At 41.9% G+C, this 44,930-nt stretch carries 43 protein-coding genes, 1 rRNA gene, 1 other RNA gene and 1 pseudogene; 22 read left to right on the forward strand and 24 right to left on the reverse strand.

Annotated elements, in window-relative coordinates:
• Window positions 1-76 (forward strand): 5S ribosomal RNA (rrf, locus tag HC175_RS24860); the annotation flags it as partial.
• A gap of 737 nt (window positions 77-813) precedes the next feature.
• Here rrf and HC175_RS14420 read toward each other — a convergent pair.
• The 3 genes from HC175_RS14420 to HC175_RS14430 are packed head-to-tail and all read right to left on the reverse strand — an operon-like array spanning window position 814 to window position 2,643.
• Entirely contained in the window at window positions 814-1,260 is a 447-nt protein-coding gene (locus HC175_RS14420) for a DUF4268 domain-containing protein (RefSeq protein WP_317172256.1), read from the reverse strand.
• Window positions 1,244-1,912 carry a ZIP family metal transporter gene (locus HC175_RS14425; RefSeq protein WP_168139200.1) on the reverse strand — a complete coding sequence of 223 codons (669 nt, stop codon included), beginning with the start codon at window positions 1,910-1,912 and terminating at the stop codon, window positions 1,244-1,246. Before HC175_RS14425 ends, HC175_RS14420 begins: the two co-directional genes overlap by 17 nt.
• A complete protein-coding gene (locus tag HC175_RS14430; RefSeq protein WP_168139201.1) occupies window positions 1,912-2,643 on the reverse strand; it encodes a class I SAM-dependent methyltransferase in 732 nt (243 codons plus the stop codon). The genes HC175_RS14425 and HC175_RS14430 overlap by 1 nt, the downstream gene beginning before the upstream one ends.
• A gap of 45 nt (window positions 2,644-2,688) precedes the next feature.
• Here HC175_RS14430 and HC175_RS14435 point away from each other — a divergent pair, with 45 nt between their 5' ends.
• Window positions 2,689-3,849, forward strand: a complete 1,161-nt coding sequence (locus HC175_RS14435) for a THUMP domain-containing class I SAM-dependent RNA methyltransferase (protein WP_168139202.1) — start codon at window positions 2,689-2,691, stop codon at window positions 3,847-3,849.
• 1 nt (window position 3,850) lies between these two features.
• Here the strand turns inward: HC175_RS14435 and HC175_RS14440 are convergent, their stop codons facing one another.
• The 3 genes from HC175_RS14440 to rlmD are packed head-to-tail and all read right to left on the reverse strand — an operon-like array spanning window position 3,851 to window position 6,412.
• Window positions 3,851-4,549, reverse strand: a complete 699-nt coding sequence (locus HC175_RS14440; protein WP_168139203.1) for a DUF6048 family protein — start codon at window positions 4,547-4,549, stop codon at window positions 3,851-3,853.
• On the reverse strand, window positions 4,515-5,021 hold the full coding sequence (locus HC175_RS14445) for a DUF6452 family protein (protein ID WP_168139204.1): 507 nt from the start codon (window positions 5,019-5,021) through the stop codon (window positions 4,515-4,517). The genes HC175_RS14440 and HC175_RS14445 overlap by 35 nt, the downstream gene beginning before the upstream one ends.
• Window positions 5,003-6,412 carry a 23S rRNA (uracil(1939)-C(5))-methyltransferase RlmD gene (gene rlmD, locus HC175_RS14450; RefSeq protein WP_168139205.1) on the reverse strand — a complete coding sequence of 470 codons (1,410 nt, stop codon included), beginning with the start codon at window positions 6,410-6,412 and terminating at the stop codon, window positions 5,003-5,005. Before rlmD ends, HC175_RS14445 begins: the two co-directional genes overlap by 19 nt.
• Before the next feature lie 177 nt (window positions 6,413-6,589).
• On the opposite strand from rlmD, the gene rocD reads away from it, so the two are divergent.
• A complete protein-coding gene (gene rocD, locus HC175_RS14455) occupies window positions 6,590-7,834 on the forward strand; it encodes an ornithine--oxo-acid transaminase (RefSeq protein WP_168139206.1) in 1,245 nt (414 codons plus the stop codon).
• 70 nt (window positions 7,835-7,904) lie between these two features.
• Here the strand turns inward: rocD and HC175_RS14460 are convergent, their stop codons facing one another.
• The 3 genes from HC175_RS14460 to HC175_RS14470 are packed head-to-tail and all read right to left on the reverse strand — an operon-like array spanning window position 7,905 to window position 10,367.
• Window positions 7,905-8,228, reverse strand: coding sequence for a CCC motif membrane protein (locus HC175_RS14460; protein WP_168139207.1), 324 nt, complete (start codon window positions 8,226-8,228; stop codon window positions 7,905-7,907).
• Window positions 8,229-8,240: 12 nt separating this feature from the next.
• A complete protein-coding gene (locus tag HC175_RS14465) occupies window positions 8,241-8,525 on the reverse strand; it encodes a DUF2752 domain-containing protein (RefSeq protein ID WP_168139208.1) in 285 nt (94 codons plus the stop codon).
• A gap of 3 nt (window positions 8,526-8,528) precedes the next feature.
• Window positions 8,529-10,367, reverse strand: coding sequence for a T9SS type A sorting domain-containing protein (locus tag HC175_RS14470; protein ID WP_168139209.1), 1,839 nt, complete (start codon window positions 10,365-10,367; stop codon window positions 8,529-8,531).
• A gap of 74 nt (window positions 10,368-10,441) precedes the next feature.
• Here HC175_RS14470 and HC175_RS14475 point away from each other — a divergent pair, with 74 nt between their 5' ends.
• Together HC175_RS14475 and HC175_RS14480 are read left to right on the forward strand one after the other, a co-directional pair.
• Window positions 10,442-10,675: a hypothetical protein gene (locus tag HC175_RS14475; RefSeq protein ID WP_168139210.1), complete on the forward strand. Its 234-nt coding sequence runs from the start codon at window positions 10,442-10,444 to the stop codon at window positions 10,673-10,675.
• Window positions 10,675-11,226: a Smr/MutS family protein gene (locus tag HC175_RS14480; RefSeq protein WP_168139211.1), complete on the forward strand. Its 552-nt coding sequence runs from the start codon at window positions 10,675-10,677 to the stop codon at window positions 11,224-11,226. The genes HC175_RS14475 and HC175_RS14480 overlap by 1 nt, the downstream gene beginning before the upstream one ends.
• Here HC175_RS14480 and HC175_RS14485 read toward each other — a convergent pair.
• Window positions 11,220-12,170: a hypothetical protein gene (locus tag HC175_RS14485; protein ID WP_168139212.1), complete on the reverse strand. Its 951-nt coding sequence runs from the start codon at window positions 12,168-12,170 to the stop codon at window positions 11,220-11,222. The two genes, HC175_RS14480 and HC175_RS14485, sit on opposite strands and share 7 nt — an antisense overlap.
• Window positions 12,171-12,256: 86 nt before the next feature.
• Between HC175_RS14485 and HC175_RS14490 the strand changes: the two genes are divergently transcribed.
• Window positions 12,257-13,405 (forward strand): cysteine desulfurase family protein, encoded by a 1,149-nt coding sequence (locus HC175_RS14490; RefSeq protein ID WP_168139213.1) that lies wholly within the window; start codon window positions 12,257-12,259, stop codon window positions 13,403-13,405.
• A gap of 29 nt (window positions 13,406-13,434) precedes the next feature.
• On the opposite strand, the gene HC175_RS14495 is transcribed toward HC175_RS14490, so the two are convergent.
• Together HC175_RS14495 and HC175_RS14500 are read right to left on the reverse strand one after the other, a co-directional pair.
• Complete coding sequence (locus HC175_RS14495; protein ID WP_168139214.1) at window positions 13,435-15,885, reverse strand: TonB-dependent receptor; 2,451 nt, start codon at window positions 15,883-15,885, stop codon at window positions 13,435-13,437.
• Between the two features lie 9 nt (window positions 15,886-15,894).
• On the reverse strand, window positions 15,895-17,586 hold the full coding sequence (locus HC175_RS14500) for a M23 family metallopeptidase (RefSeq protein WP_168139240.1): 1,692 nt from the start codon (window positions 17,584-17,586) through the stop codon (window positions 15,895-15,897).
• 184 nt (window positions 17,587-17,770) lie between these two features.
• Between HC175_RS14500 and HC175_RS14505 the strand changes: the two genes are divergently transcribed.
• The 5 genes from HC175_RS14505 to HC175_RS14525 all read left to right on the forward strand — a co-directional run bounded on the left by HC175_RS14505 (window position 17,771) and on the right by HC175_RS14525 (window position 20,682).
• Entirely contained in the window at window positions 17,771-18,061 is a 291-nt protein-coding gene (locus HC175_RS14505; RefSeq protein WP_168139215.1) for a hypothetical protein, read from the forward strand.
• Window positions 18,062-18,073: 12 nt separating this feature from the next.
• Window positions 18,074-18,364 carry a cell division protein ZapA gene (locus HC175_RS14510; RefSeq protein ID WP_168139216.1) on the forward strand — a complete coding sequence of 97 codons (291 nt, stop codon included), beginning with the start codon at window positions 18,074-18,076 and terminating at the stop codon, window positions 18,362-18,364.
• 56 nt (window positions 18,365-18,420) lie between these two features.
• Window positions 18,421-18,527, forward strand: a non-coding RNA gene (gene ssrS / locus HC175_RS14515) — 6S RNA.
• Window positions 18,528-18,578: 51 nt separating this feature from the next.
• Entirely contained in the window at window positions 18,579-20,150 is a 1,572-nt protein-coding gene (gene rny / locus HC175_RS14520) for a ribonuclease Y (protein ID WP_168139217.1), read from the forward strand.
• A 103-nt stretch (window positions 20,151-20,253) separates the two neighbouring features.
• Window positions 20,254-20,682 (forward strand): hypothetical protein, encoded by a 429-nt coding sequence (locus tag HC175_RS14525; RefSeq protein WP_168139218.1) that lies wholly within the window; start codon window positions 20,254-20,256, stop codon window positions 20,680-20,682.
• Window positions 20,683-20,723: 41 nt separating this feature from the next.
• Here the strand turns inward: HC175_RS14525 and pncA are convergent, their stop codons facing one another.
• From pncA to HC175_RS14540, 3 genes are read right to left on the reverse strand one after another with little or no spacing between them, the layout of a single operon-like run.
• A complete protein-coding gene (pncA, locus tag HC175_RS14530) occupies window positions 20,724-21,332 on the reverse strand; it encodes a bifunctional nicotinamidase/pyrazinamidase (RefSeq protein WP_168139219.1) in 609 nt (202 codons plus the stop codon).
• On the reverse strand, window positions 21,329-22,741 hold the full coding sequence (locus tag HC175_RS14535) for a nicotinate phosphoribosyltransferase (RefSeq protein ID WP_168139220.1): 1,413 nt from the start codon (window positions 22,739-22,741) through the stop codon (window positions 21,329-21,331). Before HC175_RS14535 ends, pncA begins: the two co-directional genes overlap by 4 nt.
• A gap of 34 nt (window positions 22,742-22,775) precedes the next feature.
• Complete coding sequence (locus tag HC175_RS14540) at window positions 22,776-23,672, reverse strand: transporter (RefSeq protein ID WP_168139221.1); 897 nt, start codon at window positions 23,670-23,672, stop codon at window positions 22,776-22,778.
• A gap of 105 nt (window positions 23,673-23,777) precedes the next feature.
• Here HC175_RS14540 and HC175_RS14545 point away from each other — a divergent pair, with 105 nt between their 5' ends.
• From HC175_RS14545 to HC175_RS14560, 4 genes are read left to right on the forward strand one after another with little or no spacing between them, the layout of a single operon-like run.
• The gene (locus HC175_RS14545; RefSeq protein WP_168139222.1) at window positions 23,778-24,056 is read left to right on the forward strand and encodes a DUF4834 domain-containing protein; all 279 of its coding nucleotides are present in this window, start codon (window positions 23,778-23,780) and stop codon (window positions 24,054-24,056) included.
• A gap of 24 nt (window positions 24,057-24,080) precedes the next feature.
• On the forward strand, window positions 24,081-26,498 hold the full coding sequence (locus tag HC175_RS14550) for a YfhO family protein (protein ID WP_168139223.1): 2,418 nt from the start codon (window positions 24,081-24,083) through the stop codon (window positions 26,496-26,498).
• 18 nt (window positions 26,499-26,516) lie between these two features.
• Entirely contained in the window at window positions 26,517-27,800 is a 1,284-nt protein-coding gene (locus HC175_RS14555) for a glycosyltransferase family 4 protein (protein ID WP_168139224.1), read from the forward strand.
• On the forward strand, window positions 27,800-29,257 hold the full coding sequence (locus tag HC175_RS14560) for a lipopolysaccharide biosynthesis protein (RefSeq protein WP_168139225.1): 1,458 nt from the start codon (window positions 27,800-27,802) through the stop codon (window positions 29,255-29,257). The genes HC175_RS14555 and HC175_RS14560 overlap by 1 nt, the downstream gene beginning before the upstream one ends.
• Before the next feature lie 65 nt (window positions 29,258-29,322).
• Here the strand turns inward: HC175_RS14560 and HC175_RS14565 are convergent, their stop codons facing one another.
• Both HC175_RS14565 and uvrA read right to left on the reverse strand, forming a co-directional pair.
• Window positions 29,323-30,405, reverse strand: coding sequence for a hypothetical protein (locus tag HC175_RS14565; RefSeq protein WP_168139226.1), 1,083 nt, complete (start codon window positions 30,403-30,405; stop codon window positions 29,323-29,325).
• 257 nt (window positions 30,406-30,662) lie between these two features.
• Entirely contained in the window at window positions 30,663-33,449 is a 2,787-nt protein-coding gene (gene uvrA / locus HC175_RS14570; RefSeq protein ID WP_168139227.1) for an excinuclease ABC subunit UvrA, read from the reverse strand.
• Between the two features lie 249 nt (window positions 33,450-33,698).
• Between uvrA and HC175_RS14575 the strand changes: the two genes are divergently transcribed.
• Window positions 33,699-34,283: an RNA polymerase sigma factor gene (locus HC175_RS14575; RefSeq protein ID WP_168139228.1), complete on the forward strand. Its 585-nt coding sequence runs from the start codon at window positions 33,699-33,701 to the stop codon at window positions 34,281-34,283.
• 207 nt (window positions 34,284-34,490) lie between these two features.
• On the opposite strand, the gene HC175_RS14580 is transcribed toward HC175_RS14575, so the two are convergent.
• Window positions 34,491-35,153, reverse strand: coding sequence for an endonuclease III domain-containing protein (locus tag HC175_RS14580; protein ID WP_168139229.1), 663 nt, complete (start codon window positions 35,151-35,153; stop codon window positions 34,491-34,493).
• A gap of 32 nt (window positions 35,154-35,185) precedes the next feature.
• Between HC175_RS14580 and bcp the strand changes: the two genes are divergently transcribed.
• Window positions 35,186-35,635 (forward strand): thioredoxin-dependent thiol peroxidase, encoded by a 450-nt coding sequence (bcp, locus tag HC175_RS14585; protein ID WP_168139230.1) that lies wholly within the window; start codon window positions 35,186-35,188, stop codon window positions 35,633-35,635.
• Between the two features lie 32 nt (window positions 35,636-35,667).
• On the opposite strand, the gene HC175_RS14590 is transcribed toward bcp, so the two are convergent.
• The 6 genes from HC175_RS14590 to porX all read right to left on the reverse strand — a co-directional run bounded on the left by HC175_RS14590 (window position 35,668) and on the right by porX (window position 40,253).
• Window positions 35,668-36,042 carry a hypothetical protein gene (locus tag HC175_RS14590; protein ID WP_168139231.1) on the reverse strand — a complete coding sequence of 125 codons (375 nt, stop codon included), beginning with the start codon at window positions 36,040-36,042 and terminating at the stop codon, window positions 35,668-35,670.
• 6 nt (window positions 36,043-36,048) lie between these two features.
• Window positions 36,049-37,248: an alanine dehydrogenase gene (locus tag HC175_RS14595; RefSeq protein WP_168139232.1), complete on the reverse strand. Its 1,200-nt coding sequence runs from the start codon at window positions 37,246-37,248 to the stop codon at window positions 36,049-36,051.
• 51 nt (window positions 37,249-37,299) lie between these two features.
• Window positions 37,300-37,599, reverse strand: coding sequence for a hypothetical protein (locus HC175_RS24250; protein WP_235942631.1), 300 nt, complete (start codon window positions 37,597-37,599; stop codon window positions 37,300-37,302).
• A 232-nt stretch (window positions 37,600-37,831) separates the two neighbouring features.
• Window positions 37,832-37,975: a hypothetical protein gene (locus tag HC175_RS14605; protein WP_168139198.1), complete on the reverse strand. Its 144-nt coding sequence runs from the start codon at window positions 37,973-37,975 to the stop codon at window positions 37,832-37,834.
• A 277-nt stretch (window positions 37,976-38,252) separates the two neighbouring features.
• Window positions 38,253-38,657: a tRNA (adenosine(37)-N6)-threonylcarbamoyltransferase complex ATPase subunit type 1 TsaE gene (gene tsaE / locus HC175_RS14610; protein ID WP_168139234.1), complete on the reverse strand. Its 405-nt coding sequence runs from the start codon at window positions 38,655-38,657 to the stop codon at window positions 38,253-38,255.
• A 45-nt stretch (window positions 38,658-38,702) separates the two neighbouring features.
• Window positions 38,703-40,253, reverse strand: a complete 1,551-nt coding sequence (gene porX / locus HC175_RS14615) for a T9SS response regulator signal transducer PorX (RefSeq protein WP_168139235.1) — start codon at window positions 40,251-40,253, stop codon at window positions 38,703-38,705.
• A gap of 39 nt (window positions 40,254-40,292) precedes the next feature.
• Here porX and HC175_RS14620 point away from each other — a divergent pair, with 39 nt between their 5' ends.
• The 5 genes and pseudogenes from HC175_RS14620 to HC175_RS14640 form a co-directional block, all read left to right on the forward strand.
• The gene (locus tag HC175_RS14620; protein WP_168139236.1) at window positions 40,293-41,516 is read left to right on the forward strand and encodes an HD domain-containing protein; all 1,224 of its coding nucleotides are present in this window, start codon (window positions 40,293-40,295) and stop codon (window positions 41,514-41,516) included.
• Window positions 41,517-41,545: 29 nt separating this feature from the next.
• Window positions 41,546-42,574, forward strand: a complete 1,029-nt coding sequence (gene lpxD, locus HC175_RS14625) for a UDP-3-O-(3-hydroxymyristoyl)glucosamine N-acyltransferase (RefSeq protein ID WP_168139237.1) — start codon at window positions 41,546-41,548, stop codon at window positions 42,572-42,574.
• Window positions 42,567-43,955: a bifunctional UDP-3-O-[3-hydroxymyristoyl] N-acetylglucosamine deacetylase/3-hydroxyacyl-ACP dehydratase gene (locus HC175_RS14630; protein ID WP_168139238.1), complete on the forward strand. Its 1,389-nt coding sequence runs from the start codon at window positions 42,567-42,569 to the stop codon at window positions 43,953-43,955. The genes lpxD and HC175_RS14630 overlap by 8 nt, the downstream gene beginning before the upstream one ends.
• A gap of 5 nt (window positions 43,956-43,960) precedes the next feature.
• Window positions 43,961-44,746: an acyl-ACP--UDP-N-acetylglucosamine O-acyltransferase gene (gene lpxA, locus HC175_RS14635; protein WP_168139239.1), complete on the forward strand. Its 786-nt coding sequence runs from the start codon at window positions 43,961-43,963 to the stop codon at window positions 44,744-44,746.
• A 66-nt stretch (window positions 44,747-44,812) separates the two neighbouring features.
• Window positions 44,813-44,930: pseudogene (locus tag HC175_RS14640) on the forward strand (elongation factor P); the annotation flags it as partial.

Raw genomic sequence — 44,930 nt, forward strand, 5'->3', positions numbered from 1 at the left:
CCTTTCCGAACAGAGAAGTTAAGCCCGTTAGCGCAGATGGTACTGCATCTCGTGGGAGAGTATGTCGCCGCCTTTCTTTTAAAGCCTCAACAGCAATGTTGAGGCTTTTTTTATGCGCTAAAGTTAACTCTGGAAACACATCTCAACTCCCCTCCCTTTCAAAGAGGGGAAGTCCGCAGGACGGGGCCCGGCCTGTGGCCACCCCTCCTCAGGGAGGAGGGGAGCTTAAGTGCGAACAATCTTGTGATTAAATGGAATACATTGGTAGCCAGAAAATGCTATCCACTATTGCTGGCGCGGATTTACAATCCGTGCCGATCATCACAGTTTAATCCTGCTTTAAAGCACCACCCCGACCTGCGGCCACCCCTCCTCAGGGAGGAGGGGAGTCATTTGTCTTAAAGTTCTTCGTGATAAAAAGATGGCGCGGATTTCCAATCCGTGCCGCTCAAAAGAGTTAGATCCTGCTTCAAAGCACCACCCCGGCCTGCGGCCACCCCTCCTCAGGGAGGAGGAGTTTATATTTGTCTGAAAGTTCCTCGTGTAAAAAGATGGCGCGGATTTCCAATCCGTGCCGCTCAAAAGAGTTAGATCCTACTTCAAAACACCACCCCGACCTGCGGATACCCCTCCTCAGGAAGGAGGGGAAGCTATTTGTCTGAAAGTTCCTCGTGTAAAAAGATGGCGCGGATTTACAATCCGTGCCGCTCCTAAGAGATTTATCCTTCTCCAAAGCACCACTCCGACCTGCGGACACCCCTCCTCAGGGAGGAGGGGTGCATGAGTGCGAAAAATTTGGGTCAGATGTTTCATTTACTGCTCAATAAAATCTCTGTACTCCAGGAAAAACATTTCCAGAGTATTCATTTTCTCTGCAAGCCATTCCTGAACTTCAGGCCAGTCCTTTTTGTTATGGATATTGACATCACTTTTGGAGACATAAACTCTCGAAATGATCTTTCCGCTTTCCAGTTGGTATTCTTCAGCAAAAACAGCACCAGGCAAAAATTCCTCTTTTAAAATGCTTTTAAGGCTTTCCAGCTTTTCAAAATAATAAAGCCTCATGATCTCATCTGTAGATTCCAGATCAATCGATACTTCAGCTGTTTTTCGGGTAAAGGTAAATTTCAGCGCAAAATCCTTGATCTTCGTATGATACAATATCCATTTTCTAGGATAATTCTTTCCGAAGTTGATCCAGAACTCCTGCCTTATTTTTTTGCTTTCTTCCCGACTGTACATCCTATAATAAATACGCAAGGATTATTCCCAGTACTACAACCGCAAGTTTAGAGGCATTAAAGCTGTGGTTCTTTGAAGCTTCAAAGAGAATCGTTGTTGAAACGTGCAGAAATATTCCAATAACTACTGCGCTCATATACACCGCAATGGCACTACTTATCTCAAAAGCTGAATTGATCCAGCTTCCCAGGGGAGTCATCAACGCGAAAATTGCGAGGAATAAAAAGGACTTGAATTTTCCTATTTTTGAGTGGAGTAAAAAGGTGGATAAGATCGCTGCCACCGGAATCTTATGAATCACTACCCCGTGTAGAAGACTATCACTGCTACTAAGTGGAAAACCTTCCAATAAGGCGTGTAATGACAGACTGAAAAGCAAAAGAAAGGGAAATTTCACCCTGTCCTCATGGTGATGCATATGTCCGTGCTCCACACCTTTTGAGAGAAACTCCAGGAAGATCTGGAGTAGGAGCCCTCCCATGATAAAGATCCCAATTTCTTCAACTCCACTGTCAAACACGTCGGGTAACAATTCAAAAACTGTAACCGACAAGAGAAAAGCACCGCTAAAGGATAACAATAATTGAAAACCAGCAGAAGAACCGGGTTTTATAAAACGGGAAATAAAGTATCCTATTGCAACCGCAATAAATGGAAGTACATATAACATTACCTGAACAGTAGAATTAAACGGTCTGATTGTTCTTTGCAATAAGGCCTTAATTGATAATCGCCAAAAGTATGCACAAGTTCAATTCCGGCTGCCTCAAAATATTTTTTGAACTGAGTAAGACTAATAGCCTTTACTCTCTCGGTATAGCTATATTCCTCTCCTTCGTCCTCGAATTCAATATCCTTTAGTATAAATCCATTTTCCACACGTCGGGAAATATAGAAGTCAATCCCCCGAACAGTTTTCATTTCCCGTGGTACGAGATTAGCAACTACTTTGTGAACATTCATAAAGTCAATAACTCCCCAGCCTCCTTCTTTGATCTCTTCTTTAATGGCCTTTATACTCTCAAAATTCTCTCTTTCGTCCTCAAAATACCCAAGGCTAGTGAAAAGGTTAAATACAGCATCAAATTTATCTTCAAGAGGTTTGCACATACAATGATTTTTGAAGCGCAGGTTTTCGTTCTCAAACTGTTTCGCATATGTAATGCTGTTGGAAGAGAGATCGACTCCGGTAACGTCATATCCAAGTTTGTTCAGGTAGACCGAGTGTCTTCCCTTCCCGCAGGCGAGATCAAGAACTGAAGCTCCTTTATGCAGTTTTAAAAACCTAACAAGATTCTGCATGAAATCCTGTGCCTCGGCATCGCCCCTGTTCTTGTAGAGTATATGATAGTATGGAGTGTCAAACCATGAAGAAAACCACTTATTTGCTGCTAATTCCATATCGTGCAAAATTAATGTATTTTTGCCTCTCACAGAATACAACTCATGGGAAATAATTTTAAAATGGTAGCCAAAACACTTTTTGGCTTTGAACCTTTACTTGCAAAAGAACTAAGAAATCTAGGTGCGATTGACGTTAAGGAAGGAGTGCGCTCGGTTTCTTTTTTCGGAGATAAAGGCTTTATGTACAAGGCCAATTTATCTTTGCGCACCGCAATAAAAGTTTTAAAGCCCATTACCTCTTTTAAAGTTTTTTCTGAAGATGATCTGTACCGGGAAATTAAGGCCATCTCCTGGGAAAAGTACCTCGATGCCAATCAAACGCTGGCAATTGATGCTACGGTACATTCTGAGAAATTCACGCACTCAAAATATGTAGCTCTTAAGTCTAAAGATGCCATAGTTGACAGGTTCAGAGATCAAACAGGAGCTCGTCCCGGAATAGACCTTGACCATCCCAGTTTGCGTATCAATATCCACATTGAAAAGGATTCCTGCACTGTTTCTCTAGATAGCTCGGGACAATCACTGCATAAACGCGGATATAAATCTGCCACAAATATTGCCCCAATCAACGAGGTGCTGGCGGCAGGAATGCTGCTGCACTCCGGGTGGGACGGGCAGTGTGACTTCATGGATCCCATGTGCGGAAGTGGGACTATTCTCATTGAAGCAGCAATGATCGCGTGTAATATTCCGCCAAACCTTAATCGCAAGGAATTTGGTTTTGAACGTTGGAAAGATTGGGATGAAGACCTTTTTGAAAAGATCCAGGAGTCTGTGCTTAAGAAGGTGAGGGAATTCCACTTCACCATAAAGGGTTATGATAAAGCACCTTCAGCCGTTCAGAAAGCCACAGATAATATTCAGAATGCAAACCTTTCAGAATTTATAAGTGTGGCGCATGAAGATTTCTTTAAAACTGAAAAGCAGACCGAAAGACATCTTCATATGGTCTTTAATCCGCCCTATGGGGAACGTCTCAATATTGATATGCCCGAATTCTATAAGTCCATAGGAGACACTTTGAAACAGAGCTATCCCGGGACTCATGCCTGGTTTATCACTTCAAACCTGGAGGCGATCAAGCACGTGGGATTAAGACCTTCTCGCAAGATCAAGCTTTTTAATGGGTCTCTCGAGTCGAAACTTCTTAAGTACGAGATCTACGAAGGTTCCAAAAAGGCTAAAAAACAGGAGGCTTAAATTAACTCTTGTAAAGAGGGATCAAATAAGAAATAGAGTAACCGTAACCAACGCCAAAGGTGCTGTTGTCATAGGTGCGATTGAACCCCGGAATGTAAAGGTTATCAAAATTGTTTGGCTGCGTCTGGTTTACCCGCCGTTTTAACTGCACGTGCGTTCCTAAAAAGACATTGTTTAATACCTCTACTTTGATTCCCAGCTGGAGTTCCACCCAACCCGCGGTAAGGTTGCTGAATTCTCTTGCGACAGTGCGAACATCGGGTTCAAAATAAGGATCTGTGGTATAGATGGAGAATTCCCGAAGTTCACTTGAAAAAGAGGCAAATCCATATCGTATACCGGCAAAAATGAGATTGTCCATTCCTGCCCAGTTATTATAGACATTATAGTTTGCACCCAGTTTGATATAGCTGCCTTTTGCAGAAGCTGTTACATTAGCTTCAGAAATAACATTTTGTTCATTGCCCAGTTCTCCTGCCAAATACACATTTTCGTACAGCCTGTAGTCTCCTGTGAGCTCCAGGCCCTGATAATCTTCTTCGAGAAAAGAACGCACCGGTTTAGAAATATCGATTCCCAGTCTTAAGCCGAACTTTTGTCGGGTATCGATACTGTCTTCCTGTTGTGTCCTTTGTGCAAAGACAAAAGAAGAATGAAACCCAATACTAATGAGTAAAAGAAATATGAGCTTCTGTTTCATTCTCTATGTTTTCTTGTATAATGATTTGCGCCTGGATCCAATTGTCTTCATCCTGATGCACCACTACATCAAGATTTGAATAATTTATCTTATATCCACATGCTCTATTGAGATATTCCAGATCTGGAGAATAGCTGAAAGTTACCTTATCTTCATTTTCGTCTTCGCTGCCGCTGTTGTAGATAAAGGTATACTCGGTAAAATTTTCATCGGTTCGCAGCGGAATGCTTATACTGTTTGTAGTTTCGGGGCCTATATACGCCTCTTCCATGCCTGTTGCCTGTACTACAAGGCCCTGCACCGCTTTAAGCCGGGTAAGATCCTGCGCGTCATAAAATTCGATGACCAGCAGGGGAGTGGTCTCAGTGCCTTCAGGGCAAATATCATCTCTTTGGCAAGCCAGAAGAAGTGCCAGAATAACTCCTGAAAAAAGGCATTTTTGGAACCTATTCTTTATCGTCTTTCTAAACATACCACATTCTCTACATGAAAAGTTTGCGGAAACATATCTACCGCCTGAGTTCTGGTTACTTTATAATGAGCGTCAAGTAAAGAGAGGTCTCTGGCCTGGGTAGCCGAGTTACAGCTCACATATACGATTCGCTGAGGCAAGATACCAATTATTTGTTCAACAACATCCTTGTGCATCCCATCTCGTGGAGGATCTGTGATGATCACATCTGGATGCCCATGTTGATCGATAAAACCTTTAGTGAATACCTTTTTCATGTCCCCCACATAGAATTCTGTGTTGGTGATTCCATTATTCCTGGCGTTTTCCTTTGCATCTTCTATAGCCTCTGGCACAGCTTCCACGCCTACGACTTTCTTTGCCTTTGCGGCTATGAACTGGGCAATAGTTCCCGTACCTGTATAGAGATCATAAACGAGTTCGTCTCCTGTCAACCCTGCAAAATCTCGTGTGATCTTATAAAGATTATATGCTTGTTCAGAATTTGTCTGGTAAAAAGACTTGGCGTTGATCTTGAATTTAAGACCTTCCATTTCCTCAAAAATGTGGTCGCGCCCTTTGTAGCAGATCACTTCCTGATCATAGATCGTATCGTTTCCTTTCGGATTGATCACATATTGCAAACTGGTGATCTCCGGAAACTCTTCCGCTACAAAATCGAGAAGCAGTTCCCGCTTTTCCGTATTGTCTTCAAAGAACTGTACCAAAACCATGATCTCTCCTGTAGAAGATGTTCTTATCATTAAGGTGCGGAGCATTCCCCGTTGCTCTCTGGTATTGAAAAACGGAATATTATTAGCAATGGCAAATTTTTTGATGCTGTTTCTTATCCCGTTACTTGGCGCCTGCTGAAGGTGGCACTCCTTGACATCCAGGATTTTATCCCACATTCCGGGAATGTGGAAGCCAAGTGCATCGCGATCTTCTATTTCCTTCCCACTCTGAATTTCTTCAAGCGTTAGCCATCGACTGTCGCTAAAAGAAAATTCCATTTTATTTCGGTAAAAATAGATGGCTTTGCTTCCAAGAATAGGTGTGACCTGGGGTAATTCGATCTTCCCAAGACGGGTAAGGTTATTCAGCACTTCTTTTTCCTTGTAGTACAATTGATGCTCATAACCCATAAACTGCCATTTACAGCCACCACAAACACCGAAATGAATACACGGCGGCTCCACTCGCTTTTCAGAAAATTTATGGATTTTGGTTGCTGTTCCTTCGTAATAAGCCTTCTTTTTGCGCGTAGTTTGCACATCGATCACATCTCCGGGCACAGCGTTACCAATAAAGATCACCTTACCATCTGGCGCCTTAGCAATACTTTTACCTTTGGCTCCGGCATCAATGACTTCGAGCTCCTTAAATTCCTTATTTTTATTCTTTCTTGCCATGGCGCAAAAATAGGATAAATGCACAGAATTATTGGGCGCAGGCTTTAAAAATTCAGGAAACATTTAGTAATTTGCGACTTCTGAATTCAGGATGATTTCTCTCCTCTAAATACCCTTTTTTAAAGGTATTTCCGGAAAGCAGGAATTTCTATTTAGTAACATGTAAAATAAATGAACATGAAGGTTTCAGAAAAAATTTCTTCCCAGGAAGCTATTGCATTGGAGGACAAGCACGGCGCTCATAACTATCATCCACTTCCGGTTGTGCTGGAAAAAGGTGAAGGAGTGTACGTTTGGGATGTGGAAGGAAAAAAATATTATGATTTTCTTTCGGCCTATTCCGCAGTAAATCAGGGGCATTGCCATCCGCGAATTGTAGGGGCCATGACAGAGCAGGCGCAGAAATTAACGCTTACCTCAAGAGCTTTCCATAATGACATTTTAGGGAAGTATGAAAAATATGCTACAACGTACTTTGGCTTTGACAAACTTTTGCCAATGAACACAGGTGCCGAGGCTGTTGAAACGGCAATAAAGCTGGCTCGGAAATGGGCTTATGAAAGAAAAGGCGTAAAGGAAACCGAGGCGCAGATCATCGTTTGTGAAAATAATTTCCACGGAAGAACTACCACAATTATTTCCTTTTCCAACGACGAGGGTGCCCGAAAGAATTTTGGACCTTACACTCCAGGTTTCCTGAAGATCCCGTACAACGATACCGAAGCTCTTGAAAAGGCGCTAAAGGAAAATGACAATATTGCGGGCTTTATGGTAGAACCTATTCAGGGAGAAGCAGGGGTTTATGTTCCGTCTGAAGGATTTTTATCTCGTGCCAAAGCACTTTGTGAGCAGCACAATGTATTATTCATAGCCGATGAAGTACAAACGGGAATTGCCCGCACAGGAAAACTTTTGGCTGTAGATCATGAAAATGTAAAGCCAGATGTGCTTATTCTTGGAAAAGCAATTTCTGGTGGAGTTTATCCTGTTTCGGCTGTACTGGCCAATAATAATGTGATGGACGTGATCAAGCCCGGGCAACATGGTTCTACTTTTGGAGGAAATCCCGTGGCCTGTGCAGTTGCTATGGCCGCTCTTGAGGTGATCAAGGATGAAGACCTGGCTGAAAATGCAGAGAAACTTGGAAATCTTTTCCGCAGAAAGATGAATGATTATATCCGCAATTCGAACATTGTAAATCTTGTACGGGGAAAAGGACTGCTGAATGCAATTGTGATCAATGATGAGGAAGATAGCTCAACGGCCTGGGACATTTGTATGAAGCTGAAGGAAAACGGTCTTCTTGCCAAGCCCACACATGGCAATATCATTCGTTTTGCACCACCACTGGTTATGACCGAAGATGAGCTTTTGGAATGTGTTGATATTATTGCAAAGACGCTCGAGGAATTCGAAAAGTAATTGACATTATAAAATATAAAGGGGTGCGAAAAATGACATTTTTCGCACCCCTTTTTTTATGGTCTTATTTTTAATTCTCGTAAGCCCTGGCCCATTCCTCGCTCATTTCCTGGATTCCATCCAGGCCATAGATCGCAATGACCACGATGTTGATGATCAACGTAAGGGCAGAAAGCACAATTCCAATGATGGCTAAGATCCTTCCGGTCTTCACGTTGCCGTACCCTGTATATAATTCGGGGGAAGCAAGATAGATTTCCTTTGCCCTTTTGGCAAGGACCAGCGCAACTATTCCGAAGATAAGGCCTAAGATTCCGTAGCAGCAACATGTGACAATAGAAAGTATTCCGAAGACGAGAATGAGCGTGGAGTTTGGTAAGGTTTGTTTTTCCATAGTATTAAGAGGTTAGTTGATCAAAAAACTTAGTTTATAGAAGTAGGCGCCAATAATGATCACCGCATTGACGATAAATAGGGCGATCTTGACGTACCAGTCTCCTTTAAATTTGAAGAAAAGATTAGTGAAAAGAAATAGAAGGAGTAAAAGAATGGTATAAATGGCAGGAAACATTTTAAAGGCAGCGACAAATTCTCCCTGAAAAACCAGTGCAAAAGCGCGTTGTGCCCCGCATCCAAGACAGTCAAATCCTAAAAACTGCTTGTTGAGACAGGGAAGCATGAATTCTTCCATAGGTTACCTGTTATAGACAGAGATCTTTTTTGTGGTTTTCTTATTATCCATTCCTGTAACTTTAACGATATATACAGCATTAGCCCAGTTTCCGGTTGTAATGCTAATCGACCTGCGGTTGTCAAAACCTGTTCTATAGAGCAGCCTTTTTCCCTGCAGGTCAAAAATACCTACTGCTTTTACTGGAGAATGATCATTCCCAATAATTTCCAGTTCTCCCAGGTAATTGTTTTGTATTATGTCAAATTTCGGCGGAATTGCATCCTCTTCAAAAAAGACCTGTGGCAATTCTTCCTGCGGAATTTTTTCAGCAAATGCGAGCCGAAATCTCCCGTGATAATTCCCCGGCTGAAGTTCTACAGTAAAAGCTTCTTCTTTTATTGAAAAGTATTCATTCGTTTCTGTGTCTAATATATAAAGATTATCGAAATCAAGGTTCTCTGAATGGGCTCTCGAAAATGACATTTTTAAGTAAGGTTCCTGCACCTGAAGAAAAATCGGGATCTCCTGAGAAATATCCTGCGGCCGTACATCGATCACAAAACTTTTTTCTTCATGATAGAAGCCGGCATCCGTAGTTGCAATTTCAAAAGCCTCTGCGTCCATCCCAGGATCAATTTCCGTGGTAGCCTCATCCCAGAAAGCTATGGTCAGCTGCCGCTCATAATGATCCTCCACAGTAAATGCTAGCTTCAGCTTGGGCAGCACGATCTTTTCTGTGCCAGGGAAATGCTTTTTGTGATTTGTTTCCCTCTGCTTTTCCGGATGGCCCGTTTTTGAGCCGAATTGCCTTTGCCGATTTCTAAAAACGATCTTCCCGTCATTCAGGCTTTGCACCATGAAGCCCCTGCCAATGGGAAGAACTCGTGGGGAAAAGTTTTTGCCTTTGCTGCCGTCTTCCTCTCCGCTTAAAACTTTCCTGAAGACCGGAGATTCATAAACTCCCGTAGTACAAGGATCTACAGGACTATATGCCCCATAACCTCCAACATAATCTTCCAGGTAATGTGAACTCCCATTTTCTCTTGAATCCCAGAAATAAGCAATTCCTGTAGTCACTCCGTTTCGGGAAATATCTTCATAGCAAGCTGTTTTTAAGCTGCCTTCGCCCGAATTTTCCAGGAGGAAAAGACTGAGGTCTAAAGAAGAAGGATATGGATTTCCCACCAGAACGAAATCTCCCGACTTTACCGGGATCTCTATATTTCCGGAATTTGCACGGCCTCTAAAATCATAACGTTGTGCATTTCCAGAATTGTTTTGCTGCTCGTCTACAACAGTGGCGTCAACACCCTCTGTTCCTTTCATAATAAAACCATAACCCGGCGCAATAGCTGTGCTGCCGCCAACGAAGTTCCAGTTATAGTACCCGTTGCCATTAAATGTATAGATCCATCGCGTAGAGATGGTAAGTGGATTAGCCAGGCCATTTAGAGCAGTAGTTTGTTTGGCGGGCGTGCTTTTAATTGCTGAAGCGGGGGAGTGAAGTAAAGAGATGCCAAAAAGGTCATTTTCGGGAGCTGAGACTGGAGCGCTCCAATAGTTATAGTCGAAAGCATTGGTTGTTCCTTCAGCAAAAAGAGAGATTTGTCCGTTGCCTGAATTCTTCACCTGCTGGTTCGGGCCCTGTACAAGCTGAGCGCCTTTTCTCAGGTAGATGGAGGCTTCACTGCCAGGAATGAGATTTCGGGTGAGCTTGAGATCCTTACTTACATAAAGGAGATCTTCCTTGACAAATAGGTAATGATCCTGTTTTCCATTTCCGGAAGGTTTAATGCTTAATTGAGCCACACTATTTTGCGCAATAAATAAAAAGGCTGTAAACAGCAGAATTCCTCTCATTTTCCCGAAATTTGTTGCATTATTATCAAGTTACTATTCTTTTTTGTTTTTAAACCTTTGGTAAACAAATAATTATGAAAAAACCAACATCTCAATTCCTCAACTCCATGCTCATCATTATTGGCGGCGCCATCCTGCTTTTCGAAATTTCGGGCGAAGAGAGAAATGTTTACGTAATGATCCTGGGACTGGTCTTGTTGATGTTCGGACTTTATAAGGCTACCAACTTTTGGGTGGAAACCAAAGACGATCATAAAGCAGAGACTCAGGACAGAGAAGACGAAGATACAGACGAAAAAATTCTTTAATGATGCTGAAGCCGGGAGACAAAGTTGCTGTACTGGATGAAGACCTGGAGGGAAAAGTACTTTCCGTTTCCGGGGGTGAGGTGGAAATTGAAACTTCAGAAGGCTTTTTACTGAGTTTCCAGGAAACCGATCTTGTAAAACTGGGATCTGGATTGCCTCATATACTTCCTCCCGATGTTAATGATCTTTCAAAAGTCATTAAAGAAAAGGAATCTTCAAAGAAACGAAGGTCTGTGCGGGTTAAACCCAAAGAGCGCACGAGTCCGCCCATGGAAGTAGATCTTCATATTCATAAGCTCGTGCCAAAAAGCGGTGGTCTTTCCAATTACGAGATCCTGAGCATACAAACCGACACTGCAAAACGCCAGCTGGAATTTGCCATGCGCAAACGCATTCAAAAGGTGGTTTTTATTCACGGAGTAGGTGAAGGTGTGTTACGAGCAGAACTTGAAACCCTGTTCAATCGTTACGAAAATCTAAAGTACTACGATGCCGATTATCAGAAATACGGCCTGGGGGCAACTGAAGTTTATATCTTTCAGAATTACTGATCTTCGCCAGCACCGTCCTCTTCCTCTTCATTTTCACCGGCAGGATCTATCACAATGTTTTGAGAAGGAGAGCTAATGTATCCCAGCTCATAATTCTGAAGCCTGATCTGCTCGCCATCTCCTCCTTGATTCACCAGTGTAAGATTTTCAATGGTCAATAAATACCTGAAACTTCTGGTAATGGTATTCTCTCTTGATCCAGTCACTGTGAAGGAGTCGCTTATCTCGGGATTAAGGTAATGTGCAAGGCCTTCTTCATTGCGATCATCGTCGGGATTGAGGTTCTGGTTCCAGTCTTCATTTCTGGTTGCCACGCCGTCATTATCATCATCGGCATCCAGGTAATTCGGGATCCCGTCACTATCTGAATCTGGATACCCGTCCACAGAGGTCGCGGCTTCCACCTCCCTCTCAACCCGCGTAAGGATGTTATCCCCGTCATCATCAATGTCCAGGTAATCTGGGATGCCATCTCCATCTGTATCTCTTTCCACATCGATCCCTTCGTTGGAAGAGAGTACCCCGTCCCCATCATGGTCTGTTAAAGTGTTAAGCGTAGAAGTAAGGATGACTTCGCCCCCGCTAGTGCTTCGGAATTCTTCAGTTACCCTGGGGGCAACGGGTGGAATTTCATTGCAGAAGTAGTTCCTGTCCACCTGCCCATCAAAAACCCTGTAGATGATTTGATTCGTTGCGTTGATTGGAATGGTGATCCTTTCCTCTTCGGTAGTGAAAAACTGAAGTTCTGGCGTATCGAGATCAAACCTGAAAGCAATGGCTTCATTTACACCTGTATTATTTATTTTGAAGAGCACGTGAGACTCGGTATCACCACACCATTGCAGCTGCGGATCATCAAAATTAAAATCGGTCACAATAATTTCCCCGTCATCACACGAAAGCAGTAGTGAAACTGCAATAAAAAAACTCAGAACTTTTCTCATAAGGCGGGTTTTCAGCAAAATTAAAAGAATATATAATTCAACAGAGTCTTCTTTAAATTATTTTAAATCTGCTATTTTTGTTGACCATGAAAAAAGTCTATTTTGATAACGCCGCCACAACGCAAATTCGCGAAGAGGTGGTAGACCGTATGGCGGGCGTAATGAAAGAGGTTTACGGCAATCCTTCTTCTACTCATGCCTTTGGGCGTAGCGCAAAAACCCTTATAGAACAGGCCCGCAAAACAGTAGCAAAGATCCTGAATGTTGCAGCTTCTGAGATCATTTTCACATCTGGTGGTACAGAGGCAGACAATCTGGTTCTGAATTCGGCCGTCAGAGATCTTGGGGTGCAGCGTATAATTACCTCAAAGATCGAACATCATGCGGTGTTATATACATTGAACAAATTGCACGAAGTTTATGGTGTCGAGCTGCAGTATGTAGATCTGGATTCCTGCGGCAGAGTTGACTTGCAGCACCTGGAAGAGCTTTTGAAGCAGGGCCAAAAAAAGACGCTTGTAAGTCTTATGCACGTGAACAATGAAGTTGGAAACCTTCTTGATATCAGGAAGACAGGCGAGTTATGTAAGGCTCACGATGCGCTTTTCCATTCAGATACTGTACAGTCTGTAGGTCATTACGAGCTGGATCTTTCAGAAATTAAAATAGATTTTACGGCGGTTAGTGCCCATAAATTCCACGGACCTAAAGGCGTGGGCTTTGCTTATATCCGAAAGAACAGCGGCTTGCAACCTCTCATTTTTGGTGGAGAACAGGAAAGAGGTTACCGGGCGGGAACAGAGGCCGTTCACAATATTGTTGGTTTAGAAGAATCTCTGAAACTGGCCTATCAGCATCTTGAGGAAGAGCGGGAATATATTACCTCTCTAAAAAGGCATTTTACAGACCTCTTAAAAAAGGAAATTCCTGAAACTAAATTCAATGGCGAATGTGATGATTTCGAGAACAGCACTTACACACTGTTGAACGTTTGCCTGCCTATGTCACAGGAAAAAGCTTTGATGCTTTTGTTTCAGCTGGATCTCCACGGAATCGCGTGTTCCAAAGGCAGCGCCTGTCAAAGTGGAAGCGGGCAGGGATCTCACGTCCTTAATGCCTTTCTGCCTGAAGAAGAGCTGCAAAAACCTTCGCTGCGTTTTTCCTTTTCCAGGTATAACACCAAAGAAGAAGTTGAATATGTTGTACAAGTGCTGAAGGATTATATCGAGAAATAGATCCCTGCGCACACAAGATATAGAACGGTTTAAAGCCTGAAAGCCAGTTTCAGGTTGTAGATTCTTGGCGTAAGATAATTGGGAACCGAATAATGGGTCTTTGTGTATACATCCCTCACAAAGGTATTGGTAATGGAATTTTGGGTGTCAAAAATGTTGAAGATCTCCAGTCCAAGAGAAATTTCTTTAAACCCCTTTAAAAAATCCTGTCGCGAATTGTCACTTTTGAGAAGGTAGAAAAGACCCAGGTCTGCCCGCTTGTAATCTGGAAGTCGCGATTGATAAAGATAGGGATCTGCATAGGCGGGAGAGCCACCCGGCAGGCCGGTATTATACACAAGATTCAGGTACATTTTTAAATTAGGAAAGCTGGGAACGTAATCCTGAAACAGCAATCCAAACTTAAGGCGTTGATCTGTAGGTCTTGAAATAAATCCTTTTTCTTCTATACTTTCCTCAGTTTTTAAATAGCCAAAACTCAGCCAGCTTTCAGTTCCCTGCACAAATTCGCCATTGAGTCGAAGATCGATTCCGTAGGCGTAGGCTTCCGCATTATTGTTTGCTGCATAGCGTATCCTTACGTTCTCAACAGTATAGGGATTTACATTTTTAAGGTCCTTGTAATAAACTTCAGAAGTGAGCTGGAAAGATCGCTTGAAGATCTTTAAGCTGTAATCATTTCCTGCAACAAGATGGAAAGCCCGCTGGGCCTCGACATCTGGATTCAGTTTTCCCGAATGATCTCTCAGCTCCCGGTAAAATGGAGGTTGCTGATAGATACCACCTGACAGCCGGAAGACGATATCTGCTTTCCATGAGGGTTTCACTGCCAGTTGAGCGCGTGGACTTACAACTGTTTGCGTTTCGGTACCAGGCTGAGAGGATAGCAGCCAGGAATGACTTCGCAGGCCAAGGTTTGTCCACACTTCATGTTTTCCTATACTTCCCCGGTAACTCCATTGCACATAAGCCTGTAACCTTTCTATGCCCGTCTCATTAAATGCGCGGGAGGAAGTGAAAGGTAGAAGCGGCGCGTCGTATGGCTCGTATGGCTGATTGTTCTTAAGATCGGGCAGGGGAGGGCGGAGAGAAAAACCTAAAGAATCTACTATTTCATACTCCCTTATCCTATCCTTAATATCTTCATAACTGTACTTGATCCCATAGTCGAAATGCAGGTTGCCGAGATCGAGATTGCCAGAATGTTCAAAATTTACAATTAGCGCATCCAGTTTATTCCTGGCGTGTGTGAGTTGCGAACCAATACCCCGCGAGCTTTCGATCTTTCCGAAGTCTTTTCCGCCAAGGTCAAAATTGATCGTGCCCAGTCTGTATTGTGCGACAATATCATAGTATTCTTCTTCCTGAGTATTGTATGCAGAAGCAGTGAAGTGGGCAGTATAATTGGTGGTGGGTTGATAACTAAATTTCAGCGCACCAAAACTTGTGGTGTACAGGTCTTCTTCTTTCCCGCTGAAATGTACTAATAAGGCTTGAGGATTATCAATAGTTCCGAAGTTCGTTTGTCTGGTAAGGGGTCTGTAATTGTAGCTGTTTACAGATGCATTTCCCAGAAAACTTATTTCCATTTTGTCGGAAAGACTATAGATCAGCTGAAGTTGAGCATCAGAAAACAGGGGCTGAAAATTGGTTTCCGTTTCCTGTGCTTTGACCAGCAGGCTATTGTCCCGATATCGCAATCCGGCAAGTACACTCAGTTTTTTATTTTCTGATACTCCTTCCGCAGCAAGGTTGATTCCGAGGAAACTGGCTTCGGCAGATGCCCGGAAATTCACGGGTCTTCGATATTGAATATCGAGGACCGAAGAGAGTTTGTCTCCATATTTTGCCTGAAATCCTCCTGCCGAAAAGTGTAATTTTCGAACAAGATCGGGATTGATAAAGCTTAGACCTTCCTGCTGTCCAGACCTGATTAGGAAAGGTCTGTAGATCTCAATTCCGTTGACATAGACCAGATTTTCATCATAATTTCCTCCTCTTACAGCGTATTGAGTACTCAATTCGTTATTTGAGTTCACTCCGGGCAGGGTTTTGAGCAGATTTTCCACTCCGGCATTAGCGCCGGGAAGATTCCGCACCGTTTCGGGATCTATGGAAGTGATTCCCGAAAATAATACCCTTTCTCTGGAAGTAAGTACCACCTCTCCCATCTGTTGAAATTCTGAACTTAAGACAGGATGAAATTCAACAATTTCCCCTGCTTCCAAGAGGGTCTTAAAAATGGCATTTTTGAAACCAATATGCGAAACCGTTATTTCCACAGTTCGTCCTGCGGGAACAGAAAGCAGGTAATATCCTGCCGCATTGGTCTGGGTGCTGCCGCCGGCAAAAGAAATACTTGCGTTGGGAATGGCCTCCTTATGCTCATCCAGCACAATTCCTTTAATAACTGCCGATTGTGAAAAGCTATTATTCCAGCACAACAGGCAGATGAAAAGTAAAATTGTGGATGCTCTCAACCAAAAAATCTATTTTCTATAAAAGGTACTTTCAAAGATAGTAGTATTTCCCACATTATCTGTTACTTCGATCTTGAGGAGGTTTTCAGTATCTGTCACCACTCCGTCAGAAAAGTGGTGCGTGAGCAGATTTTGTTTATACTCATATTCCATTAATATGAACTTCCCGTTTACAGTAGCCCGGAAACTGTTGATCCCCGAAAGATCATCAGAGATCTTTACCTTAAGATCTGTGTTTGAGGAGATCCACTGGCCGTTCCTGAAATTAATTGGAACAACAGCAGGAGCTTTGGTATCCCTTCCCAGCGTATAGGTGCCAAAAGTGCGTGTTTTGGTGACCAATCTTTCGCCTTCCTTAGTTGTACTGGAATAGCTGGGATTCCCCCATTTATTGAGGCGTGCTATGAACATTTGCTCCCGGTCTTCAGGCTTATATTTACTCACATCAAAACCTATTGTAATGTTCGAGTGAATAGGAACAACATCTTCATGTATTTTGAGCTTTTCGTCTTCAAAAACCATATCCAGGTACACGTCCTGATACAGACTGTTCTTCGGGATGTAAACATCAATACCCTTTTTTTCAAATTGAGCCCCTTTGTTTGCTTCTACAAAATAAGGTGTGGAGTCATCTGGTTTAGGCGTGAGGTTTTCGCGCTGTTTTCCTTCCACAGGGATCCTCACTAGTCGCTCATTTCCGGCAAAATCGCTTACTTTTATAAGGTAGTTATATGAAAGACTGTCTTGAACATTCAAAACCCCGTCATTAAAAACGTTGCTATAAATGCTTAAAGGATTAGAAGGTTCGACAAAAAGTTTCTGAATCCTGCTGTTATTTTTTGCATAGTACCCGTAATCTATGAGCTGGTTAAGATGCCTGGTCTCTGCAAAAGAGAACTTCTCGAAATTCGCCTGGAACAATTTTTCACCGTTGGCGATCGCTTCAATCTTAAAGACTCCGTTATGATTTGGCGCTCCATCCAGCTGGTCTACTGCGTTTATTCCGAAGCTGATGTCGCCACAGGCTTCGATCTTTTCTGCCTGGAAAGTTCCATCCTGCTGCGGGAATAATCTCAGTTTTTGTCTCTGTGACGAGCCATTTACATGTGCATTTTCACCCAAGGGATACACGTATACTCCCGAAATAATGGGAGCTCTGGAGTCTTTTAGATCAAACCCAAACATCAAAGGGTTCATTGGCCGCTGTTCTCCATCTCTAATTTCAAAATGCAGATGCGGGCCTCCGCTTCCTCCTGTGTTGCCACTGCTGGCTACCAGTTCGCCGCGTTCAATAGGTAAGTCTGAAGCCGTAGGATAAACTTCAACCTCATAGCTTTCCCGTGCATACTGGATCTTCCTTATGTACTCTTCGATCTTTGGTGAGAAATTCTTAAGGTGAGCATAAACCGTTGTGTAGCCATTAGGATGTTGGATATAGAGCGCTTTTCCATACCCGTAATTTGCCACATTGATTCGGCTTACAAAACCTTCTGCCGAGGCATATACCGGGAGACCTTCGCGCTGCTGGGTCTTTATGTCCAGGCCACTATGAAAGTGATTGGAACGCAATTCTCCAAAGGTACCTGCGAGTACCAGCGGCACCTGGAGCGGATCATCAAAATAATCTGTTGGAATTTGGGAGGTCTGGGCATTAATAAGACCGGAAAGCAGTAACAGGAGGGGGGCAAGAAACCTATTCATCAATTTCAAAATTTTTATTTTTCTATAGCGGGTTAAAGATACCAAACCAACGCGAAAAATTAAACCCTTATTTTTGAGCAGGTTAAAATTATTTTAAAATACAGCCTCAAAATAGATTTCAAAATATTGGGATATTTCGGCAGGTATGTTAACTTTGTGAAGGTAAGAAGCAGGTTTAGCTTTAATGAGCGATTTAACAGAAATAGTTGGTAATCTTGAAAGTAGGATTGGAAAGTTGCTTCAGAATTATAAAAAACTGGAGCAGAAACAGCAAAGCCTACAAGAGGAATTAACTCAGCTGAAGGATGAAAAGCAGGAATTGCTCACATCCCTTGAAGCTTCTGAAAATCGAGTTCAAACTCTTAAAGCCGCCAACGCCTTGCTTGGCAGTAATGATTACAAAAAAGAAACCAAGCTAAAAATCAACAGCTTGATAAGGGAGATTGATCAATGTATTGTTCACCTCTCTGAATAGAAGAATAAAAAAATGTCAAATCAGCTTAAAATAAAGATTTCTATTGCAGACCGGGTTTACCCTATGACCATTTTACCTCAACAGGAGGAAGGTCTTAGAAGGGCTGCCAAGAAAATAGAATTCATGATCAAGCAATTTGAACAGAGTTATGCCGTTAGGGATAAGCAGGATGTACTGGCGATGTGCGCCTTACAATTTGCTGCCCAAACCGAGCAAAAAGCAATTGACAACAGCAGCGAAGTGATCTTGGCTGAAGATAAATTGAAAGCGCTCAATGATTTGCTGGATAAGCACCTGGTTTAACTGTTCTTTGATTTAAATAAAGGTTACTGCCTGTATTAGTTAATTTATTTTGATAAACTCAACACCAATTCTTTAAAAAGGGTGAGTTTAAGTTGTAAAAGCAAGCCGCCTTTGAGCGGATCCTTGATCAGCTTGTTAGCCCTAAACGTGATTTAAAGAGTTTATGCAAATCAACAACTAATACAGGCTTTTTTTTTATAATAAAAACTAACTAATGGATACACTAACTATAGCGATCACAATTATTTCTCTGGTCCTGGGCCTTGCTCTTGGCTTTGGCATCGCAAAATACCTGGAGAGAAAAAATGCTTCAAAAATTATTCAAAGAGCGAAAAAATCGGCTGCCGGAATTCTGAAAGAAGCAAAACAGGAAGCCGAAGGGATCAAAAAGGACAAGATCCTGCAGGCGAAAGAAAAATTCATCGAACTTAAATCTGAACATGAGAAGGTAATTCTTTCAAGAGATAAGAAGATAGCAGATGCAGAGAAAAGAATTCGCGACAAGGAATCTCAGGTTTCCAGCGAACTTGCAAAAAGCAAGAACCTGAACAAAGACCTTGAAGAGAAAATTGCCGATTACAACCACCGCAACGAGGTGCTCGAAAAGAAACAGGAGGAAGTAGACAAGCTCCACAGCAGTAAAGTGCAGCAACTTGAAGTGATCTCTGGACTTTCTGCTGAAGATGCTAAAGCACAATTAGTTGAATCCCTCAAGGATACTGCACGTGCCGATGCTATGGCCCTGGTTCAGGATACTATAGAAGAAGCCAAGCTTACTGCACAGCAGGAAGCAAAAAAGATCATCATCAATACCATACAGCGTATTGGTACAGAAGAAGCAATAGACAATTGTGTCTCTGTATTTAACCTGGAAAGTGACGACGTAAAGGGTCGTATCATTGGAAGAGAAGGAAGAAACATTAGAGCTATTGAAGCTGCAACCGGAGTTGAAATCATTGTAGACGATACTCCTGAAGCTATCATCCTTTCTTGTTTTGATTCTGTAAGACGGGAAGTGGCCCGTTTATCACTTCACAAGCTGGTTACCGATGGAAGGATACATCCAGCACGTATTGAAGAGGTAGTGAAAAAGACTACCAAACAAATTGAGGAGGAGATCATTGAGGTAGGAAAAAGAACAGTGATCGATCTTGGAATTCACGGTCTCCACCCCGAACTGATCAAAACAGTAGGAAGAATGAAATATCGTTCTTCATATGGGCAAAACCTTTTGCAACACTCCCGGGAAGTCGCAAAATTATGTGGCGTGATGGCTGCAGAACTTGGGCTTAATCCGAAACTTGCAAAACGCGCCGGACTTCTACACGATATTGGAAAAGTACCCGAAACAGAAACAGAAGTACCTCACGCAATTTTAGGGATGCAATGGGCAGAGAAGTATGGAGAAAAGCCGGACGTGTGTAATGCTATTGGAGCACACCATGACGAGATAGAAATGAATTCGCTTTTGTCACCTATCGTTCAGGTTTGTGATGCTATAAGTGGTGCAAGACCCGGTGCAAGAAGACAGGTACTGGATTCTTACATACAAAGGCTTAAAGATCTTGAAGACATAGCTTTTGGATTTGGAGGAGTGAAAAAAGCGTATGCTATCCAGGCTGGTAGAGAATTGCGAGTAATTGTGGAAAGTGAAAAGGTAAGTGATGATAAAGCATCCAACCTTTCTTTTGAAATTTCTCAGAAGATACAAACAGATATGACCTATCCGGGACAGGTGAAGGTGACGGTGATTAGAGAAACCAGGGCAGTAAATATTGCCAAGTAGAATAACGAAATTACATGTTATAAACTCCTGTTTCAGAAATGAAGCGGGAGTTTTTTTATGGTAAAGTTTGCTTTTTGTAACTTAATGTGCCATTTGAAAAGCCATGAGGCGAAAAAACATTTTCCGATTTCTGTTTCTTGTGATCCTGATCTATCCAATTTTCACGCTCTTTCTTACAGTTGTGGAATTGGATAACAATAGTCTGGTGCTTGCAAAAGAGGCTGTTCTTAACTACCAGATAAGCATCTGGATAAGTTGGCTATTTATGGTGGCTACGGCAGTTTACTTTAAATGGACCCATCAACAGGATTTCTTCTTTTTCTTTACCTATGCTTTCCTGGTACTGGCTTTTGGATTTCTGGGATACCTGAGTCAGAAGCTGCTTTCGAATTTTGATCTTCCCAATAAATTTGAAGATGAGTATTCCTTTGGGGTGTTACAGGCTGTTCAACACATTATAACCTCTGTTGTTCTCACCGCGTTTCTTCAGGCGGGGGTATGGTGGTTTACAAGGAGATGGCACAGGAACTAATCCCAAATTTGCTGCCACTAAATTTTTCTCAGGAAAAATTCTTATTTAATTTCAGCAGAAGTGGTGATCTTTCCACCTTTGGAGAGGATATCCTTTTTAATAGCTTCAAATTCCTCCGGAATCAGAGGCATGGCTGCATCTTCAATAAGTGTTGCCTCAAAGCCTTCCTTTAAGGCATCTACCATACTAAAATATACACAGATGTCGGCTGCAAGCCCACAGAAATAAAGATCTGTTGCGCCCTTTTCTTTGAGAAATCCGGCCATGCCAGTAGATCGCCTATGGCCATTGTCATAAAACCCGCTGTAGCTGTCAACATCTGGTGCTACACCCTTCCGAAAAATTGCTTCAATGGGTTCTGAATTAAGTTCGGGATGAAATTCAGCACCCCTGGAGCCCTGAATACAATGAGGAGGCCACAGTTTTTGCTCAATGCCATGAAGATCAATGAGCTCGAACTCCTTCCTGCCGGGATGATTAACCGCGAAGCTTTCATGTTCCTGAGGATGCCAGTCCTGTGTTGCCACGACAAGATCGAAAGAGGCAAGGAGGCTGTTGATCACAGGGATGATCTTGTCTCCGTGGTTTACCTCCAGGGCGCCTCCCGGCATAAAATCAATTTGGGCATCTATAATGATAAGAGTTTTCATTTTTTCTGTGCTTTATGTGCATCAATAAGAGCATTTCTCTCATCTCGCAGACTTTCACTAAGTCCAACTTTGTAGATATGCGGATTGAAAAAGCGTTTATACTCGGGAGCTAGTTTTTGGAGTCTTGCTTTTCTGAACTCACAAATCTCCCTGATGTCCCGGTGCTCATGAATTCTTTTTTGATCTTCCATTACCAGCTGGAGCAACGGCTCTTTAGCTACTCCCGAAACATTTCTGAATTTTAAAGGATCATATGGATGATACATCATTTTAATTTCGGCTTCCTCTGCAAGGCAAACTACGTCGGCACCCAGAAAGTTTCCGCTTTCATCCAGCAATCTAAAAACCTGTTTCCGATGTGGCAGGGTAACTTTTGAAATTGTTTCTGAGAGCTTTATTCTGGGTTCGTCCTTAAAAAAAGCAAGTTTATAAACTCCGTCCAATGCGGCATCGGGTTTTCCTGTTACCAGACTCGTTCCTACCCCAAAAATGTCAATGGGAGCCTCCTGGTCTATCAAACTTTTGATAAGATGCTCATCCAGCTGATTGGACACCGAAATTTTTACGTAATCCAGCCCGGCTGCATCAAGTTTTTCCCGCGAGCGTCGGGCAAGATAGGCAAGATCTCCGCTATCCAGTCTTATACCTTTCAACCTCTCACCTCGGCTTTCCATTTCCCTGGCAACGGTGATGGCATTGGGTACCCCGCTTCTCAAGGTGTCATAGGTATCTACAAGCAGAATTGAATTCTTTGGATGCACCTCGGCAAAAGCGCGAAATGCTTCAAGTTCATCTCCATAACTTTGAATAAAAGAATGACCCATGGTGCCCGATACAGGAATGTGAAAGTCCCTGCCGGCCCGGGTATTACTTGTAGCGTCAAAACCACCTATCACTGCTGCTCTGCTTGCGTGGTAGCCTCCTGTGCCCTGAGCACGCCGCAATCCAAAGTCAATGAGTTTTCTACCCTTTGCCTGGATCTCCATTCGCGTAGCCTTGGTCGCAATTAAAGTCTGAAAATTGAGAATGTTCAGGAGAACGGTTTCTACGATCTGAGCTTCAACAATATTTGCTTCTATTCTAACTACTGGCGCTCCGGGAAAAACGAGATCTCCTTCTTTCATGCTATAGACCTTTCCCCTGAACCGAAAATCTTCTAAGTAGCTAAGATATGCTGCATCAAAACCTTGTTGCTCAAGGAAATTTAGGTCTTGTTCAGAAAAAGAGAAATTCTCAAGAATGTCCAGCAATGTCTCAAGTCCTGCGAATACCGCAAATCCGCCATCGAAAGGAAGTTTCCGGAAGAAATAGTCAAAAATGGCAATTTTACCTGCATCCCCTTTTTTAAAATATACCTGGCCCATGGCCAACTGATACTGGTCTGTATAAGTGCCGCTGAAATCTATCATTTATAAAAATTCATTTTTAAAAGGGGAAGACAATCTATAACTCTTCCTGATTTTCCAGGTACTGGTCCTGTTTATGCCAGTCGAACCGGTAAGAGATCCCTCCGGCAACCTGCCATCTGGAAGGCGTATCTTTAAAATTTATTAATCCGGAAATATCTGCCTGAAAGTTCTTGTGAAACAAATATGCAAATCCGCCCCGTGCAATTTCATCGCTGTACAGATCATTGATCAGGGTCTGAAATTCTCCAAACATGGCGAATTTTCGCGAGAACGAATGTGTAAGGGTAATAATACCGGAATATGCAGGATATTCCTGTGCAATTTGATCGGCTATTACGTTAACCACCAGTACCCATGGTCCCCAATTGTTTTGTGTGATAATGGCAAATCGGGGTGAAAAACCTGATTGTCCTTCATACTGATAAGGATTATCTCCAAATGAAAAATTTGCACCAGCATACAATGAAACCGCAGGGATAAGGATATTCCAGTCAAATCTTTGATTAGCTTTCCAGCTATAAAGGTTAGGTTTGCGTTCCTTGCCATTTTTATAAGGATCGTAAACGAGGTACTTCACACCAATAGCATTAGAATCAAAGTTGCTTCTGCCATAACTCTGGTTACTTCCTCCCACCGTTTCACTTATCGTCTCATCAAGGAAAGATCCCATTAAGTTGATCTCCAGCTCTTCAAGTAGAAAACCAAACCTTAGGGAATAATCAATTCCCCAGAGATCTGTTTCTGTTCCTAATAAAGAATGTTCATCATGCCCCATTTTTGCACCGGCTTCCAGCTGCAGTACCATAGGCCCCACAGCAAAAGCACCTTGAGAATTTCCCGGACGGTTGGAGTTAATGGTTTCGGTATATTGTGCGGTGGCAAAAAAGTTTCCGAAGAAAAAAAGAGCAATAAAACACTTGTAAATCCTCATTTTTGGGCAGATTGGTGTTAACCAAAGATATAGATTTTCTCATTTTTTTCGACTGCTGTGCTGGTTTTCTTTGCTTAGAGTAGTAATTTTACCAAAACTTTTAGAATGCAAGAAGCTTCATTATCTGAAGTGTTGAGGGTGATGCTCATCGTCCTTCTTATCTACTTCGGATTAAAACTTATTTTTCGCTTTTTTGGACCACTTCTCCTAAGATATATTCTTAGAAAAGTAGGGAAGAAATTTGAACAAAGATTCGGTCAGTTTGGTGCCCCCGGTGAGCCGCCCCGAAAGGAGGGTGATATATCCATTGATAAAAAACCTAAGAAGACCCCAAAGTCAAAGAAAGATGTTGGAGAATATATCGATTATGAAGAAATTGACTAATTTCAACTCCAAAATTTTTCTTTTATGACTTTTTCCCTGAAGAAAGTTCTTCCACATCTGTTTGTTTTCCTGGGTTTTATTGTTCTTTCACTGGCTTATTTTTATCCTGTACTTCAGGGAAAGGAGATCTTTCAAAGTGATATTGCACAGTATATTGGAATGGCTCGCCAGCAAAACGAGTTCAGGGCAGAGACAGGGGAGGAGCCTTACTGGACAGATGCAGCCTTTGGCGGAATGCCAACCTACCAGCTAGGGGCGAATTATCCGCATAACTACATTAAAAAACTGGATAGCCTGCTGCGATTCTTACCTCGTCCTGCAGATTACCTTTTCCTTTATTTTATAGGCTTATATATTCTCCTACTGGTTCTAAAAATAGATTACAAATTAGCCATTTTAGGCGCCCTTGCTTTTGGTTTTTCAACTTACCTTATCATAATCCTGGGTGTAGGGCACAATGCAAAGGCTCACGCAATTGCATATATGCCATGGGTTCTAGGCGGAATTCTCCTGTGCTTCCGGCAAAGGTATGTTCCCGGCTTTTTGCTCCTGGCCTTTGGAATGGCTTTAGAAATAAATGCGAACCATTTTCAAATGACCTTTTACCTGCTCCTGCTGGTGATCGTGTTGGGTATTGCTTATTTAGTTGATGCTTTCAGAAAAAAGTTGCTGCCAAATTATTTCAAGGCGCTGGCAGTGATGCTAGTCGCAGTGATCCTCGCTATTGGCGCTAATGCTACAAATCTCATGGCCACGCAGGAATATGCAGATTTTAGTACCCGTGGCGATACAGGACTTACAATAACACCCGAGGGTGCTCCCGACAAATCTGATGGTTTAGATTATAACTATATCACTGAATACAGCTACGGAATTCTCGAGAGCTTCAATCTCTTTATTCCCCGATTCATGGGCGGGTCGAGCGCCGAAGATGTGGGGCAGGATTCGGCTATTTATCAGCAGTTACTGCAATTGGGTGCCAGTCCTTTACAGGCAGCGCAATTTGCTGAAGCAGCACCAACCTACTGGGGCGATCAACCCTACGTGGGGGCTCCCGCCTATATTGGTGCCACTGTATTATTCCTTTTTGTTCTGGCACTCTTTCTGGTAAAGGGCAGGAAAAAGTGGTGGTTGGTTGGCGGTACCGTGTTGGCGCTGCTCCTATCATGGGGAAAGAACTTTGGCTTCCTCACAGATATTTTTATCAATTATATGCCTTTGTACAACAAGTTCAGGGCGGTTTCCTCCATTCAGGTGATCCTGGAGCTTTGCATTCCGGTTCTGGCAGTCCTAGGACTTTGTACTTTCTTTTATAGAGAAGAACAGCCAGAGAAGAAGATCCATGCTTTAAAGTGGTCTACAATCATTACGGGAGGTGTGGCCTTGATCTTCCTGCTTTTCAAAAGTAGTCTCTTTAGTTTTTCGGGGGCCAGCGATGGGATTTTGATCCAGCAACTGGGGCCAGAATTTGTTCGGGCTTTAAAAGAAGATCGCCGGGCAGTTTTTTCAGCAGATACGCTGCGTAGTCTGATTTTCGTTCTGCTAACGGCTGCCGCACTATGGTTATTTCTGAAGAAAAAGATCTCACAGAATCTCACCGTCATTGTTCTGGGCGCTCTTTTGCTTATCGATCTGGTTGTAGTTGACAGGAGATATGTCAACGCAGAAGATTTTGTGAATTCCAGCAGAATAGCTCAACCCTTTCAAGCTACAGAAGCAGATCGTGAGATCATGCAGGACGACGCTCATTATCGGGTGTTTGATCTAAGCGGAAGCCCTTTTAACACAGCGAGAACCTCTTTCTTCCATAATGCAATTGGAGGATATCACGCTGCAAAGCCGGGCCGTATGCAGGAGTTATATGATTTTTATCTGTCTCAGAATAACTTGCAGGTGCTCAATATGCTGAATGCAAAGTATTTCATAATTCCTACGGAAGAGGGTACCATTGCACAAGAGAATCCTGAAACCAATGGAAATGCATGGTTTGTTCAAGAAGTTAAATTTGTGGATGATGCAAACGAGGAGATCCTCGCTTTAGATGGTATCAACACAAGACGAGTCGCAATAGTGGACAATGATTTTAAGGAATTTGTTCCAAAAACCAGCTTTCCGGCCGATTCTTCAGCGCAGATCGAGCTGATCTCGTATCAACCCAACGAACTTAAATACAGATCAAATTCTCCGGAAGAGGCAATGGCTGTTTTTTCAGAGATATATTATCCACATGGATGGCAGGCTTTTATTGATGGAGAGGAAGCCCCTCATTTTAGAGCAGATTATGTGCTCCGTGCAATGATCATTCCTGCGGGAGAACACGAAATTACCTTCAAATTTGAGCCGCAGGTAGTGAAAACCGGGAGCAGCATTGCGCTGGCGAGTTCAGTCTTACTCGGCCTGCTGCTTATAGGCGGGATCTTCTACGGAATTAAACGAAAATAACCCCTTTTTGGGAGGGCTATGAAAAAAGTACTCATTGTTACTTATTACTGGCCGCCGGCCGGTGGCCCGGGCGTGCAGCGCTGGCTGAAATTCGTAAAGTACCTTCCGGAATTTGGGATAGAGCCAGTTGTATATGTTCCTGCGAATCCGCATTATCCTTTACAGGATCCATCCCTGGAACAGGAAATTCCTTCAGGAATAAAGGTCCTCAAAAATGACATTTTTGAGCCCTATTCTTTAGCAAAGTTTTTTTCGAGGAAGGATACAACAATGATAAGCTCCGGAATAATTCCGAAGGAGCAGAAGCAGGGACTTCTTCAGAAAACCATGCTCTTTATTCGCGGAAATTTTTTCATACCCGATGCGAGAAAGTTCTGGATTAAACCTTCTGTGAAATTTCTATCTGCATATCTTGAAGAAGAGGAGCTAGTTACTATTATTACCACTGGACCACCTCACAGCCTGCATCTTATTGGGCTGGGGCTCAAACGGAGCAAAAAGATCAACTGGATTGCCGATTTCCGGGACCCCTGGACACAAATTGGCTACCACGACAAATTAAGACTTACCAAAACCTCCCAGCGAAAACATGAGGCTTTAGAGAGAAAAGTCCTTCAAACTGCAGATAAGGTCATTACTACCAGTTTCACTACTCAAAAAGAATTCATGGCGAAAACTGATCGCCCCGTAGCAGTGATCACCAATGGCTTCGATGTGGAGGATGTGGAGAGACTGCCGCTGGACGAACATTTCAGTCTTGCTCATATTGGATCTCTGCTCTCTGGTAGAAATCCTGAAAATCTTTGGAAAGCCCTTGCAGAACTAACCCGTGAAAAACCCGATTTTAAAAAGGATCTTCAGTTGAAACTTATAGGAGCAGTGGGAGAGCCCGTGCTGGAAAGCATTGAGGAATTTGAGTTGAATGATCATCTTGTTCGAAGGGATTACGTTTCTCACAGAGAAGCGCTTCAAATGCAACGGAGCTCCCAGGTTTTGCTTTTAATTGAGATCGATAGTGAAGAAACAAAGGGAATAATCCCCGGGAAACTTTTCGAGTACATGGTGAGCGAACGACCCATCCTGGCTGTTGGTCCCGAGGCTGCCGATATTGAGCAGATCATCAGGAAAACAAATTCGGGCAGGTTTTTCCTTTACCCTCAAAAAGGGGAAATTAAGGCCTTTCTCCTGGAATGTTATGAATTGTTCAAAAGCAGAAAATTAAAGGCATCACCTGTTGGAGTGCAGCAATACAGCCGAAGGTCGCTGACTGCTGAACTGGCACAACAAATAAAATCTTTGTAATGGGAGTGGTTGTAAATCAGTCGGCCAGGAACCTCTTTACTACGTATCTGGGTTTTGGAATTGGGGCGATCAATACGCTTTTTCTGTATACACACTTTTTAACTCCCGAATATTACGGGCTGGTTGGCTTTTTATTATCGGCTGCCAACCTCATCTGGCCACTCATGGCATTTGGTGTACATAATACGTTGGTGAAATTTTATACCTCTTATGATTCAGAAGAGGAGAAAGACAGGCTGTTAAGCGTGATCTTATGGCTTCCCCTGGCAATCTCCCTGGCGTTGGGAATACTTGGTTATTTCTCTTATGATTTGCTGCTCAATTATTTTGCTGATGGCGAAGGAATTGTTCAACCCTACATCTGGTTAATTTTTGTCATTGCTCTGGCTACCTCTTATTTCGAGATCTTTTTTTCATGGGCCAAAGTACATTTCAAAAGCGTTTTCGGAAATTTTATGAAGGAAGTGTTCCATCGCTTCTGTATTTCCTTATTGCTCATCTCGGTTTATTTCAGGTTTTTAACGGTTGAAAATTTTGTTTATGCTATAGGCCTGGTTTTCATCTTACGGCTTATCATCATGATGATCTATGCCTTCAGGTTGTACTTTCCGAAGTTTAGTTTCTCCTTTCCCAGAAACAGGTCCTTCATCCTGAAATATTCTGCATTAATTCTTATTGCGGGTTCTGTGGCCATGGTATTGCTGGATCTGGACAAAGTTATGATCGAGCGATTTCTTCCTATAGAAATGGTAGCTGTGTATGGAATAGCCATTTACATTTCTTCGGTAATTGCTGTGCCATCGCGCGCTATGCATCAAATAACATATCCCATGACCGCCAGTCTGCTCAATAAAAAGGATAAAAAAGGTCTGCTCGAACTTTATGAAAAGAGTTCCCTGAACCTGCTTATTATCAGCGGACTTATTTTTCTTTTGATCGTTACCAATCTGTCGCAGCTATACGAACTTATTCCTGAAGAATATCAAATAAGCTATTCCATCGTGATCCTTATAAGCTGTGTAAAGCTCTATGACAACTTGCTTGGGAATAATAACAGTATTCTCTTTAATTCAGATTATTATCGCCTGGTCCTGTTCATTGGAGTTTTTCTTGCGGTACTGGCGTTCATTTTAAATCTGGTCCTTATTCCGCGGTTGGGACTGTTAGGCGCTGCACTTGCTTCCTTTCTTGCCTTTGCCATCTACAATACAGTGAAGTTGATCATTGTAAGGAAGAAATTCAGGATCCAGCCATTTACAAAAGAGACCGTCTATGGTCTTTTGCTGATACTTTTCCTGAGCGGTGGTTTTTATTTTTGGGACTTTACCTGGCATCCTGTCCTTAATATTCTGCTTAAATCAGCTCTTATTGCTGGTTTATATGTCGGCTTCCTATATTTCACCGGACTTTCTCCTGAGATCAATGCAATTATCAAAAAGACACTTAGGTGGAAATAAAAAAATCCCCGACGCTTTCGCAACCGGGGATCTACCAACTAACCAACTAACTTAACTAATTAAAATCACTGTCCACCCCGGGAACTTCTTGTTCCTCTTGAAGAAACAGGATCCGGGCTCCTTACAGGAGTAGCCGAATTAACTTCGGAAGGAGTTTCTGTACGAGGGCTCTGTACCTGTGCCTCTCTTTCAGGTCTTGCAGTACTTACCGGCGCAGTCCTTCTTGTGGCTGCAGCAGCAGGAACCTCTGCTGGTCTTGATTGCGGCACATTTTCCACTCTTGAAGAACGTACAGGAGGTGTTTGTTCAGGTCTTACAGATGATCTTTCTCTTGCTGAAGTACTGTTACTTCTTTGAACGCCTTGAGGCGAAGAAGAAGCCGGAGTATCAGGTTGCCTGTAAATTCTGCGCTCTTGCGAAGTAGTTACAGTATTTCTTGATGGGATGGAGGCTCTGTCTACTTCCCTCGGACTTTCATCCCGTCTCCCTCTGTGATAAGTAGTAACCCTGTCACCAGGCCTGTAATAATATTGCTGAAAGCTACCAGAACTATAATGATCATTATAATATCTCCTGTAGTGGTTAAACTTCATCCTGTTAGGCGTGTAATAAATCCTGTAAGGCTGGTTATGCACTACTACATAGTTATGTGGGCGCACATAGTAATCATGCCATGGACGATATACATAACGGGTATTGCGACTGTTTATAAAGCCCGAGGTATGAGTGAATTGATCATAATGATTGTAGTGTAAAAACATATTTCCAATCCTATTCACCATTCCAAAGGCATTGTATCGAATATTTACGCGACCCGCCTGAATGATGCGGCCGTAGTAATCATAATAAATAGGCACATTTTCAATCTGTATCACAGCACCGTAGTCGTCATACTGAACGTAAGGGCCATAGTTATAGCCAGAATTGAAACTGTAATTACGATGAGGGGGTATCCTGTTGAAATTTCCGGTAGGATTAAAAAAGAAATCAAACTGTCCATCTGGGAAAATAGCAAATTCGATCCCTCTTTCCACAAAAATAAACGCATCTCTGTAGTTGGTCCGGTCGAAATTATTGAAGTGTGCGGGAACTGCATGAGCAGTAATTCCCAGCAGTACGAAGCTTAGTAAAAGGTAAAACTTTTTCATGATAATGGGGAATTTAAATTTATGGGGCACCGGACTCTCTGGTACACTTCTAAAAGAAATCAAACTACGTGCCAAAAATGCGAAAACCCCGTGAGCCTAAGGCTTCACGGGGTTTTCAAACTAACCAACCAAAAAATTATTAATTACACTCTTATTATGTCAAACTTGATCTTGTAATCTCTTTTTTAAATTCAAAGGTTGTGCCAAAATAGGTTATTACAATTCTTTAGCTGTTAATATTTTAATTTCAGATGCGTCTACAATTTTTCTTTTAAAAATGGAGCAGTATAAGATTCTGTGTTTTCTGCGACTTCTTCGGGTGTTCCGGTTGCAATTAATCGGCCGCCATTTTCTCCTCCTTCCAGGCCAAGATCGATCACATGATCTGCACACTTTACCAGATCCATATTATGTTCAATGACTATGACCGAATGTCCTTTCGCTAATAATGCATTAAAGGATTTGAGCAGTTTCTGAATATCATGAAAATGAAGTCCGGTGGTAGGTTCATCAAAAATAAACAGGGCTTTGTCTTTAGTATTCCCCTTGACAAGGAAAGATGCCAGTTTGATACGCTGGGCTTCCCCGCCAGAAAGAGTAGAGGAACTCTGCCCCAGCTGCACATATCCTAAGCCAACGTCCTGAAGTGGCTTCAGCTTTTGAGTGATCTTTTCTTCTCCGTTTTCAGCAAAGAATCCAACCGCATCATCAATAGTGAGATTAAGAATGTCATCGATATTTTTTCCGCCGAAATTTACCTCCAGGATCTCCTTTTTGAAACGCTTGCCATTACAGGTTTCACACACCAGGTGTACATCGGCCATAAACTGCATTTCAATTGTTACCTCACCTTCACCCTTACAGGTTTCACATCTCCCACCGTCAACATTAAAAGAGAAGTGCTTGGGTTTGTACCCTCTTATATCACTAAGTTTCTGGTTGGAGAAAAGATTTCTGATATCATCATAAGCCTTGATGTAAGTCACAGGATTTGATCTGGAAGATCGGCCTATAGGGTTTTGATCCACAAATTCTACCGAACTGAGGTTGGTATACTTGCCTTCAATTTTTGTGAATTGACCTGCTTTTTCACCATAGCCACCAATTTCCTTGCACATGGCAGGGTAAAGGATCTTTTTGATCAATGTACTTTTTCCACTTCCCGATACTCCAGTAACAGCAGTAAAAACACCTAAAGGAAATCTCACATCAATGTTTTTCAGGTTGTTTTCACGGGCTCCAAAAATGTCGATGTAATTTTTTGAGCTACGCCTGTTTTCCGGAACCTTGATCTCCAGGGTGTTATTGAGGTATTTCGCAGTAAGAGAGTCTGAAACCAGGATGTCATTGAAATTTCCGGTAGCAACCACTTCGCCGCCGTGGCTTCCGGCTTCAGGGCCAATGTCAATGATCTCATCGGCTGCTTTCATAATATCTTCATCGTGCTCTACAACAATTACGGTATTTCCAAGGTCACGAAGCGATTTCAAAACTTCAATAAGCTTAAGGGTGTCCCGCGGATGGAGGCCTATGGAGGGTTCATCTAAAATATACATAGAACCTACCAGGCTACTCCCTAACGAGGTGGCCAGGTTGATACGCTGGGATTCCCCGCCAGAAAGGGTGTTGGACTTTCTGTTTAAGGTAAGATAATTAAGCCCTACCTTTTGGAGAAAGCTCAAGCGGTTCTTTATCTCTGTCAATAATCTCTTCGCGATTGCAGCGTCAGATTCGTTCAATTCCAGCTGCTCAAAGAAATTAGCTACTTTATTAATAGGCATTTCTACCAGTTCGGTAATGGTAGCACCTCCTACTTTTACATAATTAGCCTCGGGCCTCAACCTTTTACCTTTACAAACAGAACATCTGGTTTTTCCGCGGTAGCGGGAAAGCATCACCCGATTTTGAATTTTGTAGGCCTTGGATTCCAGAAAGGCGAAGAATTGATTCAGGCCTTCAAAATGTTTATTTCCGTTCCAGATGATATCCTTTTGTTCCTGGCTAAGTTCGAAGTAAGGCTTATGAATGGGAAAGTTGAATTTATGGCTGTTGTTCACAAGTTGATCCCTGTACCAGCTCATACTTTCACCTCGCCATGGAAAGATCGCATTTTCATAAACAGAAAGACCCGTATTTGGAATGACCAGGTCTTCATCAATACCAATCACATCGCCATATCCTTCACATTTAGGACAGGCCCCATATGGATTATTAAAGCTGAAGAGGTGAATATTTGGCTCAAGAAAAGCCATGCCATCCAATTCAAATTTATTGCTGAACTGTCGAAGCTTTTGATCGGAAAGGTTCTCAATAAAGAGTTCACCTTTACCCTCAAAAAAGGCAGTTTGAACTGCATCTGCCAGCCGGTTAAGAAAGTCTTCATCATCTTTTGTGACGATCCTGTCTACCACAAGAAAGAGGTTCTTTTCTTCTATTTTTGAAAGGTCTGCCTCATCGATCCTTAAAACTTCATTTTTGTACTTGATACGGCTGTAACCCTGCTGTAAGAGAACCTTCAGTTTTTCCTGAGGTGTTCTGCTTTTTTCAACATGAACAGGAGATAAAAGTAGCATTTTAGAGCCTTCAGGAAAACTTTTCACGTAGCTCACCACATCTGTAACGGTATCTTTTTTCACTTCCTCATCTGACACCGGAGAGAAGGTTCTTCCTATTCGGGCAAAGAGCAGTTTCAGGTAATCATAGATCTCAGTAGAGGTGCCAACAGTAGAACGGGGATTAGTGGAATTTACCTTCTGCTCGATAGCTATAGCAGGCGCAATACCCTTAATAGAATCCACCTGAGGTTTATTTAGTCGTCCTAAGAACTGCCTTGCATAAGAGGAAAGGCTTTCCACATACCTGCGCTGTCCTTCGGCGTACAAGGTATCGAATGCCAGGGAAGATTTCCCCGAACCTGAAAGTCCAGTGAGTACCACGAGCTTATTCCGCGGAATAACCACATTAATATTCTTAAGGTTGTGAAGACGTGCGCCTTTTATTATGATGTTATCTTTCGGATTTACTTCGGAAATATCGATCTGCATACGTAATTTTCTAGTGAATTTGCAAAGGTACTTAAACTGGTAATTCTAAAAGCTGAAGATGGAAAGAATGTAAATAGCTGAAACCGACGATGTTAAAAACTTTAACCTTTTATTTGTATATGTGAAAATTTTCCTGTTATATTTGTTATTCGATAAACATTTAAATCATTTTGCCTATAGCATAAAGTTACTTTGAACTTGTATTAACTAACCCCAGGCCACCCCAACAGCCTGAAAAAAGTAACTCTTATGAACTGCACCGAGGCAAACGACGCTTTTCTCGTGAAAAGCTATATTGAAGGAAATGAGCAATCTCTTTCCATCCTGATCAACCGACATCAACAACGTATTTACAGTTTTATTTTTTCTAAGGTCTTTGATAAAGATGTTGCAGAAGATATTTTCCAGGACACCTTTATTAAGGTGATTCGCACCTTAAAACGAGGTAAGTATAACGAGGAAGGAAAATTTCTTCCATGGGTGATGCGAATTGCTCACAATCTTGTGATCGACCACTTTCGGAAGAACAAAAGAATGCCAAAATTCGAAAACAGTGGAGATTTCAACATCTTTTCTGTGCTTTGCGATTCGGGACTTAATGCTGAAAAGCAGATCATCAAAGATCAAATAGAGGCTGATGTAAAGGAGCTTTTAAAGGAATTGCCAGAAGACCAGCTGGAAGTCCTGGTGATGCGTATCTACAAGGATATGAGTTTTAAGGAAATATCTGAAAGAACCGGCGTAAGTATTAATACTGCACTTGGCCGAATGAGATATGCTTTGATCAATTTGAGGAAAGTAATAGAAAAACATAATCTCGTTTTAACCAATTAAACAATATGATAAGAGTTTTGTCGTTATGGATTTACAACCTTAAATAACCAACGATGGCAAAACTTTACTCAGAAAAAAAATTGGAAAAAATGAAACCTAGCAAGGAAACAATTGCTTTCCTGCTTAATTACTCAAGAGCCTTACGGATTAACACCTACAAAAAAGTACAATTCGAAAGTTTTTTAAACTAAACTTTGAAAAGACCCGTTAGCCACGGGTCTTTCTTTTGTGATATTCGTCTAGTACCTTCTTTCTGCCTATGGTGCGGGTGATAATATCTCTTTCCAGATCCCAGCCTCGAGCAGGAGAATATTCTCTTCCATACCAGATGATCTGCAAGTGAAGTTCGTTCCAGAGTTCCTCGGGAAATAGTCTCTTTGCGTCCCGTTCTGTCTGTACCACATTTTTACCGTTTGAAAGATTCCACCTGTACATGAGGCGGTGAATATGAGTATCTACCGGAAAGGAAGGAACATTAAAGGCCTGGGCCATTACAACGCTCGCCGTTTTATGGCCTACCGCCGGAAGTTCCTCCAGCGCGTCTATATCTGCAGGGACCTCTCCTTTATATTTATCAATGAGGATCTTTGAAAGGCCGTAAATTCCTTTGGCTTTCATAGGCGATAATCCTACAGGTTTTATGATCTCTCTTATCTCCTCTTCAGATAGGCGCACCATGGCAAAAGGGTTGTTTGCCTTTGCAAATAATATAGGTGTTATCTGGTTGACTCTTACATCTGTACTCTGCGCTGACAGGAGTACTGCTATTAAGAGGGTATATGGATCCTTATGATCTAAAGGTATAGGTACGGTTGGATAAAGCTCTTTTAAGGTAGAAATTACGAACTCTACTTTTTCCTTCTTTGTCATTAATATGTAACTTTGAGACAAAAGTACTAATTATGACAACACTGCAGCCGGGCGATAAGGCTCCGAATTTTTCTGCTAAAGATCAGGATGGAAAAAATCATGAATTAAAGGATTACCAGGGAAAGAAGCTGGTAGTTTTCTTTTACCCCAAAGCCAGCACACCTGGATGTACGGCCGAAGCCTGTAATTTAAGAGATAACTGGAAATCTTTCCAGGCACAGGGATTTGAGATCCTGGGTGTAAGTGCCGATTCTCCAAAACGCCAGCAAAATTTTAAGAGTAAATATGAACTTCCATTTCCGCTTTTGGCAGACGAGGATAAGGAAGTGATCAATGCATTTGGAGTATGGGGGCCAAAGAAATTTATGGGGAAAGGGTATGACGGTATTCATCGCAGCACCTTTGTCATTGATGAAAATGGTGTGATCATTGACGTCATCTCAAAAGTGAAGACAAAAGATCATGCTTCACAGATCCTTTGATCTGTGAAGTTCAAATATTTACCTGAATACTTTTATGGAAGGCGCGACACAGAAAGGAGGGTTGCGATAGAGTCGCAATTCTCATATAAAAGTTCCATTACTCCGCTGTCACTGCTGCCGGTCACCATATAGGTTTTACAGGAATCCTTACGGGTGTTGCTTCGGCTAAAATCGATGTCCCCCTTGTGGAGAATAGTTGTGAAGGCTGCAGTATCCAATTGCAGCCTCTGAATTTCTGCTAGAGCCGCAGGAGAAAATTTTCTTTCCTTGTTCCTGATATTTTTAAGGACACGAGCATCGGGTCCATAGGCGCAAGAAGTTTTCTTACCGCTTAAGAAAAAAGCAAGGATGATCAATCCAATGGCAAAACCGCCTAGGTAGTAGCCAAGTCTGTGAATAAATTTCATGAAGAATTAGAAAATAAGAAGATTGATATCCCGGTAGGAGAGATCAAACCAATCTGCTATAGATTTGTTGGTTAAAATTCCGTGGTAAAAGTACAACCCATTTCTGAGACCTCTGTCAAAACGCAGCGTATTTTCCAGTCCTCCCTGTTCGGCAATATGAAGAAGGTAAGGCGTGAAGATATTACTTATTGAGAGGGAAGAGGTACGGGCATATCTTGATGGAATATTCGGAACACAATAATGAACCACCCCCGACTTTACAAAGGTAGGTTTATCGTGGGTAGTGATCTCGCTGGTTTCAATACATCCACCCATGTCGATACTCACATCAATAATGACGGCTCCTTTCTTCATGTGTTCGACCATAGTCTCGGTCACGAGGATAGGGGAGCGGTTTTTACCTCGTACTGCCCCAATGACCACATCACTTCGCTTTAAAGCTTTAATCAGATTCTTTGGCTGAATAGTGGAAGTATGTAATGGCCTGCCAAGATTCGCCTGCACTTGCCGCAGGCGTGTGAGCGAATTATCAAAGATCTTGACGTTTGCACCTAATCCAAGTGCCGACCGGGCAGCAAATTCCCCTACGGTTCCAGCGCCCAGTATCACCACTTCAATAGGAGGAACGCCGCTAATGTTTCCAAACATAAGGCCATTTCCTGCGGGATTGTTACTCATAATTTCTGAAGCTATTAGGATCGAGGCAGTTCCTGCAATTTCACTCAGGGCTCTAACGGCAGGATAGGAACCATCCTCATCTTTGATGAATTCAAATGCTAAAGCAGTAATTCTTTTGGAAGCCAGCTTTTGAAAATAGCTTTTTTTCTGGGTCTTTAACTGAAGTGCCGAAATAATGGTCGTCTGTGGATTTACTAGATCCAGTTCCTCCATGGTAGGAGGTTCTACCTTGAGGATCATAGGGCAGGAAAAGACCTTTTTTGTATCTCTGCTAATTTCGGCGCCGGCTTCAGAATAATCCTTATCGCTGAATTTGGCACCTTCTCCAGCTCCCGACTCGATCATGACGCGGTGGCCATGAGCAGTCATCGCCGCAACGGCATCGGGACTTAAACAGACCCGTTTTTCCTGATATGCATTTTCTTTGGGAATGCCAATGAATAACTGGCCTTTGTGTTTGAATACTTCCAGGGTCTCTTCCTGCGGAATCAATTGTTCCTTGGTAAAGGGAGATACTTGCTCTGTCATAATTTGCTGGTCACAAAGATAAAATTACGACTTTTCAGGAGAATAAGAAGATTAGAGTTTAACGTAGTACTCTTCCTGGATCTCGGCTTCTTTTTCTGAACCTTCTCTAAAATCCTTTATCTCTGTGTATTCCTTGTCTGAAAATGGGGAAAAAGGAGAGATATTCTCGCGTTCAATTTCAGTAAGATCAATACCGTAAATACGGTCGAAGATTTTTATCCTAATGAGATAAACGATGGATAAGATGAGAATAAAAAAGGGTGCTAAATAAATCAATTGGTCTGCATCAATATAACCACCAACCGGAGACATATCTTCATAGAACGCAGAGACTAATTGAAACCCATACATTGCAGTAGGTACGAGTATTACATGATACCACCAATGTTTACAGGTGAAAAACCATATAAGTAATAGAAACAACGGAGTAATTTTTCCAAGGTATGTCCAGGCCGCGGTAAGGACGTCTTCATAATATTTACTCTCATATGTAAAAAAAGAAGTTTCCCAAACGGGACCGCTTGGGAAAATTTCATATAAGTAAAATAAATATGGTGAAAATGCTATGCAAATAGCAATTATACTACCCGTTAGTAGGAACTTTGATCTTCCGCATGTCGACCGCAGTTTTTTGGACTTCATTTTTGTCATTATTACTTGTAGTTGAAGTTACAAAGAAAGTTGCTCCAAAGATAGATACGGCTAAGAAAAGGGCTTTAATTTTCATGATATAGTTTTTTAAAGTTGTGTTTGTTTCGATTTGATGATTCAAACCTATAAAAAACTAACCCGCTAATTATTAATACATTATTCGTACTTTTGCCGCCTTTTTGAAGGAAAAATCTTCAAACTCTTAAAATATTAGATTTAAATAAAATTAGTTAAAAATATTTTTATTTCGGTGAATGTCCCTCTGACAATCCGAGTATGTTAATAAAAAGCTAATATTGAAAGAAAATTCATACACGAGCTTTAGCTTCTGAGCTCGCAGAATTTTTATTAAATTAACATAACTTTAACTTTCTGAGCTCGTTATTGAGGGTCAAAATTTCCACTTTTTGATGCCCTTCTTCTACAAAATTTTCGATTTTTTGGGGCCATTCTATGAAATTCCAGTTCCCCGAATCCAGATATTCTTCAAAACCCATGTCCCAGGCTTCAGTTTCATCGTTGATCCTGTAGAAATCAAAATGATTTACAGTACCGTTTTCGGTTTCATAAACATTTACAAGGGAGAAAGTGGGACTGGAGCCAGTGTCCTCGGCACCTAAGGCCCTTAAAAGGGCTTTTATGAGAGTAGTTTTTCCCGCTCCCATTTCACCATAAAACAAGAGGGTCCGGCTATTGGTTTCTGCCAAAAGCTTTTGTGCAACAACTTCAATTTCAGATAGAAGGTAGGTTACTTCCATTCTAAAGTATTACGATTTGGGACGATAAATATAGGTAAATTCTTGTTATCTAGGTGATAACACGGCAAAAGGTATGATCATCTCCTCCATAGAGACGCCTCCATGTTGAAAAGTATTACGATAATAACTCACATAATGATTGTAATTATTTGGATACGCAAAGAAAAGATCTCCCTTCGCAAATATGAAGGAGCTGCTCATATTAATAGTAGGTAAATGAATAGTTTTTGGATTCTGCGCAGCGAGCACATCCTTATCCTCATAGGTGAGGCTTTTACCGGTCTTATACCTAAGATTAAGACTGGTTTGCTTATCGCCAATCACTTTAGACGGATTTTTAACGTTGATCGTACCATGGTCTGTGGTAAGAATAAGCTTGAAACCTAAATTCTGTGCTTGTTGAATGATCTCCAGCAACGGTGAGTTCCTAAACCAGCTATGGGTTAGTGAACGGTAAGACTTGTTTGTTGAAGCTAATTCCTTTATTACTTCCATTTCTGTTTTGGAGTGAGAAAGCATATCTACAAAGTTATAGACTACTACTGTAAGATCGTTCTCCTTCTGGCCTCTAAAATTTTCAACAAGTTTTTTCCCGGCTTTCAGGCTGCTTATCTTATGATATTCATGTTTAATATTTGCTCCGAGTCTTTTCAGCTGTGCCTGTAGAAATTCTGCTTCATGTAAATTTTTTCCTCCCTCATCTGTATCATTTTTCCAAAAATCAGGATAGAGCTTCTCCATATCACTTGGCATTAATCCAGAGAAGATTGCATTTCGTGCATATTGAGTTGCCGTTGGTAAGATGCTGTAAAAGGGAATTTCCTGTTCCTTTTTATAATAGTTGTTCACCACCGGTTCAAAGGCTTTCCACTGGTCATATCTCATATTGTCTATCACCACAAGCAGGGTTGGCTGTTCTTTGCTTATCTCAGGGAGGATCTTTTCCCGAAACAGCGTATGGGACATGATAGGTGCATCTGCATCTTTTTCGAACCAGTGCGGATAATTCTTATCAATGAACTTACAGAATTGGGAATTGGCTTCGGTTTTCTGAGATTCAAGGATCTCGAACATACCGGAGTCTTCGATGTTCTCCAATTCTAATTCCCAGTAAATTAATTTCTGATACAGTTCTGCCCAGCCTTCAAAAGAATTGATCATAGCCATGTCCATAGCGATCTTTCGAAATTCCTGCTGATAGCTGGAAGTAGTTTTCTCGGAGATCAATCGGGAGTGGTCAAGGTTCTTTTTAATGCTTAGAAGAATTTGATTGGGATTTACGGGTTTGATGAGGTAATCGGCTATTTTAGATCCAATGGCCTCTTCCATGATATATTCTTCTTCGCTCTTGGTGATCATGACCACCGGTACATTTGCCTGCTTCTCCTTTATTTCTGAAAGGGTTTCCAGTCCCGATAATCCGGGCATATTCTCATCCAGGAAAACGATGTCAAAATTCTCCTTTTCAATTTCTTCCAAAGCTTCGGTACCGCTTTGGCAGGTAAAGACCTTGTAGTTCTTACTTTCAAGAAATAGAATGTGAGGTTTTAGCAGGTCTATCTCGTCATCTACCCACAGTATTTTGATATCGTTCATATATGTATCTTTGTTACCTTAATTATTAATAATACCAGCTTGCTTCAGGGAAACAAACTCAAAATTTTAAACGATCCAATTTACGGATTTATTACTATTCCAAATGAGCTGCTCTTTGGAATTATGGAACACAAATATTTCCAAAGATTGCGCCGAATCTCCCAAATGGGATTGTCTTACCTCGTTTATCCCGGAGCACATCATACGAGATTTCATCATGCCTTAGGTTGCCTGCATTTAATGCAAAAGGCTGTTCGAGTCCTGCGATTAAAGGGTGTAGAGATCTCTGAAGAGGAAGAGGAGGCTCTTCAAATAGCCATTCTTTTACACGATATTGGTCATGGTCCATTCTCTCATGCCATGGAGCACAGTATTGTAGAAGGCGTTAGCCATGAAACCATTTCCTTCTTATTTATGGAAGAAATGAATAGGAAGTTTAACCAAAGATTAACTTTGGCCATAGAGATCTTCCGCGGAAAATATCATCGTAAGTTCCTGTGTCAGCTTATTTCGAGTCAGCTGGATATGGATCGGATGGATTATCTTAAACGTGACAGCTTTTATACCGGGGTTGCTGAAGGAAACATTAACAGCGAACGCCTAATAAGTATGCTCACAGTGGTGAACAATGAGCTAATGGTTGAGGAAAAAGGGATCTATTCTGTAGAGAAGTTTCTTCTGGCCCGGCGTTTAATGTACTGGCAGGTTTACCTGCATAAGACAGGAGTAGTAGCTGAGCAGCTTTTGATAAGGGTGCTTCAGCGGGCGAAGGAACTTGTGAATTCCGGGAGGACCTTATTTGCCAGTACGGCCTTGAACCATTTTTTAAAACAACAGGTCACTGCGGAAAACTTTTCCGAAGAAACACTTCATATCTTTGCGCGACTAGATGATTACGATATACTTTCAGCAATGAAGGAATGGGCGCATGACCAGGATTTTGTATTAAGCAACCTTTGCCAAATGATCATTAACCGTGATCTTCTCAAGGTCAAGCTGAAGAAGCGCCCGGTTGCTGATGAAAAACTGGAAGTTCATCTTCAAAAGCTTATTGCCAAACATAATATTAGCAGAGAAGAGGCTCAATATTTCGTTTTTTCGGGAGACATAAGTAACCTGGCGTATAAAAAGGAAGATGAAAAGATACACATCCTCTTTAAAAGTGGAAAGATCACTGATGTCATTAAGGCTTCCGATCATTTTAACCTCAAGGCGTTATCGCGGCCGGTTACCAAATATTATATCTGTTACCCTAAACCTTAGATTAACTCATTTTTTTTACTTTTGCCAGAATGAAGTTTACAGCAGCGCAAATAGCAGGTATTTTGGAAGGGGAGGTCGTTGGCGATCCCGGGGCAGAGGTTGACAGATTGTCAAAAATTGAAGAGGGCACCGAAGGTTCGATCACCTTTTTAGCAAATCCAAAATATACTTCCTTTATTTATTCTACCAGGGCGAGTATCACGATAGTAAGCAAAAGCTTCAATCCCGAAGAAAAATTGTCTACTACACTTATCAAAGTTGAAGACCCTTACAAAGCATTTTCCAAGCTGCTTGAATATTATAACCAGGTTAAGCTTAACAAAACAGGCATAGAGGCACCTTCGTTTATCTCTAAAACTGCCAGTTATGGAGAGAATCTTTACTTAGGAGCCTTTTCCTATCTGGGAGAGCAGGTGAAATTGGGCAATAATGTCAAGATCTTTCCTAATACATATATAGGAGATAACGTATCAATAGGTAATAACGTGCTTATCTTTCCGGGAGCCAAGATCTATTCAGAAACCATAATAGGAGATAATTGTGTAATTCACGGCGGAGTGGTGATTGGAGCCGATGGGTTTGGATTTTCACCAAATGCAGAAGGGGAGTATTCAAAAGTGCCTCAAATTGGCAACGTCATCATTGAGGATAACGTAGATATAGGTGCTGGTACTACTATAGACAGGGCAACTTTGGGTTCCACTATTATAAGAAAGGGCGTGAAATTAGATAACCAGATCCAGATCGCCCATAATGTAGAAGTGGGAGAGAACACCGCAATTGCTGCTCAAACTGGAATAGCAGGATCTACAAAGATTGGTAAAAACTGTCTTATAGGTGGCCAGGTAGGAATAGCAGGTCATATCCATATTGGTGACCGCGTAAAGGTCCAGGCCCAGTCTGGCATTGGAAGGAATATTAAAGATGATGAGGTTATTCAGGGTTCCCCTGCAATAGGCTATAATGAATATAATAAAGCTTATATACATTTTAAACATTTACCCAAAATAGAGGATCGCTTAACCAAACTAGAAAAAAAACAATCAGATAATGGCTAAACAGCGCACTATAAGTAAGGAAGTAACTTTACAGGGAGTTGGGCTTCATACCGGAAATGAAGTCACTCTTACTTTTAAACCGGCACAGGAGAATACCGGATATTGCTTTGTAAGATCAGATCTTGAAGGAAATCCCGTGGTGGAAGCCGATGTGAATTACGTTGTCAATACTCAAAGGGGTACCAATCTTGAAAAGGATGGAGTGACAATACAGACTTCTGAACACGTACTGGCTGCGTGTGTTGGCCTGGAGATCGATAATATCATTATAGAATTAAATGCTGCAGAACCTCCTATTATGGATGGTTCTTCAAAATTCTTTGTTGAAGCTCTCGAGGAAGCCGGTATTGAAGAGCAGGCATGTGACAGAGAGGAATTTGTGGTGACAGACGTTATTCGTTATGAAGATGAGAAAACAGGCAGTGAAATTCTCATTATGCCTGCAGATGATTATCAGGTAACAGCCATGGTAGATTTTGGCACTAAGGTCTTAGGAACTCAGAACGCTTCGCTAACGAAATTGGCCGATTTCAAATCTGAAATTGCCAATGCCCGCACATTTAGTTTCTTACATGAATTGGAAACGCTTCTCGAGCATGGATTGATCAAAGGCGGCGATCTTAATAATGCCATTGTCTACGTAGATAAGGAACTAAGTCCTGAAACTATGGACAAGCTGCGTGTGGCTTTTAAAAAAGACAATATTTCGGTAAAGCCGAATGGCATCCTTGATAATCTAACCTTGCATTACCCTAATGAAGCGGCACGACATAAACTTCTTGACGTTATTGGAGATCTTGCTTTAGTGGGAACCCGTATAAGAGGAAAGGTCATAGCAAATAAACCAGGCCATGAGGTGAACACGCAGTTCGCTAAAAAATTATCGAAGATCATCAAGGCTGAAAAGCGAAACAATGTGCCCAGGTATGACCTGGATCAAGAGCCGTTAATGGATGTTAATGAGATCATGAACATTCTGCCGCACAGGCCACCATTTATCCTTGTAGATAAGATCATTGAATTGACAAGTGACACCGTTGTAGGTGTCAAAAATGTCACTATGAACGAACCTTTCTTTGTAGGGCATTTTCCGGGGAAACCTGTAATGCCAGGGGTTCTTCAGGTAGAAGCTATGGCACAAACAGGAGGGATCCTCGCATTAAAATCTGTGCCCGATCCAGAAAATTACCTCACCTTCTTTATGAAGATCGATAATGTGAAGTTCAAAAGGCAGGTGGTTCCGGGTGACACGCTCATTTTTAAACTTGAACTGCTGGCTCCTATAAGAAGAGGGATCTGCCAGATGCAGGGATATGCTTACGCCAATGGGAAATTGGTTACCGAGGCCATTTTAATGGCTCAAATTGTAAAACAAAAATAAAGATTATGAATCAACCCTTAGCATACGTACATCCCGGTGCCAAGATTGCAAAAAATGTTGTTATTGAGCCTTTTTCTACCATACATAATAATGTAGTAATTGGCGAAGGAACGTGGATAGGCTCGAATGTTACAATTATGGAAGGGGCGAGGATCGGAAAAAATTGCAACATTTTTCCCGGTGCCGTTATTTCTGCAGTACCACAGGATAAGAAATTTAACGATGAAGATACCATCACCGAAATAGGTGACAATACCACCATTAGGGAGTGTGTGACCATCAATCGTGGAACTACCGACAGGATGAAGACCAAGATCGGCAAAAATTGCTGGATCATGGCTTATTGTCATATTGCTCATGATTGTGTTATAGGTGATAACTGTATCTTTTCAAATAATAGTACTCTGGCAGGTCATATAAATGTTGGGGATTACGTAGTGTTGGCTGGAATGGCTGCAATTCAGCAGTTTTGCAGCATTGGTAGCCACGCATTCGTAACCGGAGGGTCTTTGGTTCGTAAAGATGTTCCTCCCTTTGTCAAGGCAGGAAGAGAACCTTTATCTTACGTAGGTGTGAACTCCATCGGGTTAAGAAGAAGAGGTTTTAGTACAGACAAAATTCGGGAGATCCAGGATATTTACAGGATCCTGTATCAGAAGAATTATAATAACAGTCAGGCAGTAGCGATCATAGAAGCCGAAATGGAGGCAACTTCAGAGAGGGATGATATTTTAGAGTTCATCAAAAATTCCCAGCGCGGAATTATGAAAGGATATATAAGTTCAAATTAATAAGTCTTAAAAATGGCAAGTACAAGTGATATTAGAAATGGATTGTGCATTAGATAGAACCACGATATTTTCAAAATTATAGAATTTCTTCATGTAAAGCCGGGCAAAGGACCTGCTTTCGTAAGAACAAAATTGAAAAGTGTTACCACGGGAAAGGTGATCGACAACACCTTTTCTGCAGGTC

It is taken from the genome of Salinimicrobium oceani, from assembly GCF_012037645.1.

What these genes read in the sequence shown, in the direction of transcription:
- HC175_RS14425 (WP_168139200.1), bottom strand. Translation starts at nt 1,912, where the DNA reads ATGTTATATGTACTTCCATTTATTGCGGTTGCAATAGGATACTTTATT.
- HC175_RS14430 (WP_168139201.1), bottom strand. Translation starts at nt 2,643, where the DNA reads ATGGAATTAGCAGCAAATAAGTGGTTTTCTTCATGGTTTGACACTCCA.
- HC175_RS14435 (WP_168139202.1), top strand. Translation starts at nt 2,689, where the DNA reads ATGGGAAATAATTTTAAAATGGTAGCCAAAACACTTTTTGGCTTTGAA.
- HC175_RS14440 (WP_168139203.1), bottom strand. Translation starts at nt 4,549, where the DNA reads ATGAAACAGAAGCTCATATTTCTTTTACTCATTAGTATTGGGTTTCAT.
- HC175_RS14445 (WP_168139204.1), bottom strand. Translation starts at nt 5,021, where the DNA reads ATGTTTAGAAAGACGATAAAGAATAGGTTCCAAAAATGCCTTTTTTCA.
- rlmD (WP_168139205.1), bottom strand. Translation starts at nt 6,412, where the DNA reads ATGGCAAGAAAGAATAAAAATAAGGAATTTAAGGAGCTCGAAGTCATT.
- rocD (WP_168139206.1), top strand. Translation starts at nt 6,590, where the DNA reads ATGAAGGTTTCAGAAAAAATTTCTTCCCAGGAAGCTATTGCATTGGAG.
- HC175_RS14460 (WP_168139207.1), bottom strand. Translation starts at nt 8,228, where the DNA reads ATGGAAAAACAAACCTTACCAAACTCCACGCTCATTCTCGTCTTCGGA.
- HC175_RS14465 (WP_168139208.1), bottom strand. Translation starts at nt 8,525, where the DNA reads ATGGAAGAATTCATGCTTCCCTGTCTCAACAAGCAGTTTTTAGGATTT.
- HC175_RS14470 (WP_168139209.1), bottom strand. Translation starts at nt 10,367, where the DNA reads ATGAGAGGAATTCTGCTGTTTACAGCCTTTTTATTTATTGCGCAAAAT.
- HC175_RS14475 (WP_168139210.1), top strand. Translation starts at nt 10,442, where the DNA reads ATGAAAAAACCAACATCTCAATTCCTCAACTCCATGCTCATCATTATT.
- HC175_RS14480 (WP_168139211.1), top strand. Translation starts at nt 10,675, where the DNA reads ATGATGCTGAAGCCGGGAGACAAAGTTGCTGTACTGGATGAAGACCTG.
- HC175_RS14485 (WP_168139212.1), bottom strand. Translation starts at nt 12,170, where the DNA reads ATGAGAAAAGTTCTGAGTTTTTTTATTGCAGTTTCACTACTGCTTTCG.
- HC175_RS14490 (WP_168139213.1), top strand. Translation starts at nt 12,257, where the DNA reads ATGAAAAAAGTCTATTTTGATAACGCCGCCACAACGCAAATTCGCGAA.
- HC175_RS14500 (WP_168139240.1), bottom strand. Translation starts at nt 17,586, where the DNA reads ATGAATAGGTTTCTTGCCCCCCTCCTGTTACTGCTTTCCGGTCTTATT.
- HC175_RS14505 (WP_168139215.1), top strand. Translation starts at nt 17,771, where the DNA reads ATGAGCGATTTAACAGAAATAGTTGGTAATCTTGAAAGTAGGATTGGA.
- HC175_RS14510 (WP_168139216.1), top strand. Translation starts at nt 18,074, where the DNA reads ATGTCAAATCAGCTTAAAATAAAGATTTCTATTGCAGACCGGGTTTAC.
- rny (WP_168139217.1), top strand. Translation starts at nt 18,579, where the DNA reads ATGGATACACTAACTATAGCGATCACAATTATTTCTCTGGTCCTGGGC.
- HC175_RS14525 (WP_168139218.1), top strand. Translation starts at nt 20,254, where the DNA reads ATGAGGCGAAAAAACATTTTCCGATTTCTGTTTCTTGTGATCCTGATC.
- pncA (WP_168139219.1), bottom strand. Translation starts at nt 21,332, where the DNA reads ATGAAAACTCTTATCATTATAGATGCCCAAATTGATTTTATGCCGGGA.
- HC175_RS14535 (WP_168139220.1), bottom strand. Translation starts at nt 22,741, where the DNA reads ATGATAGATTTCAGCGGCACTTATACAGACCAGTATCAGTTGGCCATG.
- HC175_RS14540 (WP_168139221.1), bottom strand. Translation starts at nt 23,672, where the DNA reads ATGAGGATTTACAAGTGTTTTATTGCTCTTTTTTTCTTCGGAAACTTT.
- HC175_RS14545 (WP_168139222.1), top strand. Translation starts at nt 23,778, where the DNA reads ATGCAAGAAGCTTCATTATCTGAAGTGTTGAGGGTGATGCTCATCGTC.
- HC175_RS14550 (WP_168139223.1), top strand. Translation starts at nt 24,081, where the DNA reads ATGACTTTTTCCCTGAAGAAAGTTCTTCCACATCTGTTTGTTTTCCTG.
- HC175_RS14555 (WP_168139224.1), top strand. Translation starts at nt 26,517, where the DNA reads ATGAAAAAAGTACTCATTGTTACTTATTACTGGCCGCCGGCCGGTGGC.
- HC175_RS14560 (WP_168139225.1), top strand. Translation starts at nt 27,800, where the DNA reads ATGGGAGTGGTTGTAAATCAGTCGGCCAGGAACCTCTTTACTACGTAT.
- HC175_RS14565 (WP_168139226.1), bottom strand. Translation starts at nt 30,405, where the DNA reads ATGAAAAAGTTTTACCTTTTACTAAGCTTCGTACTGCTGGGAATTACT.
- uvrA (WP_168139227.1), bottom strand. Translation starts at nt 33,449, where the DNA reads ATGCAGATCGATATTTCCGAAGTAAATCCGAAAGATAACATCATAATA.
- HC175_RS14575 (WP_168139228.1), top strand. Translation starts at nt 33,699, where the DNA reads ATGAACTGCACCGAGGCAAACGACGCTTTTCTCGTGAAAAGCTATATT.
- HC175_RS14580 (WP_168139229.1), bottom strand. Translation starts at nt 35,153, where the DNA reads ATGACAAAGAAGGAAAAAGTAGAGTTCGTAATTTCTACCTTAAAAGAG.
- bcp (WP_168139230.1), top strand. Translation starts at nt 35,186, where the DNA reads ATGACAACACTGCAGCCGGGCGATAAGGCTCCGAATTTTTCTGCTAAA.
- HC175_RS14590 (WP_168139231.1), bottom strand. Translation starts at nt 36,042, where the DNA reads ATGAAATTTATTCACAGACTTGGCTACTACCTAGGCGGTTTTGCCATT.
- HC175_RS14595 (WP_168139232.1), bottom strand. Translation starts at nt 37,248, where the DNA reads ATGACAGAGCAAGTATCTCCCTTTACCAAGGAACAATTGATTCCGCAG.
- HC175_RS24250 (WP_235942631.1), bottom strand. Translation starts at nt 37,599, where the DNA reads ATGTATGGGTTTCAATTAGTCTCTGCGTTCTATGAAGATATGTCTCCG.
- HC175_RS14605 (WP_168139198.1), bottom strand. Translation starts at nt 37,975, where the DNA reads ATGAAAATTAAAGCCCTTTTCTTAGCCGTATCTATCTTTGGAGCAACT.
- tsaE (WP_168139234.1), bottom strand. Translation starts at nt 38,657, where the DNA reads ATGGAAGTAACCTACCTTCTATCTGAAATTGAAGTTGTTGCACAAAAG.
- porX (WP_168139235.1), bottom strand. Translation starts at nt 40,253, where the DNA reads ATGAACGATATCAAAATACTGTGGGTAGATGACGAGATAGACCTGCTA.
- lpxD (WP_168139237.1), top strand. Translation starts at nt 41,546, where the DNA reads ATGAAGTTTACAGCAGCGCAAATAGCAGGTATTTTGGAAGGGGAGGTC.
- HC175_RS14630 (WP_168139238.1), top strand. Translation starts at nt 42,567, where the DNA reads ATGGCTAAACAGCGCACTATAAGTAAGGAAGTAACTTTACAGGGAGTT.
- lpxA (WP_168139239.1), top strand. Translation starts at nt 43,961, where the DNA reads ATGAATCAACCCTTAGCATACGTACATCCCGGTGCCAAGATTGCAAAA.